The 57671-nt window shown below is 41.9% G+C and carries 49 protein-coding genes, 1 tRNA gene and 3 pseudogenes (1 of these 53 running past the window's edge); 17 read left to right on the top strand and 36 right to left on the bottom strand.

Annotated features, from left to right (window positions below):
* Positions 1–977, top strand: the 3' portion of a protein-coding gene (gene putP, locus FTU95_RS00260; RefSeq protein WP_180077147.1) for a sodium/proline symporter PutP. 514 nt of this gene lie to the left of the window's left edge; 977 of the gene's 1491 nt are visible here — the last part of the coding sequence; its start codon lies beyond the left edge, outside the window; its stop codon occupies positions 975–977.
* Between the two features lie 92 nt (positions 978–1069).
* On the opposite strand, the gene FTU95_RS00255 is transcribed toward putP, so the two are convergent.
* Positions 1070–1978 carry a polyprenyl synthetase family protein gene (locus FTU95_RS00255; RefSeq protein ID WP_005096193.1) on the bottom strand — a complete coding sequence of 303 codons (909 nt, stop codon included), beginning with the start codon at positions 1976–1978 and terminating at the stop codon, positions 1070–1072.
* A gap of 524 nt (positions 1979–2502) precedes the next feature.
* Positions 2503–3693 carry a 2-methylaconitate cis-trans isomerase PrpF gene (prpF, locus tag FTU95_RS00250; protein ID WP_180041179.1) on the bottom strand — a complete coding sequence of 397 codons (1191 nt, stop codon included), beginning with the start codon at positions 3691–3693 and terminating at the stop codon, positions 2503–2505.
* A 333-nt stretch (positions 3694–4026) separates the two neighbouring features.
* On the opposite strand from prpF, the gene FTU95_RS00245 reads away from it, so the two are divergent.
* Both FTU95_RS00245 and FTU95_RS00240 read left to right on the top strand, forming a co-directional pair.
* Positions 4027–5382 carry an amino acid permease gene (locus FTU95_RS00245; RefSeq protein WP_005172091.1) on the top strand — a complete coding sequence of 452 codons (1356 nt, stop codon included), beginning with the start codon at positions 4027–4029 and terminating at the stop codon, positions 5380–5382.
* A 92-nt stretch (positions 5383–5474) separates the two neighbouring features.
* Positions 5475–5550, top strand: a tRNA-Arg gene (locus FTU95_RS00240).
* A 66-nt stretch (positions 5551–5616) separates the two neighbouring features.
* Here the strand turns inward: FTU95_RS00240 and FTU95_RS00235 are convergent.
* On the bottom strand, positions 5617–6075 hold the full coding sequence (locus tag FTU95_RS00235) for a DUF2147 domain-containing protein (RefSeq protein WP_180077145.1): 459 nt from the start codon (positions 6073–6075) through the stop codon (positions 5617–5619).
* A gap of 781 nt (positions 6076–6856) precedes the next feature.
* Here FTU95_RS00235 and FTU95_RS00230 point away from each other — a divergent pair.
* Together FTU95_RS00230 and FTU95_RS00225 are read left to right on the top strand one after the other, a co-directional pair.
* Positions 6857–8122 (top strand): OmpP1/FadL family transporter, encoded by a 1266-nt coding sequence (locus tag FTU95_RS00230; protein WP_180077143.1) that lies wholly within the window; start codon positions 6857–6859, stop codon positions 8120–8122.
* A gap of 314 nt (positions 8123–8436) precedes the next feature.
* Entirely contained in the window at positions 8437–9606 is a 1170-nt protein-coding gene (locus FTU95_RS00225; protein ID WP_180077141.1) for an OmpP1/FadL family transporter, read from the top strand.
* A gap of 60 nt (positions 9607–9666) precedes the next feature.
* Here FTU95_RS00225 and thrH read toward each other — a convergent pair whose 3' ends face one another.
* Positions 9667–10284, bottom strand: a complete 618-nt coding sequence (gene thrH, locus FTU95_RS00220; RefSeq protein ID WP_180077139.1) for a bifunctional phosphoserine phosphatase/homoserine phosphotransferase ThrH — start codon at positions 10282–10284, stop codon at positions 9667–9669.
* Between the two features lie 204 nt (positions 10285–10488).
* On the opposite strand from thrH, the gene FTU95_RS00215 reads away from it, so the two are divergent.
* Both FTU95_RS00215 and FTU95_RS00210 read left to right on the top strand, forming a co-directional pair.
* Positions 10489–11223 carry a phosphoadenylyl-sulfate reductase gene (locus FTU95_RS00215; protein ID WP_004646224.1) on the top strand — a complete coding sequence of 245 codons (735 nt, stop codon included), beginning with the start codon at positions 10489–10491 and terminating at the stop codon, positions 11221–11223.
* Positions 11224–11688: 465 nt separating this feature from the next.
* Positions 11689–13071, top strand: a complete 1383-nt coding sequence (locus FTU95_RS00210; protein ID WP_180077137.1) for a wax ester/triacylglycerol synthase family O-acyltransferase — start codon at positions 11689–11691, stop codon at positions 13069–13071.
* 207 nt (positions 13072–13278) lie between these two features.
* Here the strand turns inward: FTU95_RS00210 and FTU95_RS00205 are convergent, their stop codons facing one another.
* The 6 genes from FTU95_RS00205 to FTU95_RS00180 all read right to left on the bottom strand — a co-directional run bounded on the left by FTU95_RS00205 (position 13279) and on the right by FTU95_RS00180 (position 18033).
* Positions 13279–13452, bottom strand: coding sequence for a PA1571 family protein (locus FTU95_RS00205; protein ID WP_005096185.1), 174 nt, complete (start codon positions 13450–13452; stop codon positions 13279–13281).
* A 132-nt stretch (positions 13453–13584) separates the two neighbouring features.
* The gene (gene rng / locus FTU95_RS00200) at positions 13585–15039 is read right to left on the bottom strand and encodes a ribonuclease G (protein ID WP_005096179.1); all 1455 of its coding nucleotides are present in this window, start codon (positions 15037–15039) and stop codon (positions 13585–13587) included.
* A 41-nt stretch (positions 15040–15080) separates the two neighbouring features.
* A complete protein-coding gene (locus FTU95_RS00195) occupies positions 15081–15647 on the bottom strand; it encodes a Maf-like protein (protein ID WP_005172102.1) in 567 nt (188 codons plus the stop codon).
* Positions 15635–16126: a rod shape-determining protein MreD gene (gene mreD / locus FTU95_RS00190; RefSeq protein ID WP_005096176.1), complete on the bottom strand. Its 492-nt coding sequence runs from the start codon at positions 16124–16126 to the stop codon at positions 15635–15637. The genes FTU95_RS00195 and mreD overlap by 13 nt, the downstream gene beginning before the upstream one ends.
* Positions 16113–16970: a rod shape-determining protein MreC gene (gene mreC / locus FTU95_RS00185; RefSeq protein WP_005096172.1), complete on the bottom strand. Its 858-nt coding sequence runs from the start codon at positions 16968–16970 to the stop codon at positions 16113–16115. The genes mreD and mreC overlap by 14 nt, the downstream gene beginning before the upstream one ends.
* A gap of 16 nt (positions 16971–16986) precedes the next feature.
* A complete protein-coding gene (locus FTU95_RS00180; RefSeq protein WP_004279360.1) occupies positions 16987–18033 on the bottom strand; it encodes a rod shape-determining protein in 1047 nt (348 codons plus the stop codon).
* 132 nt (positions 18034–18165) lie between these two features.
* Between FTU95_RS00180 and gatC the strand changes: the two genes are divergently transcribed.
* The 5 genes from gatC (at position 18166) to FTU95_RS00155 (ending at position 23430) form a co-directional block, all read left to right on the top strand.
* A complete protein-coding gene (gatC, locus tag FTU95_RS00175) occupies positions 18166–18480 on the top strand; it encodes an Asp-tRNA(Asn)/Glu-tRNA(Gln) amidotransferase subunit GatC (RefSeq protein ID WP_005096170.1) in 315 nt (104 codons plus the stop codon).
* A 52-nt stretch (positions 18481–18532) separates the two neighbouring features.
* On the top strand, positions 18533–20011 hold the full coding sequence (gatA, locus tag FTU95_RS00170) for an Asp-tRNA(Asn)/Glu-tRNA(Gln) amidotransferase subunit GatA (protein ID WP_180077135.1): 1479 nt from the start codon (positions 18533–18535) through the stop codon (positions 20009–20011).
* Complete coding sequence (gene gatB / locus FTU95_RS00165) at positions 20011–21492, top strand: Asp-tRNA(Asn)/Glu-tRNA(Gln) amidotransferase subunit GatB (RefSeq protein ID WP_180077133.1); 1482 nt, start codon at positions 20011–20013, stop codon at positions 21490–21492. Before gatA ends, gatB begins: the two co-directional genes overlap by 1 nt.
* A 63-nt stretch (positions 21493–21555) precedes the next feature.
* Positions 21556–22548 carry a hypothetical protein gene (locus FTU95_RS00160; protein ID WP_180077132.1) on the top strand — a complete coding sequence of 331 codons (993 nt, stop codon included), beginning with the start codon at positions 21556–21558 and terminating at the stop codon, positions 22546–22548.
* A gap of 276 nt (positions 22549–22824) precedes the next feature.
* Positions 22825–23430, top strand: a complete 606-nt coding sequence (locus FTU95_RS00155) for a hypothetical protein (RefSeq protein WP_180077130.1) — start codon at positions 22825–22827, stop codon at positions 23428–23430.
* Between the two features lie 207 nt (positions 23431–23637).
* On the opposite strand, the gene FTU95_RS00150 is transcribed toward FTU95_RS00155, so the two are convergent.
* The 4 genes from FTU95_RS00150 to FTU95_RS00135 all read right to left on the bottom strand — a co-directional run bounded on the left by FTU95_RS00150 (position 23638) and on the right by FTU95_RS00135 (position 28032).
* On the bottom strand, positions 23638–24126 hold the full coding sequence (locus tag FTU95_RS00150; RefSeq protein ID WP_005172120.1) for a hypothetical protein: 489 nt from the start codon (positions 24124–24126) through the stop codon (positions 23638–23640).
* Positions 24127–24589: 463 nt separating this feature from the next.
* Entirely contained in the window at positions 24590–25546 is a 957-nt protein-coding gene (locus tag FTU95_RS00145) for a hypothetical protein (protein WP_180077128.1), read from the bottom strand.
* Positions 25547–26228: 682 nt separating this feature from the next.
* Positions 26229–27422, bottom strand: a complete 1194-nt coding sequence (sbmA, locus tag FTU95_RS00140; protein ID WP_180077126.1) for a peptide antibiotic transporter SbmA — start codon at positions 27420–27422, stop codon at positions 26229–26231.
* 373 nt (positions 27423–27795) lie between these two features.
* Positions 27796–28032 carry a hypothetical protein gene (locus FTU95_RS00135; protein WP_171255728.1) on the bottom strand — a complete coding sequence of 79 codons (237 nt, stop codon included), beginning with the start codon at positions 28030–28032 and terminating at the stop codon, positions 27796–27798.
* Between the two features lie 1152 nt (positions 28033–29184).
* Here FTU95_RS00135 and otsB point away from each other — a divergent pair.
* Complete coding sequence (gene otsB, locus FTU95_RS00130) at positions 29185–30066, top strand: trehalose-phosphatase (protein WP_100357582.1); 882 nt, start codon at positions 29185–29187, stop codon at positions 30064–30066.
* Positions 30023–31456, top strand: coding sequence for a trehalose-6-phosphate synthase (locus FTU95_RS00125; RefSeq protein ID WP_005096146.1), 1434 nt, complete (start codon positions 30023–30025; stop codon positions 31454–31456). Before otsB ends, FTU95_RS00125 begins: the two co-directional genes overlap by 44 nt.
* A 26-nt stretch (positions 31457–31482) precedes the next feature.
* On the opposite strand, the gene FTU95_RS00120 is transcribed toward FTU95_RS00125, so the two are convergent.
* The 7 genes from FTU95_RS00120 to katE form a co-directional block, all read right to left on the bottom strand.
* A complete protein-coding gene (locus FTU95_RS00120) occupies positions 31483–32730 on the bottom strand; it encodes an MFS transporter (protein WP_100534449.1) in 1248 nt (415 codons plus the stop codon).
* Between the two features lie 205 nt (positions 32731–32935).
* Positions 32936–33649 (bottom strand): glycosyltransferase family 2 protein, encoded by a 714-nt coding sequence (locus tag FTU95_RS00115; protein ID WP_005172136.1) that lies wholly within the window; start codon positions 33647–33649, stop codon positions 32936–32938.
* Positions 33646–34260 carry a class I SAM-dependent methyltransferase gene (locus FTU95_RS00110; RefSeq protein ID WP_180077124.1) on the bottom strand — a complete coding sequence of 205 codons (615 nt, stop codon included), beginning with the start codon at positions 34258–34260 and terminating at the stop codon, positions 33646–33648. Before FTU95_RS00110 ends, FTU95_RS00115 begins: the two co-directional genes overlap by 4 nt.
* Positions 34250–35035, bottom strand: coding sequence for a PIG-L deacetylase family protein (locus FTU95_RS00105; protein WP_180077122.1), 786 nt, complete (start codon positions 35033–35035; stop codon positions 34250–34252). The genes FTU95_RS00110 and FTU95_RS00105 overlap by 11 nt, the downstream gene beginning before the upstream one ends.
* On the bottom strand, positions 35023–36006 hold the full coding sequence (locus tag FTU95_RS00100) for an acyl-CoA dehydrogenase (protein ID WP_180077120.1): 984 nt from the start codon (positions 36004–36006) through the stop codon (positions 35023–35025). The genes FTU95_RS00105 and FTU95_RS00100 overlap by 13 nt, the downstream gene beginning before the upstream one ends.
* Before the next feature lie 51 nt (positions 36007–36057).
* Positions 36058–36267: a hypothetical protein gene (locus FTU95_RS00095; RefSeq protein WP_005096139.1), complete on the bottom strand. Its 210-nt coding sequence runs from the start codon at positions 36265–36267 to the stop codon at positions 36058–36060.
* A gap of 59 nt (positions 36268–36326) precedes the next feature.
* On the bottom strand, positions 36327–38450 hold the full coding sequence (gene katE, locus FTU95_RS00090; protein ID WP_180077118.1) for a catalase HPII: 2124 nt from the start codon (positions 38448–38450) through the stop codon (positions 36327–36329).
* A 778-nt stretch (positions 38451–39228) separates the two neighbouring features.
* Between katE and FTU95_RS00085 the strand changes: the two genes are divergently transcribed.
* Positions 39229–39729: a Dps family protein gene (locus FTU95_RS00085; RefSeq protein WP_005096135.1), complete on the top strand. Its 501-nt coding sequence runs from the start codon at positions 39229–39231 to the stop codon at positions 39727–39729.
* Positions 39730–39903: 174 nt separating this feature from the next.
* Here FTU95_RS00085 and FTU95_RS00080 read toward each other — a convergent pair whose 3' ends face one another.
* The 7 genes from FTU95_RS00080 to FTU95_RS14940 form a co-directional block, all read right to left on the bottom strand.
* The gene (locus tag FTU95_RS00080) at positions 39904–40779 is read right to left on the bottom strand and encodes an MBL fold metallo-hydrolase (protein WP_159516390.1); all 876 of its coding nucleotides are present in this window, start codon (positions 40777–40779) and stop codon (positions 39904–39906) included.
* Complete coding sequence (locus FTU95_RS00075; protein WP_005096132.1) at positions 40776–41198, bottom strand: YeeE/YedE family protein; 423 nt, start codon at positions 41196–41198, stop codon at positions 40776–40778. Before FTU95_RS00075 ends, FTU95_RS00080 begins: the two co-directional genes overlap by 4 nt.
* A 1-nt stretch (position 41199) precedes the next feature.
* Entirely contained in the window at positions 41200–41616 is a 417-nt protein-coding gene (locus FTU95_RS00070) for a YeeE/YedE family protein (protein ID WP_100357595.1), read from the bottom strand.
* A 202-nt stretch (positions 41617–41818) separates the two neighbouring features.
* On the bottom strand, positions 41819–42541 hold the full coding sequence (locus FTU95_RS00065) for an ABC transporter ATP-binding protein (protein WP_159138448.1): 723 nt from the start codon (positions 42539–42541) through the stop codon (positions 41819–41821).
* Positions 42534–43757, bottom strand: a complete 1224-nt coding sequence (locus FTU95_RS00060; RefSeq protein WP_074383142.1) for an ABC transporter permease — start codon at positions 43755–43757, stop codon at positions 42534–42536. The genes FTU95_RS00065 and FTU95_RS00060 overlap by 8 nt, the downstream gene beginning before the upstream one ends.
* Complete coding sequence (locus FTU95_RS00055) at positions 43754–44977, bottom strand: efflux RND transporter periplasmic adaptor subunit (protein ID WP_180077116.1); 1224 nt, start codon at positions 44975–44977, stop codon at positions 43754–43756. Before FTU95_RS00055 ends, FTU95_RS00060 begins: the two co-directional genes overlap by 4 nt.
* A 300-nt stretch (positions 44978–45277) precedes the next feature.
* The gene (locus FTU95_RS14940) at positions 45278–45406 is read right to left on the bottom strand and encodes a hypothetical protein (RefSeq protein WP_005096127.1); all 129 of its coding nucleotides are present in this window, start codon (positions 45404–45406) and stop codon (positions 45278–45280) included.
* A gap of 27 nt (positions 45407–45433) precedes the next feature.
* On the opposite strand from FTU95_RS14940, the pseudogene FTU95_RS00050 reads away from it, so the two are divergent.
* A pseudogene (locus tag FTU95_RS00050) lies at positions 45434–45604 on the top strand (IS982 family transposase); the annotation flags it as partial.
* A 93-nt stretch (positions 45605–45697) separates the two neighbouring features.
* On the opposite strand, the gene FTU95_RS00045 reads toward FTU95_RS00050, so the two are convergent.
* The 8 genes and pseudogenes from FTU95_RS00045 to FTU95_RS00010 all read right to left on the bottom strand — a co-directional run.
* Positions 45698–46249, bottom strand: coding sequence for a DUF2799 domain-containing protein (locus FTU95_RS00045; protein WP_005096126.1), 552 nt, complete (start codon positions 46247–46249; stop codon positions 45698–45700).
* Between the two features lie 72 nt (positions 46250–46321).
* On the bottom strand, positions 46322–46984 hold the full coding sequence (locus tag FTU95_RS00040) for a hypothetical protein (RefSeq protein WP_005096125.1): 663 nt from the start codon (positions 46982–46984) through the stop codon (positions 46322–46324).
* Positions 46985–47012: 28 nt separating this feature from the next.
* Positions 47013–48425 carry a lipopolysaccharide assembly protein LapB gene (locus tag FTU95_RS00035; RefSeq protein ID WP_100534454.1) on the bottom strand — a complete coding sequence of 471 codons (1413 nt, stop codon included), beginning with the start codon at positions 48423–48425 and terminating at the stop codon, positions 47013–47015.
* A 79-nt stretch (positions 48426–48504) separates the two neighbouring features.
* Positions 48505–52227: a tubulin-like doman-containing protein gene (locus tag FTU95_RS00030; RefSeq protein ID WP_005096121.1), complete on the bottom strand. Its 3723-nt coding sequence runs from the start codon at positions 52225–52227 to the stop codon at positions 48505–48507.
* 52 nt (positions 52228–52279) lie between these two features.
* Complete coding sequence (locus tag FTU95_RS00025) at positions 52280–52690, bottom strand: hypothetical protein (protein ID WP_180077114.1); 411 nt, start codon at positions 52688–52690, stop codon at positions 52280–52282.
* Positions 52691–52722: 32 nt separating this feature from the next.
* Positions 52723–54186, bottom strand: coding sequence for a hypothetical protein (locus FTU95_RS00020; RefSeq protein ID WP_005096117.1), 1464 nt, complete (start codon positions 54184–54186; stop codon positions 52723–52725).
* Positions 54183–55634 carry a hypothetical protein gene (locus tag FTU95_RS00015; protein ID WP_228127733.1) on the bottom strand — a complete coding sequence of 484 codons (1452 nt, stop codon included), beginning with the start codon at positions 55632–55634 and terminating at the stop codon, positions 54183–54185. Before FTU95_RS00015 ends, FTU95_RS00020 begins: the two co-directional genes overlap by 4 nt.
* A gap of 621 nt (positions 55635–56255) precedes the next feature.
* Positions 56256–57224 (bottom strand): annotated as a pseudogene (locus tag FTU95_RS00010) (tyrosine-type recombinase/integrase); the annotation flags it as partial.
* Positions 57225–57285: 61 nt separating this feature from the next.
* Here FTU95_RS00010 and FTU95_RS00005 point away from each other — a divergent pair.
* A pseudogene (locus FTU95_RS00005) lies at positions 57286–57671 on the top strand (IS5 family transposase); the annotation flags it as partial.

Raw genomic sequence — 57671 nt, 5'->3', positions numbered from 1 at the left:
TCAGTTATGTATTTATTGGCGGTTTTCTGGCAGTCAGCTGGACCGATACCATTCAGGCCGGCCTGATGATCTTTGCGCTGTTGCTCACGCCAATTGTGACCCTATTGACCTTCTCTGATATGTCTCAGGTCACTCTGGCGCTTGAAACGGCACGTCCACAGGCCATGAATCTGGTCGGTGACTTAAGTACGGTGGCTATCCTGTCGCTACTGGCATGGGGCTTGGGTTATTTTGGTCAGCCACATATTCTGGTGCGCTTTATGGCGGCAGATTCAGTCAAGTCAATTCCAAATGCACGCCGTATTGGTATGACCTGGATGATCCTGTGCTTAGCTGGTGCCGTGGCTGCCGGTTTCTTTGGTATTGCTTATTTCCAGCAACATCCGGAACTGGCCAGTGTGGTGAATGCCAATCCTGAAACTGTATTTATGGAATTGACCAAAACTCTGTTCAACCCATGGATTGCCGGTATTGTCCTGGCTGCGATTTTGGCTGCGGTAATGAGTACTTTAAGCTGTCAGCTTCTGGTCTGCTCAAGTACGCTGACAGAGGATTTTTATAAATCCTTCCTGCGCAAAAATGCATCTCAAAAAGAACTGGTTTGGGTTGGCCGTTTTATGGTGCTGCTGATTGCCCTGCTGGCAATCTGGATGGCGGGTAATCCTGAATCGAAAGTGCTGGGTCTGGTCGCTTATGCCTGGGCCGGTTTTGGTGCTGCATTTGGCCCGCTGATCATTCTGTCCCTGTTCTGGAAACGCATGACTTTGAATGGTGCCTTGGCAGGTATGATTATGGGTGCAGTGATGGTGATTTTATGGAAAAACCTGTTCGCAGCAACAGGTGTCTATGAAATTATCCCGGGCTTTATCTGCTCATTCATTGCCATCATTGTAGTGAGCTTGATGGGTAAAGTACCTACGGCTGAAATTACCGATCGTTTTGAACAGGCTGAACGTCTGTATAACGAAACCAAATAAAATTAACGATCAAAAAAAGCGGACTTTAAAGTCCGCTTTTTTAATACCTGAACAATCACTCAAAATAAAAACAATGAACAGATTCAAGCATTTTAATTTTTACGCTGAAGTAAAAACTGGGTGATAGAGATCAGCTCTGCCGCCTGATCATCAAAATGAGCAAGTGCGGCTAAGGCCTGATCATGCAATTGCTGTGCATAGGCTTTGGCCTGTTCCAGCCCCATCAAGGCAGGATATGTCGATTTTTCTACCTGCTCATCCTTGCCAGCTGTTTTACCCAACACTTCGGTATCAGAAATAATATCCAGAATATCGTCCTGCACCTGGAAGGCCAGACCAATCGCCTGTCCAAACTCACGCAGCTTTGGAATCGCCAGATCTGTACCTTCAAAGATTGTGACCGCCGCCATCATGATCGCAGCACTCATCAAGGCACCGGTTTTATTACGATGAATGGTTTCTAATACGTCCTGATCAATTTTTTTGCCTTCGGACTGCAAATCCAACACCTGACCATTGACCATTTTCGAAGAGGCTGTGGCCAGAATCTGCATTTGTTTTAGCACAATCGAAGCATCTACCGCAGGACCTTGATCAAACAGACGACTGCCCAAAATTTCAAAGGCCATCGACTGTAGAATATCACCTGCCAAAAGCGCGGTATCTTCACCATAAGCCACATGGCAGGTCGGCTGACCACGGCGCAGCAAATCATTGTCCATACACGGCAGATCATCATGTGCCAGTGAATAACAATGGATAAATTCAATCGCAACCGCCGCACGGCGTACCGCCGCGGTATTCTGATTCGGTTTTAGTGCTGCTGTGGCATAGCATAATGCTGGACGAACACGCTTCCCTCCCAGCATCACGGCATGATGCACCGCCGACTTTAAAGGTTCAGGAATGGCAAAGGCATCTAGGGCTGTCAGTAAATCTTGTTGAATACGATGTTGTGCTTGAGTCAATGCATGGATTGATACGTCAGTAATAGATGACACATTTGCCTCGAATACATAGTCCGGAAGGATGAAAATAACAAGTTTGAGCCACTTGTCCTGATAAGCACTATTGTACCTACAATCGCCTTGAATTTTCAGCTTTATATGTGGATTGATTTAACGCAGCAATAGATATCAAAATATGTTCCTCCACTAAAAAACCACTGCCGCGACAGCGCTACTGTCCCAGAGTTGAAGTGCTTGGATTTATCAAGTGCCTGTGGCAGAGATGCCACACATTGCCCATCACCACAGGACGTCGTGTATGGGCAATAAGAGACTTTTGCCTACTTTGGGTCTTTCCAAAGTAGGATTTTACCTGCACAAATCCATTTAAATTTTTAAAGGAAAAATGAGACTAGACAATATCTACCTCTAAATATAAACAAGTTTAGATATTTAAACGTATTCTCTGATAGCTTTTATTACTTCCTACCATGCCAACGATAGCTGAGTCAAAATTTTGGCCAGTAATGGTCACAACAGTAATTTTCTCAGGCTAAATAATGGGTCGGCAAATCAAACTAGAGCAACACATCTTCAGGAACGCGTACCCAACCTTCCATCAATACACGTGCACTGCGACTCATGATGGCTTTTTTCACTTTCCACTCTCCATTTTCCTGACTTGCTTGTGCGCCTACTCTTAAAGTCCCCGAAGGATGGCCAAAACGCACGGCTTCACGCTCTACACCGCCTGCCACCCGATTCACCAGAGTCCCCGGAATGGCTGCCGCCGTACCAATTGCCACCGCAGCTGTGCCCATCATGGCATGATGCAGTTTCCCCATAGACAAGGCACGAACCAGAATATCGGCATCTGCTTCGGCAACCACCTTGCCACTTGATGAGGTATAAGTTTTGGATGGCGCTACAAAAGCGATTTTTGGGGTGTGCTGACGGTTAGCTGCTTCGCTAATGTCCTGAATCAATCCCATCTGCTTCGCAGCATAAGCACGAATGGTTTCAAACTTTGCCAGCGCTGCCGCATCATTATTCATATGATCCTGAAGCTCGGTGCCGTTATAACCCAAATCTCCCGCATTCAAAAACACGGTGGGAATGCCGGCATTAATCATGGTGACTTCAAAACTGCCAATATTGGGAACTTCCAGCGTATCGACCAGATTACCTGTCGGAAACATCGAACCGCCTTCGCCATCATCATCGGCAGGATCTAAAAACTCGATCTGTACTTCGGCTGCCGGAAAAGTCACACCATCCAGTTCAAAATCGCCCAACTCCTGAACTTGACCATTTCGCATTGGTACATGCGCAATAATGGTTTTTTGAATATTGGCCTGCCAGATGCGGACTGTACACAGCCCATTTTCCGGAATACGTGATCTATCAATCAGATCATTAGAAATGGCAAAAGCTCCCACTGCTGCGGTGAGATTACCGCAATTACCACTCCAGTCCACAAAAGGACGGTCAATTGCCACCTGACCAAATAAATAATCAACATCATGATCGGCCTGCTGGCTTTTTGACAGAATCACGGTCTTGCTGGTACTTGAACTGGCGCCGCCCATACCATCGATCTGTTTAGCATAAGGATCTGGGCTACCAATCACGCGCAGCAGAAGCTGATCACGAATCCGGCCGGCCTGTTGTGCTTCTGCGGGCAAATCATCCAGCTTAAAAAAAACGCCTTTACTGGTGCCTCCACGCATATAGGTTGCAGGAATCTTGATTTGGGCTGCAAAACTCATGAATTGTTTCATCCTTTGGCTTGTCTTTGTTTTGGTAAAAGTTATGGAATACTTATGAGAAGAGTATAATCGCTTTAAAGCCAAGGAAGTTCAGTGCTCCGACCTAAGTATAAAAAATCAGCATTCGTATCAGAGCAAAAAAACAGGAAACTCATCAGTTACAATGTCAATAAAATTAATATATTGATTCAGTTATCTTTTATTTAATTTATTTTTATAATTTTTTATTATAAATCTGATAATAATATTTCATTCAAAGTCTTGCACTAGGTTTCTGAACTTTGTTCCATTACAATCTTTATACTTATTTTTTCCATTGTCGGGCTGAACACTTTGAATAACGAGTCTTCACAACTTCAGCGTGGCTTAAAGAACCGTCATATTCAGTTGATCGCCATGGGCGGTGCAATTGGCACAGGCTTATTCTTAGGTTCCGCACAGGTGATCCAATCTGCGGGTCCTTCTATTATTTTGGGCTATGCCATTGGTGGCTTGATTGCATTTTTAATCATGCGTCAATTGGGTGAGATGATTGTTCATGAACCTGTCGCAGGTTCATTCAGCCATTTTGCTTATAAATACTGGGGCAAGTTCCCCGGTTTCCTTGCGGGCTGGAACTACTGGATTTTATATATCCTGGTGGCCATGACCGAACTTACTGCCGTTGCGAAATATATTAACTATTGGTGGCCTTTTATTCCAGCTTGGGCATCGGTACTGTTTTTCTTTATCGTGATTACCCTGGTCAACCTCGGCAATGTGAAATTCTACGGTGAATCAGAATTTTGGCTTTCAATCATTAAAGTGACTGCAGTTATCTCGATGATTGTCTTCGGTTTATATCTGATCTTGACTGCAGATGCTTCCTCGACTGCGTCTTTCAGTAATTTATGGACTGCAGGTGGTTTCTTCCCGAATGGCTTTGAAGGTCTGTTCTTCATGCTGGCCTTCCTGATGTTTGCCTTCGGTGGGATTGAACTGATCGGTATGGCAGCAGCAGAAGCTGAAAATCCAGAGAAGACAATTCCGAAAGCGATTAATCAGGTGGTGTTCCGTATCCTGATTTTCTATGTGGGTGCATTGACGATTTTGTTATCACTGGTGCCCTGGAATCAGCTTGAGCTTGGTGGTCTGGATAAAAGTCCATTTGTAATGATTTTCAGTCAACTGGGCATTGGCTGGGCAGCACACTTACTGAACTTTATTATTTTAACGGCTGCACTGTCTGTCTATAACAGCGGTATGTATGCCAATAGCCGTATGCTCTATGGTCTGGCTCAGCAAGGAAATGCACCTAAAGTCTTCATGCAAGTGAATAAACAAGGTACTCCGATTCCTGCGGTATTGTTTTCTGCCGCGCTGATTTTCGGTTGTGTATTACTTAACTACTTTGTTCCTGAAGATGCATTAAGCCACTTGATTTATATTGTGGTCGGTGCGTTAGTGTTGAACTGGGCGATGATTACGCTGACCCATCTCAAATTCATTCAGAGCATGAAGAAGCTCGGCCAAAAGACCTCATTCCCAGCACTATGGTCTCCAGCAGGCAATATTCTGGTCTTAGGTTTCATTATTACGATTCTCTACATCATGTGGACTCAGGGTTTTCAGGAATCTATTTTAATGATTCCGGTTTGGATTGTGGTCATGTTCGTTCTGTTTAAGTTGCTTAAGCCTAAAAATACTTAATCGGTTTATATAAGTATATATTCTTAAAAAGTTATTGCTGCGGCAATAACTTTTTTTTCAATTAAGTTTGCAGTACATTAATCCTTCTTTTTGCGCCCTTAGCTTAACTGGATAGAGCAGTTGCCTCCTAAGCGACCGACGTGGGTTCGAGTCCCGCAGGGCGCACCATCTTTTTAAACTTTCCCGTAACCTACTCTGGCAGTGGGCTATCTTTTAAATTACTCAATGAAATAACTAAAACTTCTTCCAGGTCATTGCACTGGTCGTATCTGAATCTTTAGCTTTGCCAAAAACCTTCATTTGATCTTTAGATTCATTCAATCGCGCTTCAATCACATAGCTACGACCATCTTGAATATTCAACCATTGCCCTTGATTAAATTGAGTATGATGAGAATCTGCCACCATTCCCTTGAGTACTTCCATACCAAAGATGGGTTGGTTCTTCAGCATACCGCGGCATTTTCCACAAACATCCGGATTCGCCACACCGGGAACTGGGCGATTTTTGGTAACCACCGCACTATATTGCTGTGTCTTAGAGTTCTTACGAATCACAATTTCAGAAATATAATAACCTGTACGATCATCAATGACTTTCCATGAGCCAATTAATGGATCAAATGGCATAGCAGCTACAGGAGTGACCAGTCCAAACAGTAATGTAATAGCACCCAAAAATTTAATATTCATAAGCAAGATATTTATAACTCAACAAAAAAACAGAGGCACATTCGTGCAAAATCGCGGCAGATTATAATTATTTTAGTTCACTAATCACAGTAATATTATAATTTTTAAGCACATACATCTTACTCAGCTTAAGTATTTTCTTAACTGATGAAATTTATTTTTATAAAGTTTTCTCTATCACCTTGAGCTCAATAACAGAAAAATAAACAAGGATCATGGCTACTCTAGCCACGATCAGAAGCAATAATAAAGATAGACGGATATTCGCAAGGAAAGATCAAATATCTCTTAGAGCGGAATAAATTGCGATTGGTAGTCAGAGCAAAACTAAGAGCCAATAAAAGAATTTTATGAAATAAGGTACAAAAGCCTAGGAGGTCTTCAGATAAAATTCCAATAGTTCCCCCTATAAGGCTTAGAGTAGAAATTTCATCTTGGACATAAAAAAGTGACTATGTGATGTATTTAACAAAATATTCAATGAATTATTAAAGATCTACATATTTTTTTCATTTTTCTCTTAAATAAATAAATTATTGATAATAAAAGTAAAATATATGATTAAGTATGCGTTTTTCATGATTAATTAGTATTTTTACTCTATTTAGCTGCTTTTTTATGCTTTATTTTTAGTCTAGAGCATTTACTCTTATTTTAATTGTGGTATTTTTGGCACATGGAGTAACAAATGATTACGGTTTATTAACCGTTATCTCCAAAAAATCAAATAAGTGCAAACAACAACGCTAGATATAAATTTGTACCTCAAGGAAAGACGTAAATGAAATTAAAAACATTAACTACTGCAATGATTCTCGCAACTGTACCAATGACGGGTGCATTTGCTGCTGCAATGGATCGTTCGGGACAATCTATCGCAGCGTTTTTACAACCGGGTAATTACTTTGAAGCAGGTATCTCTGTTTTAGATCCATCAGTTTCTGGTACAACGTCCAATTCACCATTATTAGGACCAGGTGCTAATCAAGCTACAGGTGATATGGCTAGTGACTACTACTTTCCATCCGCAGCATTAAAATTCCAAGTTACTGATAATTTTTCTTTTGGTCTTCTGTATGATCGCCCTTTTGGTGCTGAGGCAGAGTATTCAGCACCTAATGCTGGTCTCACAGCATTTTCTTATTTAGGTGAAGGTACTTCAGCAGAAGTTAAAACAGAGAACTTAACCTTCTTATTGGGTTTCCAACCAAATGAAAACTGGAATTTTTATGCTGGCCCAGTTTATCAAGAAGCTCAAGGTGAAGTACATTTAAGAGGAACAGCTTATAGTGCTTTAGGTGGTGTCCCCCTCGCCACGTTCCCAGGCATGGTTTATGATGCCAACATGAAAAAAGACTCTGAAATTGGTTGGATTGCAGGTTTAGCTTATCAAATTCCAGAAATTGCTCTTAAAGCATCTTTAACTTATCGTTCGGAAATTGAGCATCAATTAACTTCTACAGAAACTCTAGGTGGAAATCCAGTTGGTGCTGTAACAGGTATGTTAGGTGGCACCCCTACTACTGGTAAAACTGATGTAACTACTCCCCAGTCTGTTAACCTTGATCTTCAGTCAGGTATCATGGCTGATACAGTCGCATTCTTAAATGTCCGTTGGGTAGACTGGTCTGACTTTGCAATTCGTCCTCATGATTTTGGACAACTTCTTGATACCTTAGGAGCTTCTGGTATTCCTGGTACTTCTCCAGCTCTTATTGGTGGTAATTTAGTTGAATATAATGAAGAACAATGGTCAGCTACCGCAGGGGTAGGTCGTAAGTTTAACGATAAATGGGCAGGTAATGTTTCTGTAGGTTGGGACTCAGGTGCTGGTAATCCTGTAACTACACTTGGCCCAACAGAAGGTTACTGGAATGTAGGCCTTGGTTTACAATTTAGCCCAGCGCCTAACTACTTTATTGCTGGCGGTGTGAAGTACTTCTGGCTAGGTGATGCTCAAGCTTTAACAGTTGCTAATCCAAATGTAGGTAACTTTGAAGATAACCACGCTTTAGGTTATGGCTTAAAAATGGGTTACCGCTTCTAAGTTCTCCTAAAATAAAAAACCACTTCCGGGTGGTTTTTTTGTTTTTACTCTACTTTTATACAATCGTATATCAATCGCTTATTTTAGCATCGATTAAAATTAATAAAATTTTAGTTCTTTTACACTATTTTTAATTATTTAAAATTTATATTTTTCATGCACTTGAATTAATAAAATTAGTATAAAAACTCTAAGCAATCCTTTTGTTTAACCGCCTTAGTTCATTTCTTCAACAGAGTTGAGTATTTACTCTTTTTAAATTTATGTTACTTTTCCAGCACATTTTTGTTACAGATGGCATCAGGGAACGTACCATGAAGCTCAATAAAATTTATTCTGCTATTTTACTTAGCACTTTACCTCTTTCTGCAGTTCAAGCAGCTGGCTTAGACCGTTCTGGTCAATCTATTTCTGCTTTTTTACAGCCGGGTAACTATGCTGAAGCAGGTATTTCTGTTCTTGATCCAACTGTTAAAGGCTCTTCTACAGTAGCAGGTTTACAGGGCGAAAAAATCAGTGATATGGGGGAAGACTATTACTTTCCTTCCGCAGCAATCAAAGTTCAAGCAACTGATAAAATTTCACTTGGTTTGATTTACGATCAACCTTTTGGTGCTGATGCAAAATATTCTTCAATTGCCGGTTCATTTGGTAATGGAATAGAAGGCACTTCAGTTGAAGTAGATACTCATAATATAACCGCTTTAATTGGTTATCAACCTACAGAAAACTGGAATTTTTATGCTGGTCCAGTATGGCAAACTGTAGAAGCTGACATTAAGTTACGTGGTAATGCATATGGTGCACCCCCTTTAACTTTAAGTGGTTACAATATTAAGATCGAGCAGGAAGAAGCATATGGCTGGTTAGCAGGTTTTGCTTATCAGATTCCTGAAATTGCTTTAAAAGCCGCTGTAACTTATCGTTCTGAAATTGAACATAATGCAAAATCCAAAGAAAGCACTGAGCTTCCTGTTCCATCATTAAAAGCACTTACATCAAGTGTTAATGCAACGACACCTCAATCTGTTAATTTAGACTTCCAAACAGGCATTGCAAAAAATACTTTAGCATTTGCAAATATTCGTTGGGTGCATTGGGATCAATTTGCTGTTACACCATCTTTATTAGCAAATGCTTCAGGTTTACGTGGTAAAAAGCAGAATCTGATCGACTACTCTGATGACCAATGGTCTGCAACAGTAGGTTTAGGTCGTAAATTTACTAATAAATGGTCAGGTTCAGCTTCTGTAGGTTATGACTCAGGAGCCGGTAACCCTGTAACAACCCTAGGTCCAACTGAAGGCTACTGGAATGTAGGTTTAGGCGCGCAATATAGCCCTGCTGAAAACTATTTCATCCAGGCAGGTGTGAAATATTTTTGGCTAGGTGATGCAACTGCACAAACTGGTGGAAATCCAGTTGGAGAATTTGAAGACAATCATGCAATGGGTTATGGCATGAAGATCGGTTATCGCTTCTAATTAATTCATAGATTAAATAAAAAAGGCGCTTATAGCGCCTTTTTTATTTACTTTGATTCTTTAAGCTGGAATATCACGCACTGAAGCATTACGAATGGCTTCTTTTAACGCGTCATAACCATTAATTGGCGGGAATTGCGGGAATTCTGCAATGACATTCTCAGGTGCATCAAACAGGAAACCATGATCTGCTTCAGCCAGCATTGTCGTATCGTTATAAGAATCCCCTGCCGCAATCACACGGAAGTTCAAACCATGCAGTGCTTTAACAGCTTGACGTTTCTGATCTGGCTGACGAAGTTTATAAGCCGAGATCATACCTGCTTCATCTGTTTCCAGTTTATGACAGAAAATCGTCGGCCAATCCAGTTGCTTCATGAGTGGATGTGCAAATTCATAGAAAGTATCTGAAAGAATAATCAATTGAAAATGCGTACTCACCCATTTCACAAATTCTTTTGCTCCTGGGAAAGGCCCCATTTCTGCAATCACTTCCTGAATATCGTTCAAGCCCAAACCGTGCTGTTTTAAAATATTCAGACGTTGGGTCATCAGTACATCATAGTCAGGAATGTCACGAGTCGTCGCTTCAAGCTCTTTAATACCGGTTTTTTTGGCAAAGTTAATCCAGATTTCTGGAACCAACACGCCTTCTAAATCTAGACATACGACTTCCATGAACATTCCCTCTAAGTTGTATTGAAAAAATTTTGCACTATCATAGCTGAAGAAACAGATTTTGCACTGTACTTTTTTAAATCTATTTTTTTCATAAGTATTTATTTTTTAGTGATAAGTCAACTAAATCAATTCTATTAAAATAGATGTGAAATTAATTAATATAGGCTATGTCCTTTCCAAGCCTATATCGCCAGGACTCTCATGACCATCATTCCTACTATTGATCGTATTGATGCGCTTGCATCTGAATATGCTGATAAATCGCCCAATGAAATTTTGGCACTTGCACTGAGCCAGCAAGGTGAAATTGCGATTTCATTTTCTGGTGCTGAAGATGTTGTATTGATTGATATGGCGTCGCATCTCGGTAAACCGTTCCGGGTATTCAGTCTGGACACTGGCCGTCTACATGCAGAGACGTATCAGTTTATTGAACGGGTGCGTAAGCATTATAATATCGAGATTGAAATCTGCTTCCCCGAAACTGCAGACGTGCAAAATCTAGTGACGACAAAAGGTTTATTCAGTTTCTTTGAAGATGGCCATCAGGAATGTTGCGGTATACGCAAGGTTCAACCACTGCGTAAAAAACTGGCCACGCTGGATGGCTGGATTACCGGTCAGCGTAAAGACCAAAGCCCGGGTACCCGTAATGAAATTCCTGTGGTTCAGGCAGATCCAGGTTTTTCCGGTCCGGGTAAGCAGCTGATCAAATACAATCCTCTGGCCAACTGGTCCAGTGCAGATGTCTGGAGTTATATCCGCATGATGGAAGTGCCTTATAATGCGCTGCATGAAAAAGGTTTTGTTTCAATCGGCTGTGAACCCTGTACCCGCCCTGTCCTGCCGAATCAGCATGAACGTGAAGGCCGCTGGTGGTGGGAAGAAGCCACGCATAAAGAATGTGGTCTGCATGCTGGCAATCTAAAAAAATAAAGTTAAGTTTTATCGCTCCTATTGATTGAAAGACTATTTTTTTTAATAAAGATAGTCTTTTTTAATTGATAATTTTACATTTAGTGACAAGATAGAAATTACCTTTTATCGGGATAATATTATTTTAATTAAAGAATTGATAAAATTTTAGCTCATTGATTTATTTGCATAAAATGTGAAATGGAACACAATGCTATTCTTCTAATAACACATAATTATTAAGTTACACTCCACTTCGCCTAGTAAATACTATTTTTAGAAAACTATTTTAAAACTAAAATTTTCACATTTCATAAACTTAGGAAGACATTTTGTTCTTGTCAATAGCCACTTTTTCACAGTTGAGGCAAGATAAAGCAGTTCATTTATATGTTAAAAAAGATATACTTTAAAAACTAAAGTAATAATTCTAACAAGGCTTTTTAGTAAAAAAGCCATAGAGAATGCAGTGAGGCAATCCACGCTATGCGTCCATTACATCCAATTGATTTTATTTTCTTAACTTTAGAGAAACGGCAGCAGCCTATGCATGTAGGTGGGCTATTTTTATTCCAAATTCCCGAAAATGCACCAGCTTCCTTTATTCAGGATCTCGTCACGGATATTCAAAACTCCAAATCATCGCCGATTCCACCTTTTAATAATTATTTAAATGGCCTGTTTTGGGATGAAGACCAAGAATTTGATTTAGATCACCATTTTCGTCATATTGCCCTGCCGAAACCGGGCCGTATCCGTGAATTGCTCACTTATATTTCACAAGAACATAGTGCGCTGATTGATCGTGCCAAGCCTTTATGGACCTGTCATATTATTGAAGGGATTGAAGGTAATCGTTTTGCCATGTATTTCAAAATCCATCATGCGATGGTGGACGGAATCGCCGGCATGCGTCTGGTCGAAAAATCGCTGTCGCATGATCCGAATGCCAAAAGTATTGTGCCACCGTGGTGTGTTGAAGGGCCACGCGCCAAACGCCTTAAAGCACCTAAGGTCAATGCTTTTAAAAATGTCCTGCAAACCATTAAAGGCCAACTGGAATGCGCACCACGCGTCGCTTATGAGCTGTCTCAGACCGTCATGAAGGATATGGGGCGCAATCCGGATTATGTGTCCAGTTTTCAGGCACCAAGTTGTATTCTGAACCAACGTGTCAGTGCTTCGCGTCGTTTTGCGGCACAATCCTTTGAATTTTCACGTTTACGGCATATTTCTAAAGCCTTGGGCGTCACGATTAATGACATGGTACTGGCCATCTGTTCAGGTGCACTACGTGAATATTTACTATCACAACATGCTTTACCGAAAAAACCATTAATTGCCATGGTTCCGGCCTCGGTTCGAAGTGATGATTCGGATGTTTCCAATCGCATTACCATGATTCTGGCCAATCTGGGCACCCATAAAGAAGATCCTCTGGAACGTCTCAAAATTGTACGTGGTAGTGTACTGAGTGCCAAGGAACGTTTTAAACGCATGAATGCCAATCAGATTTTAAATTATAGTGCCTTTGTCTATGGTGCAGCCGGTCTGAACATTGCATCCGGTTTAATGCCAACGCGCCAGGCATTTAATGTGATTATTTCCAATGTGCCTGGGCCACAAGAATCATTGTATTGGAATGGTGCACGTCTTGAAGCACTTTATCCGGCTTCCATCGTATTGGATGGTCAGGCCTTGAATATCACCATGACCAGCTATCTAGACAAACTGGAAGTCGGCTTGACCGCATGTCGTAATGCCCTGCCGAAAATGCAGAACTTGCTGACGCATCTGGAAGAAGAAATTCAACGTTTTGAACTTATTGTAGATGGCGAACCTGTCCCAAAGTTACGGGCGGTAAGCTAGCCGCGGATGAATAAATAAGATAGATGGACTGCCAAAGATGCTGATCATTTTTGCCAGTCCTAGCGCACATAATTAAGGGGCTCATAGAGCCCCTTGGTTTTATTTTTTAACATCGTTTTAAATTTATTTTATATTTTTGGGATGATGCATCCATTTTTGATTGCCTAGAATTTATTTCAATCTGCACAAGATTCTGTATCGGTAGCATTAGCTTTTGATGGTACGACACTGTTGTAATAATTGATGGCAGGCATTACGAATCATGCTGGCGGTAATCTGGACTTCATTACCGCGCTCATCGACGATATATCCTGCATGTACAGTCTTTGGTTCTAATACGTGTTTTAGGCCTTTATTAATTACTGCTTTACTCATATTCATAACACACTCCTTTTGCTAAGCCTGAAACTGGGAGAAACGGCTTTGGCTAATTCATGCATCTAGTATTGTAAATAACAGCACCAATGTAAAATTTCAGATGTAACAAGTGTTTAACGATATTCTGTTACAATTTCAGCTGAGAATGATATCGTATTGCTCTTGCGTATACAGATTTTCTACTTGGAACTTAATCACGCGATTAATGAAATGCTCTAGATCAGCGACTGCTGGGGCCTCTACTGTTAGTAAACGATCAATTACAGCGGGATGCGCGACAACAGTAAAGCCACTCTGCGACTCATAAGCACGTGCATAACGCAGAATTTCTCTGAATATTTCGTAACATACTGACTCGGCTGTTTTGACATAACCACGTCCCTGACAAGTCGGACAGGATTCACAGAGTAAATGTTCCAGTGACTCACGGGTGCGTTTTCGGGTCATTTCCACCAGACCCAGTTCAGATACCTGAGTAATCTTGGTTTTAGCATGGTCACGTTCCAACATGCGCTCAAACTGTTTCATCACTTCTTCACGATGCTGCGCTTCCTGCATATCAATGAAATCAATGATGATAATTCCACCCAGATTACGCAGACGCAACTGACGTGCAATGACCTGAGTCGCTTCCATATTGGTTTTAAAAACAGTGTCTTCCAGTGAGCGACCACCCACATAAGAGCCGGTATTGACGTCAATGGTGGCCATCGCTTCGGTCTGATCAATCATCAGATAACCGCCCGACTTCAACGCAACACGAGTTTGCAGCGCCTTTTGCAGATCTTCTTCAACATTATATAAGTCAAAAATTGGACGCTCGCCCGGGTAGTGCAGTAAGCGGTCTCGCATATTCGGCACGAATTCTTCGACAAACTCTTGCAGCTTGGCATGAATTTCACGTGAATCGACGTAGATTTTTGCAGTTTCTTCATTGGCCAGATCACGAATGATCCGTTGTGGTAAAGGCAATTCTTCAAAGATCAGCGAGGGAACTGCAATAATCTTCTGCTTACGCTGGATATATTCCCAAAGCTTGGCCAGATAAGCCATATCTTGGGCAATGGCTGCTTCTTCAATACCTTCAGCAGCGGTACGTACAATCACTGAGCCTGGCAGCTTATGCTCGGCCTGAATCCGCTCAATAATCGAACGCAAACGATTGCGCTCTTCCTCAGATTCAATTCGCTGCGACACCCCAATATGATTGCCATAAGGCATCAGCACCAGATAACGCGAAGGAATAGACAAATCCGTGGAAAGACGGGCACCTTTGGTACCCAGCATATCTTTCATCACCTGAACCGTGAGGATTTGACCGGGCTGAAGCAGTTCAAAGACATTTGGGGTGGGCTGCTGGCGCGGCCAGACCATATCATTGATATGCAAAAATGCCGTTCTGGACAGACCAATATCCACAAACGCAGCCTGCATACCCGGCAAGACCCGTACCACTTTGCCTTTATAGACATTACCGACCAAGCCACGCTTGGCCGTACGCTCGACAAACAGTTCATTGACCGTGCCGTTTTCAATCAACGCGACCCGACATTCCATCGGCGTGACGTTAATCAATAACTCGTCAGACATAATTACACTCGAAACATTATAAAAATTCTTTTTATCAGCAGTTAATTTAGTGCCTTAACTGTCTGTAATAACTGTACGGTTTCATAGAGCGGCAAGCCGACCACATTGGAATAGCTGCCTTGTATTTTTGGAATATAACGTGCTGCAATTCCTTGAATCGCATAAGCCCCGGCTTTCCCCAGCGGCTCACCTGTGTCCCAGTAACTTTCCATGTCTGCGGCACTCAGGATTTGAAATTCGACCTGCGTACGTACCACTATACTGTATTTTTCATCTTTTGTACGAACACAGACACCGCTATAGACATCATGCCACCGACCGGAGATTTTTGTCCACATTTCAATGGCATGTTGCTTGGATTCTGGTTTACCCAAAATCTCACTATCGACCCCCAGACTGGTATCCGCAGCAATGATGATTGCATCTGGATAACGCTCGGCCACTGCATCAGCCTTGGCTCGTGCCAGACGTTCAACATAAGCCGCGACGGATTCACCTTCACGCACAGATTCATCGATATCCGGACTGTAGATATCAAAGCTCAGTCCGAGCTGCTGTAATAACTCACGACGCCGAGGTGAGCTGGAAGCGAGAATTATATGCGCCATTTTTTCAACATATAATAGAGGACAGGCCACACCAGAATACTGGTCAGCATTGGAATCCAGTGCCTGGCAAAAGAAAATTGCACGCCTGCCACAATCTGGGCAAAAAAGATCATCAGCAAATGTGCAACAATTGCCAGCCCCGTAATCACCCAGAGATTATTAAAGGTCAGGATACGGCGTTCACGAGTCAGGAATCGGGCTAAAAAGGCAATAATAATAAAGCTGAGGGCATTCAGACCTAAAGGTGCGTCCAGCAGCAAATCAATAAAAATACCGGTACCAAAGGCAAACCAGATCCCACACCAGGTCGGCTGACACAACACCCAGAATAGCATCACCATCAGCATGAACAGCGGACGCCAGCCCGAGAGGGTATAAGAAAGTGGATAGACCATCAAAATCGAAGCCACGATCACCGAAATGACGATGGCAAATAAGGGATCACGATGCTTTCTGGATTTCATCTTAGCGATTGACATGCGGTTGCTCCATCGCCAATGAATCGGAAAATAACACCACCACATGATGACCACCGGCCAGCTGCGCGGCTGGCGTTACATCAATCTGGGCAAATTCACCTGAATTATGTCGTTGTACTTTGGACACCTGCCCCACCAGATAACCTGCCGGAAAATGTTGGCCCAAGCCGGAACTATAGACTTTTTCCCCGACCTTGATATTGGCACTGGTCGGTACATATTCCATTTTCAAACGTCCCAGATCACCCGTCCCCGAGACAATGGCACGCATTCCGGTATGTTCCAGACGCACTGACAATGAATGTTCTTTATCAGACAACAGCATGACCCGGCTACTATGCGGATAGACATTAATAATCTGTCCCATAATCCCCTTGTCATCCAGTACCGTTTGCCCGACTTTCAGCTCGTTATTTGAACCCCGGTTGATCACAATGATATGTCTTAAAGGATCGGCATCGGTGCCAATCACTTCCGCAATTTCAATACGCCCGTCAATGATCAGTGGTGTATCGAGCAGACCGCGCAAACGGGTATTTTCAGCAGAAAGTTCAGAGATTTTTTGTAAGCGAACTTGCGCCTGCAACAACTCAGCCTGCATCGCGGTATTTTCCCGACGCAACTGAACTTCAGACTTGGTTTGTTGATTCAACCACTCTCGCGACAATACCGGATAACTGGCCACAGCATAAATAGGATTATAGGCCGCGTACAGGACATCCCTTGCAGGTTGTACAACATGTGGCATGCGCCAATCAAAGAAAAGCACCACCAAGCATGTTACCAATGCAATGATAAAAGAGCGAAAAGATGGCGGTTGTCGAGAAAACAGATGTGCTTGCACCCGCCGAATCCTTTTCTTAGCCTACGAATAACATGTCATGATTTGGATTGTCGAAAAATTCGAGTACCTTGCCACCACCACGGGTTACACATGAGAGTGGATCTTCTGCCACCACAACCGGCAGGCCGGTTTCTTTGGCCAGCAGCTTGTCTAGATTACGCAGCAATGCACCACCACCGGTTAACACGATACCGCGTTCAGCAATATCCGAAGAAAGCTCAGGAGGTGTGTGTTCTAGTGCTGATTTCACCGCAGACACAATGTTTTGCAAAGGATCTGAAATGGCTTGAGTCACTTCGTCTGAGTTAACCACAATCGCACGTGGTACACCTTCTGCAAGATTACGGCCACGAACTTCAATTTCAAGCGGTTTAGCACCTTCATCTGGCAAGGCCATGCCCACTTCTTTTTTGATCACTTCTGCCGTGGTTTCACCAATCACACAGCCATGCGCCTTACGCACATAGTTAATGATCTGCTCATCAAAGACATCACCGCCAATCCGTAAAGAATCTGCATAGACACAACCCTGCAGGGAAATGATCGCAATTTCAGTGGTACCACCACCGACATCGACCACCATTGAACCACAGGCCTGCTCAACTGGCATACCTGCACCAATGGCCGCTGCCATCGGTTCTTCGATTAAACGGACATCACGTGCACCAGCATTAAATACCGCTTCACGAATAGCACGACGTTCAACCAGCGTCGATTTACATGGTACGCACACCACCACACGCGGTGCCGGAGTAAACAGACGGTTTTCATGTACTTTGCGAATGAACTGATTCAGCATGGTTTCAGTGACTTCAAAATCCGCAATCACCCCATCTTTCATGGGGCGGATTGCTGAGATATTGGCTGGGGTACGACCTAGCATTTGTTTCGCTTCAAGACCTACAGCGGCAACAATTTTATGTGAACCACTATGACGGATGGCTACAACCGTGGGTTCATTTAATATAATGCCTCGTCCTGGCGCATAAATAAGTGTATTTGCAGTACCTAAATCAATGGCAAGATCTGGCGAAAACAAGCCTATTAGTCGTTTTAGAATCACGGGGACGTTCTCAATTAAACTTTATATGGACGCAAGGTGGCAACTTTAACTAAATGTGATGATTTGGACAAGTCAATCGCTTATCATAACGCATGATAATTTGAATTTTTTTAATACTGATTAGGTAATATTATGTCTACATCGGATGCACAGCATTCTGCAGATTTAAGTGCAGAAACAGTTTCAGCCATTGCCCACCTTGCAAGGTTATCTCTCAATGATACGCAATCTGCTGAATATGCTCAAAGTTTAAATAAGATTTTAGGCATGATGGACACATTGAAAGGCATCAATACCGACGGAATTGAACCGCTGAAGAGCCCTTTCGACCATCCTCAGCCACTACGTGAAGATGTGGTCTCAGAAAGCAATCATCGCGAGCAATACCAAGCAGTTGCACCTGCTGTTCAGGATGGTTTATACCTCGTACCGCGCGTGATTGAGTAATTACTACCCAGTTCATTCTTTTTATTAAATTAAACGTAAAGAATTATTTCTCATGACAGATTTACATCGCTTATCCATTCGTGAACTCAGTGAAGGTCTGGCAAATGCCCAGTTTTCATCTCGCGAATTGACTGAACATTACTTAAAGCGTATTGCAAAAATTGATGTTCAAGTAAAATCATATGTAACCGTTACGCCTGAATTGGCATTGGTAGAAGCTGATGCGGCTGACACACTGCGTAAGGCAGGTGGTGCAAATGTGTTAACAGGCGTACCAATCGCGCATAAAGACATTTTCTGTACTCAAGGCATCAAAACCACTGCCGGTTCTAAAATACTGGACAATTTTATCTCTCCTTACGACGCCACCGTTGTCGCGAAAGGCAAAGCTGCGGGCCTGGTGACTTTGGGTAAATTGAACATGGACGAATTCGCCATGGGTTCGACCTCTGAAAACTCATATTACGGCGCAACGACTAACCCTTGGAATTTAGACCATGTCCCTGGCGGTTCTTCAGGTGGTTCAGCAGCAGCTGTTGCAGCGGATCTGGCACCCTTCGCTACCGGTACTGACACCGGTGGCTCTATTCGTCAACCTGCGTCATTCTGTGGCCTGACTGGACTTAAACCGACCTATGGTCGTGTGTCGCGCTTCGGTATGATTGCCTATGCATCATCACTCGACCAAGGCGGCCCGATGGCACGCTCGGCGGAAGACTGTGCCTACCTGATGAACGTGATGGCCGGTCATGATGCCAAAGATTCAACATCAATGAATCAAACCGTAGATAACTATGTGGCGAACCTGAATGATACATCCGTCAAAGGTTTACGCATTGGTATTCCAAAACAGTACTTTAATGTTGCCGGCCTAGCTGAAGATGTTAAAGCACGTGTCGAAGAATCATTGAAAAAGTTAGAAGACATGGGCGCTACGCTAGTTGAGATCGACCTCAACATGACCGAAAGTTACGTTCCGACCTACTACCTGATCGCACCTGCTGAAGCATCTTCTAACTTACAACGCTTTGACGGTGTGCGTTATGGCTACCGCTGTGAAAATCCAGTGGACTTGATGGACTTGTACAAACGTTCACGTTCAGAAGGTTTTGGTGCGGAAGTGCAACGTCGTATCCTGATTGGCACATATGCGTTATCCGCGGGTTACTACGATGCATATTATGTGAAAGCACAAAAAGTACGCCGCCTGATCCAGCAAGATTTCCTTAAAGCCTTTGAATCTGTCGATGTGATTGCTGCACCATCTGCGCCAACCACAGCCTATAAAATTGGTGCGGATTTGACTCCGGTTGAAATGTACCTGGGCGATATTTATACGCTTGCGGTAAACCTGGCAGGTCTTCCTGCGATTAATGCGCCTGTTGGTTTTGACCAGAACAACTTGCCAGTTGGCTTACAGTTGATTGGGAATTACTGGTCAGAATCGCAATTGTTGTCTGTGGTGCATCAGTACCAGCAAGCAACCGATTGGCATACACAACGCGCGGCAATTGCTGAGGAGAATGCATAATGGCTCAAGCTCAAAAATCGGCTAAACCAAAATCTAACCTGATTGAGGGTTGGGAAGTCGTTATTGGTATCGAGATTCACACTCAGCTTGCCACCAATACCAAAATTTTCTCGGGTTCATCGACTGTATTCGGTAATGATCCAAACACCCAAGCCAGCCTTGTAGATTTGGCCATGCCGGGCGTATTGCCGGTATTAAACAAAGAAGTGGTTGATCTTGCGATTCGCTTTGGTTTGGGCATCGATGCTTACATCGATCAGGCTTCTGTATTTGCACGTAAAAACTATTTCTACCCGGATTCACCAAAAGGCTACCAGATTAGCCAGATGGACAATCCGATTGTGGGCTTGGGTCATATCGACATCCAGCTTGAAGATGGCACGGTTAAACGGATTGGCGTAACCCGTGCGCACCTTGAGGAAGATGCAGGTAAATCGATTCATGACCAGTTTGAAGGCATGTCCGGTATCGACTTGAACCGTGCCGGTACGCCACTGCTTGAAATTGTTTCTGAACCAGATATGCGTTCGGTTGAAGAAGCGGTTGCTTATATTAAAGCGATTCATACGCTGGTGCGCTGGTTAGGCATTTCTGACGGCAACATGGCAGAAGGTTCGTTCCGTTGTGACTGTAACGTGTCTTTACGTCGTCCGGGTCAACCCTTCGGTACGCGTTGCGAATTGAAAAACCTGAACTCATTCCGTTTTATTGAACAAGCGATCAATGTTGAAATTGAACGTCAAATGGAAATTCTGGAATGGGACGGCACCATTGATCAGGAAACGCGTTTATTCGATCCTGTGAAGATGGAAACGCGTTCAATGCGTTCAAAAGAAGAAGCCAACGATTACCGTTACTTCCCTGACCCTGACTTGTTGCCTGTGATGATTGCGGATGAACAAATCGAAGCAATCAAAGCCACCATGCCTGAGCTGCCTGCGGCACGTCGTGCGCGTTTTGTGGCGGACTTTGGCGTGACTGAGTACGATGCTCACGTTCTAACGCTTACTCGTGAAATGTCAGAGTTTTATGAAGAAGTCGTGAAAGCTGCTGGCGGCGCTGCACAAGGTAAGATTGCTGCAAACTGGGTGATGGGCGAATTCTCAGGGGCGCTCAACAAAGCAGGCCTAGATCTTCAAGATTCTCCTGTTTCTGCGGAAAAACTTGGCGGCATGATCGCACGTATTGTCGATAACACCATTAGCGGTAAGATCGCGAAACAAGTGTTCGGCTTTATGTGGAATGAAGGCAAAACTGCGGACGAAATTATTGCTGAGAAAGGCTTGAAACAGGAAACTGATACAGGCGCGATTGAAGCAATTATTAAGGAAGTGCTTGCCGCCAACGAGAAGATGGTTGAAGAGTACAAATCTGGTAAAGAAAAAGCTTTCAACGGTCTGGTTGGTCAAGTGATGAAAGCGTCTAAGGGTAAAGCCAACCCTGCGCAAGTGAATGAGTTGATGAAGAAGTTGATTGGTTAACACATAAATCTTCAATACAATTAAGGGGCTATCAAAGCCCCTTAATTTTTTGGAAAAATTACAATGTATAAATCTTTAAGATATATTTTTTGGTTTATCAGTATTTTTTTCTTCTCTTTTTTTATCTATCAACTTTCAAAGTATAATTTTGATCTGATTTATTTTTTTGAAAAAAAGTATCAATATATTGCCTATATATTTGGTGCAATTGGTGGTCTTTTTGCAATTGAAAACTTTCATAGAAAAGAAGGACTTTCAATATTAGGTAATCTATCTACAACTCATTTTTTTGGAAAACCTGAAGATAGTTTTGATACATCATTTATAGATTTAACTTTAATAAATCGAAAAGATAAGCCAATAATAATATTTGATGTATATGTAAAAATTGGATCAAACACCTATATTCATTTAAAGCAAGCAACCAAAGAAGACCCTATTATCATTAAGGGATATGAATACTATTACGAAGAATTTAACGAAGCTTATTTCTATTCATCAGGTATAAATGCTTACTCCTTACGCTCAAGTAAACTCACTAACAAATACCAAATACATTTGCACACCTCGGAAGGGATTTATAAAGTTAAAAAACTAAAACCGCACAATGAGTTTTATAGGTTTTATAGCCGTCTTTTAAAACCTGAAAGACTAGAATTTAATGAAACAACAGTCCCATTAAATACAGCCTATATTCTTAATTTTTATGATCTAAAAGACAAATTACATTCAATTTATATTAAGAAAGAATACACTTGGATTCAAATTGAAAACTTTAAAATAGAATCAGCAGAAAAATTAGATCGAGAAAAGTTAGAGCAAGAGTTAAATATCGGTATAGAATCCAGAGCATTAGCAATAAAAAGTTTTCAAATTATTGATTTTCAGGAAAAATTAAATCAAAAGAGAGAAAAATTTCTACATTTTAAAAATGATTATAATCCTTTAAATATTAATACTTCTTTTGATAAAGGGAGCAAAAAACACATGACTTATGTCTATTACAAAAATAAATTTCAAAAAATCATATCCTCATTTAAAAAGATCAAAAAATAAATTTTATAAAACACATGACTTATGTCTATTACAAAAATAAATTTCAAAAAATCATATCCTCATTTAAAAAGATCAAAAAATAAATTTTATGATGTATCAAATTTTACTAATCCTTCTCCTTGCGAAGCGTCGCTTCTTACCTTTAAAAAGGGAGACTTTGTCTCTTATTCAATTTAATACGCGTGGTTCCCTCTCCTTTTTAAAGGAGAGGGTTATTATTTAATTTTCAAAAGTTTAAGAATACAATCAATCCAAACTCTTCACACCCAAAACAACATGACCATCAAAAAAGTATCCTCTATCGCCAAACTCGAAGACTTAGGGCGCATCCAACTGTCAAAGTCCTTCTTTATGCGTGATTTCCTCTATAGCGAAATCGCCAATTGGTACGGTGTACCCAACTTCCCCGACCATCCTGACATTGCCATCCGTACAGGCACAGAACTCTGTCAACAACTGCTCGAACCACTGCAAGCAAAGTTCGAGCGTATCGCTATTCGTTCTGCATACCGCTCGCCAAGCGTGAATCAACTCGGCAACGAAAAGGGACATAACTGCGCAAGTAATGAGAAAAACTTCGCTAGCCATATCTGGGACTATCCCGATACAAAAGGCTATGGTGCAACGGCGTGTATTGTGATTCCCTCGTTTTTAGAACTGTATGAAAAAGACCAAGCCAATTGGCAACAGCTTGCTTATTGGATTCACAATAATCTCAACTACAGCCATTTACAATTTTTCCCAAAACTCTGCGCTTTTAACATTGGTTGGCATGAACAGCCAGCTCGGGAAATTTATAGCTATATACAGCCCAAAGGCTATTTGTTGCGTGGGGAAGCTGTGAATAAAGAGTTTGAGAGGTTTTATCCTGCTTTGTTGTAGTTTGCCCTCACCCCAGCCCTCTCCCATAGGGATAGGGAGCAATCATTACTGATCATATAACAGCAACAATTTAATATTGGAAGTTCCCTCTCCTGAAAGGAGAGGGCTAGGGAGAGGTAAAAATGGCTTTTAAAATGAAGTGCAAGTGATGAGCATCCTCAGAATATATTCTGAGTGCTCAAGGGAGAGGTGATTAAAAAAACCAATTTACAATCCCAACTTATTCAACAAATCCGGTGTCAAAAAAGTCTGTGCCACACGATTTAAATCGATATAACGCAACACACCTTTGAGCTGATTATTAATTTCAGGATTCTTTAAAATTTCCTCTCCTGTGGTTTTACCTAAAGCCTGAAAACTATCGCCAACAGCCTGCAAACCTTCAGCCTGAATCACGGCTTTGGTCTGTGCTGAACATTGCTCCACTAAAATGCGCTGCAACACCGTCGCCAGATTCTTGTCTAATGCTTCCTTTTGAGTCGCAGTCACATTACTAAAAGCCTTTAAATCGGGATGATTGCCCAATGCCACAAATGTCCATTGCAACACCGTAGTTTTATCAGTGGCTGTAGTGGACTTCATCAAACAGTCACTCAGCTGATCGACCGTTGGGCCCGCCATCGTAACCTGTGCTGCTCCCAACAATGCTGCACCTAGAAAAAATGAACGAATACGAGAAGAACTTTTTAAACCCATCACCACTTCCTTTTAATATGACATCAGCATTTTGGCGCTGAAAATAGCTTCTTTGTATCATGTAAAAAGGAAATATACTGATAGAACTCTGTAAAACATGAACTGGATTTAAAATTAATTCAGATGAAAAATTTCATCCCATCATGCTATTCATTAGATGGTGATATTGATCGAGTAAACTTAGCGTTATTATTCAAATTCAAACAAAAAAATAATCATGATGACTGCAAACACCTTCAACAGCATCCTTCCTTGGAGACTGGTTGTGTTCTTTAGCTTGACCGTATTGTTATTGATCCATCCTGTTTTTCGAAGATGGATGTTCGAATCGCGCGACTTGCCCAGCAAACGCAGTCGGATCTCATCCTCTATATCCGACCTGATTGAACTGATTTTTTATCCCATCTTCTGGTGAATCAAAATCATCATACGGATTCTGGATTAAATGCGTTTAATTCAGTGCTTATTTGATCTGTCTCAACATATTCTTCGCACCACTATGATTATAGTTGTTAGACAGATTCTGTAGCACACGCTTGGCCTGAGCTTTAGCATTCGGGAAACGGTTGGCATAGGCCGGAATCCCGTTCAAACAGCGAGCAACCAGCATACCAGATTCGGTATAAACCCGAGTTCCCTCAGTCCCCTGCAATTTGCCATAATTGTAGGCACGCTGCGCATTATTGCAGGCATTATTCAGGTTCTTGCCACTATTAATATCACGGCGTGCTGCCACATAGAGCTTCATCTGCTGCTGTTGGGGTGTTTCTACCACTGAAGCTCTCACGGGGACTACCGTCGTCGCGATCTGTTTTTTATCTAGCTCTTTTCTTTCTAATTCCTTTCTCTCTAATTCTTTCCTTTCCTGCTCTTTACGCGCTGATTCTTTAAGTTCATTCGTGCTCTTCGTTACAGGCGTTTTTATCGATGCAGCGGTCTTTTTCTGGGTAGCAACAGTGTTCTTATTTGCAGCAAGGTAAAAGTTTCTTGCCTCAGTCGCACCCATCAACTTGGTCAGCAATCGAACGCTACGGTTCTGGCTGGTTTTATCGACCTGTCGTTCAGAAACCGGCTCGATCGAGACGATCCAGCTTTCAGCCAGGCCATCCATACGACACTGATAGGCGCCGCTGCCCTGTATCACACCTCGGTTTGTACTCAGGCGTTTACGTTGGGCAGGATCTGCCACGGCATTAAAATTACTTCTATACAATAGGGAAAATTTACCGCCTTGTTCATGACAATATTGCGTCAGGATCGAACGCGGATACATGGCCTGAGTGCTGTTATTTTTCTGTGCTTGCCCCCAAAGATAAATATAATCTTTTGCACTGCCATCACGTTGATTCAAAGCCCGCTTGGCGATTAGCTCTTCCGGACTGGCAAAAGGATGTAAAACCCCTGATTTCAGCCGACTCACGCTATTACATCCCGCCAAGCCTATTGCCCCTATTATTAGAATTATTACGTTTAGCTTCACAGCAAATATCTCAACCCCAGATTCCCGTATAACATAGCCTAAATATCAGCAAACAACAAACACAAGATATTGATAAGTATCAAATTTAAAAGATAAAAAGGAGGCACATCATTCACAACCCTATACATTATGCCAAGCCTCAGCCTATAAAAATTGAGATAAGCATCCTTCTGGCGCGTAGTTAAAGGATAAATAACAGCGGGATTGAATCAGAAATAAATAGAACACCACATAAAAAGCCGAAGAAAGATAGCAATCTTTCTTCGGCAGCTTATTCAGGATAACGGTACAGATCTTTATTATCATGTGTAAAAAATTACTTTTTACCCTCTATAGCATTGTCTGAACAAGATCAGCATCAGAATAATTTCCTCAACGTACACTTCTTATTTTTATACGTTAAACCGCTGGAAATTAAACTCCATCTTCGCTGGTCATTAAGATTCTAATCAGGAAAACCAGACCTGAATACCCCTATATTGGGATATTTTGCTCCTATTTGATCTGATCTAACCAACGGTCAGATCAAGCTTTTCGATTAGATATTAACGTCGATTTAGATATAAAAAGCCAAAGATAAAATCATTTGGCTTTTACAATCTAATGGGTAACTTAGAAAAAATTAATCCAGATGGGATTCAAATGCTTTTAAACGTTTATAGATCGACATCAGCTCAATAATGGTCGGCCACGATAAAATCAGATATTGGAAGGACTCACGTACTTTTCCAAATACATTCAGGATTTGCATCATCAAACCCAGGGTGATCGTTCCTACTGCAATACTCGGAAACAGGATAAATAATCCATAGATATTGTCTAACTGTAAGTACCAGATCCGGACTAGGTTGAAATAGGCATAGTGAAAATACAGACGGAAATAATTCCAGCGTACCCGGCTAAACAGTTCTTGCAGTGTCAGCGGATGAGCCCGATCAGCATGATCCTCTCCGTACACCAGTTCTTTACGGTAAGCAGCCTCGACTTTCTGGTTATTAAACTCCAGTCCTGGCAGTTTCATCCCGACCACCATCAAAATGACGGTACCCAATACGGCCCATCCAATAGAAGCCCACATTAAAGCATGCGGTATTTCTCCCACAATTGGCAGAACCTTTACATGACTTGAAAGCTGGTACAGGATAGGCAGAAACGCCATCAATAACATCAATGCTTCAATCAGGGAAACACTCAGCTGTTCCGTGGTTTTGGCAAAGCGCATGGTATCTTCCTGAATACGCTGGGATGCGCCTTCAATATGACGCAATTGTTCCCAATGTGCCGTGTAATAGTTATTCATCGCGGTACGCCAGCGGAACACATAATGGCTGACGAAAAACATATTCAATACGGCCAAAGTGACGTAAATCATGGCGATATAAATAAAGGTTAAAGCTTCTTGATAGAGAAGTGAAACATCTCCGCCACCGCTGCCTAGCATTTTCTGGATCTGGTCATAAAATGGGCTATACCATTCATTTAAAACGACATTGACCTGTACCCCAAACCAGATATTAAACAGGATAAAAGCCGAGCCCCAGACTGACCAACGCTGCCATGGATGTTGTGCTTTCCACGTCCAGAATAGAGCAAATATGGCAGTGGCAAGAAAAAACCAAAGGTAGAACCAGAGAAACTTGGCTGACCAGAAACGACTGATACCGATAGCGAGACTTTCCTCAGAATAGCCTTCAGGGAAACCCAAATAGACTCCCCATCCTGATCCGCCAGTATGCCAAAGCACAAGATTAAGGATAAACCACAAAATCAGGCTGCTAAAAAACCAGACGGGTTGCGGGAAAAATGACTTGAACATGCTGACCTAGTTCTCCTTCTATCTCTTGGTCATCCAAATGACGCCTAGTTTATTCTTATTTTAGACTTTTACTGTTATAAAGCATTAATTTTCAATTTAGTTTAAAAATAACATAGCGATGCATAGTCCCTTATAAAATTTATTTTTATAGATTTTCAAAACGTATTTTTCTCTTAATGAGTCTTTTTATTCTTGATCAGCCTATCTAAAGCTCCAGAGGCAATCAGGCACATGAATCATCAAGTTTTTGCCTTATGTATTTTTAAATCCTGTACATCAGTACGGCCTATCTGTTTTATTACAAACGAATATAGCTTCTTAAGGTTCTATAAATAGAATAAAATCAAATACTCAATAATGGTTTTATAGATGTTTAGATAAAAGGTTTTGCTACTACTGAAGTGAACAAATCATTGACCCAGTTCTCATTTTTCGCAGAAATAGTTAAATTTTCAAAAATCATGCTATGATTTAACTCTCGAAAAGTAATCTTATTTTGGAATAAAACTATGGAAAGTTCGGTAATTGAATTACTTAAACCATTGACCTTAGAAAAGGAAAATTGCACCCCGATTATTTTTGAGGCAGGCACTGTTTTGAAAGTGGTCATGCAGACTCCCACCAGTCTTTTGGTCAGTAATGATGATGACTTTAACTTCACAATTCCTTTAAAAGATGAAAATGAGCTGTGGAGAGAGCTCTAAGCACTTTCTCCATTTTGAACAGACGGGTTGTATCTGTGCCAGCTGCTGAATTGATATGATACGGCCCTCAACTAAGCTTCCTTTTGAATGTAAGTTATCGTTATTTTATTCCCTTCTTAAAATTCATTTCTCTTCTTTTCTGAGAAGTCCTTAGCAGTCTAAGCGGGATATGATTCGTACAAAAAACAACTTTATAGTTGAAAATCCACCTATTTTTTGGCCTGGACTAAATAATTTTCACCCGTTTTTCCCTTTTTATGTAAGTTCCAGTACTTAAAGGATCTTCTTTCCTTACACACCTTTTCTTTAGCTTAACTTCATCTAAGCTCAACGTCTTGATTTTGAAACCTGAATATTCTAGCTATTTATGACCAGTAAATTAAAAAAACCTCAGTCTATATGAGTGACTTTTTATACCAAATGATAAAATTAAAAATCTAATAATGAGAAAAATTTAAATCTGTAAAACTAATTTAAAAAATCCTTAAACATCGTCAAATTTTTATATCCGATCTAAAGAAAATTATAGAGCAATAAGTTCTTATCCTGTAACACTCTAATAGCCCCCATATCTTCATGACCTTTTATATATTTAAAAAATAATAATTTTCAACAGCTTGTCTTCTATTTTTTCACTCCAAGAATAGGGTTAATTATTTTCATCCAAAAAATTCATTTTAAATAAAATCAACTTATATTATCTACATTTAAAATAAATCAAATTTTAAAAATAAAATACTAAATTATAGCGATTAAAATTTTAAACAACTCAAGCAATCACATTGAATATTATGGCTTAAATAAAAAATAATCCTAAATAAAAATAAATTAATAAAAAACAGTCAGAGCATTATCTTTAAAATTTATTAAGAATAATATCTTTTACATGAAAAATATTTCCAAATTTTACAAAGTAACTGTACTTGTTAAAAATGTTTCTTTTCTGCACTTAAATCCAGTCTGTTAAATGAAATATGCTATATATTTATTAGATTAAAAATTAATCAGGCAGTTTTAAACTTTAAATTAATTTTATTTCAAATACTTAGGTAGAGTTTATGTCCGCTCAACACTCTGGTCAAGATGCAGAAGATTCACTTATAGTGCCTTCTCCTCTATTAGCTCAAGTGATTTTAACTCAACTCAATCCAGTTATTTATTCTCATAAGCTTATTTTATTTCTTGATATTGATGGAACTATTTCCGAATTCCATCCTGATCCAACAAAAAATATAATTAAAGATGAAACCTTAAATACCTTGAAAGAGCTACAACAATATATTGAGTTGGTATTAATCACTGGTCGTTCTATTGCACAAGCTCAAAAACTTATTTATCCCTTTGACTGGAATATTGCCGGCTCACATGGTCTGGAATTAAACTATCAATCGCGTTTAAGTCATTTAATTGATTTAAATTCTGAGCAATTTGAATTATTAAAAAATTATATTACTGAACATAGCGCTCAGCTTGCTCAGATTCGAATAGAAAAGAAAGACTATTCGGTCGCACTGCATTTTCGTGAACATCCACATTTAGAAGATCTGGTGCATACATTTGCATTGGATTGTCTGACCCACTTTCAAGCATTTGAACTGAAGGCCGGGAAGTTTGTATTTGAGCTGGTACCCAAAGGTGCAAACAAAGGTTCAGCCATTCAACACATTCACCAGCAAGCTCATTTAAGTGATCATTACCCTATTTTTATCGGTGATGACCTGACCGATGAAGCTGGCTTTCAGGTGATTAATAGCTTAAAAGGCTGCTCCATTAAAGTCGGCACGGGCAACACCGTAGCACAACATCGGCTCGAAAACGTAACACAAGTACAAGCTTTTTTAACGGAGCTTTTAGCATTATTTAAAGCACAACAACAACAATTATTGGAGAAATCACATGTCAAAACTCATTGTGTTATCAAATCGTGTGAATCTACCTAACCCAGACAATACACAGGCAGGTGGATTAGCGGTGGCATTGCAGGATGCTTTGCAGGATATTGGCGGCATTTGGGTCGGCTGGAATGGTTCCAGAGTCGATCATGGCAAAGAGCAGAAGTTTCAAATCCTCAAACATCAGAATGTTGAATATCATACGAGTCCTTTGACTGAGCCCCAATATCAGGGGTTTTATTGTGGTTTTGCCAATAATGCCTTATGGCCGCTGATGCATGATCAGCATCAACTTGTGGATTATCAGCCACAGGATTTCAAAACCTATAAAGATGTCAATTTACGCTTTGCCAAGCATCTGAAACAGGTCGCCTCTCCCCATGACATCATCTGGATTCATGATTACCATTTTTTAAGTGTGGCGCATTACTGTCGGAAACTGGGTATGCGTAACCGTATTGGTTTCTTCCTGCATATTCCTTTTCCTGAACTGAAACTCTGGCAGACTTTACCAGCCTATCAGGATCTGGCGCATCATCTGGCTCATTTTGATGTACTCGGATTTCAAACCCCACGCGATCAGAAAAACTGTATCCAGTTTCTGGAACAGACCTTAAAAATCAAGCATCGTCATGATGAAATCCTGAATTATCAGTCAAGACGGATTTATGTGAAATGCTATCCAATTGGCGTGCATCCAGTTCAACTGCAAAATCAGGCGGCTGATAGCCAGCTTAGCAAATTGCCTTTTGATCTCGAGACAGTCCGTCCTTATAAACGTATTATTTCGGTCGACCGGATTGATTATAGTAAGGGTTTACTGGAGAAAATCGGATCCTTGCAAAGCTTGCTGGAAGATCAGCCCGAATTTAAACATCAGTTTCAGCAACTGCAAATTGCCTGCCCATGCCGACTGGATGTCAAAACCTATAAAAACCTGTATGAGCAATTCCAGTCTGCCGTGCAGGAACTCAATACCCAGCATGGTACAGCAGACTGGCAACCTTTCGATTGCAGTTATGAAACCTTAGGTCATGAAGCCTTAATGCAACTGTATCGTAAGGCAGATATTTGCTGGGTAAATTCGATCCGGGATGGTATGAATCTGGTGGCGAAAGAATATATTGCGGCGCAGAATCCACTCGATCCGGGTGTTTTGATTCTGTCTAAATATGCCGGTGCTGCTGAACAAATGAAAGAAGCCTTACTGGTCGATCCTTATGAGCATGACAGTATGTCCAAAGCCTTGAAAAAAGCGCTGCGCATGTCTAAATCGGAGCGTTTAGAACGTTATCGTTATTTAAGCCAAGGCTTGAAAAACTTCGATATTATTCGCTGGCGAGATCAGTTTATTACTGACTTAAAAAAATCACAGAGTGTACGAATCTATCGTCCAGTGGCTAGCGGAATTTCCACCCAGTTCAGTGTGCATGCTTAAATACACACCTGAAAAAAACACCAGCATTATGCTGGTGTTTCGTTTTGCAAAGGAGAAATAAGCTCTTCGGCTGCTTGTGCATCTTTTGGATCTGCAGTCAGATGATTCAAAATCACAATACTGAATAGACCTATCGCAATCACACTAAACACCAGACTCAAGCCAATAATTTCACTGCCGAAACCGACCAATGCCGGTCCGATCAGTGAACCTGTGTATGCAAATACCGATACATAGGATAATGCCACATGTGAAGCCAAGGTTTTTTGACGGCCTGCACGTGAAAACATTAACGGTACAATATTAGCACTGCCCAGACCGAGAATGGCATAGCCCAGCAACACTACTTGCCAGACTGGTGCAAAGACCACAGTCAATAAACCGGTTGCAGCCAAAATTGCACTCAGTAGAATGGTATTTTTTTCACCAAACTGTTGAATAATGAGATGTCCGCTGAAACGACCCAATACCATCAAGGCCGCAAAGAAGCTATAAGCCAAACCAGTTTGAGCCGCTGGCAAATTGAACTGGCTGGCAAGATAAATCCCGCTCCAGTCCATCGCTGCGCCTTCGGACAGGAACGCCACAAAACAGATCAAACCGATGCCTAGAATCGCCCAGGTGGGTGCTGCTTTTGTCGCTGACTGTTCTGATGAGGAGGTTTCCTCTAGCACTGTTTTTGGCTCAATCCCCAAGCTAAAAGGAATAGCCAATATTGCAATCAATAGCAAAATCGCACTGACAATAACTGCGCCAGTTAAAGGCGCTAGACCGAATCCCATTAACGTGGTCATTCCCAGCACACCGGCCAGACCACCGAGGCTACATACGCCATGGAAACCCGACATTAAACTTTTAGCAAGTTTTTTCTCAACCTGTGCGGCCTGAATATTGACTGTCACCCCCAAAGCACCAGCACTGGCCCCAAAGAAAAACAGGCTGATCGCCATCATCAAATGATTCGGGCTATACGCCAAAGCAGGCAAGATAAACAAAAATGCTGTTAACACCACAGCCAGAACAGCACGGCAACCTAATGTATTGGCGAGTCGGCCTGCCAGTGGCATCGCCAGCATGGATCCAATTCCGGCACAGAGTAATAACAGACCAAAGTCTGCATGATTGAGTAACAGGCGCTGCTGTGCATAGGGAATTAAAGGTGCCCAAGCTGCGGTACTAAAACCCAAGCTAAAGAAGCACAATGCAGTCGCTATTTTCTGCCATAGATGGGGTGATGGAGACTGAATTCGAGAAAGCAGAGTTTGATTAAACATTGTATTACCTAAAAAGAAGGCTCAGGCATCCATTACCGATCATCCATAGAAAAACCCCACTGACTTATAGCTGAAATGTATAAGTAGGTGGGGCTTAATTTGCGTGAATTATAAACAGAATAATTTTAAATGGAATAGCTTTTAGGCGCTAATTTCAAGATTTTTTACAAGTGGCTGATTGTATAAAATTTATAATTTTGTAATTTTATTTGCATAGGCTGATCGGTTTTTCAGCGGCTTGTTTAAGCTCCAGATTTTGCAGAAAATGTGCAAAACCGGCTGCAATTTTTGAGCTAAGCCGACTGCTGGTGGTCACTCTGAGCTGATTCGACCAGATAATCTTTGCCCCGACATGTTCTAGGCGATGGATGAAATCGACATCTTCATGACAGTCCAGTTGCTGAAAGCCGTTTACCTGTAGATAAGACGCGGCTTTAAAACATAGATTTGCCCCATGAATATGACGGTGATCCATCTTGTCCTGATAATGACTCAGATAAGTCTGACGGGCTAATGTGCTTAAATGCCCCCATTCATCCAGATCGACCACCCCACAAATCACATCCGCCGGTTGGTGCTGCAACATGACCTGAAACCAGTCACGCTGTACAAAAGAATCGGCATCGGTACAACAAATCCAGTCACAACCCTGCTCGATCATGTGCTGAACGCCCAAATGACGTGCCTTTCCTACATTTTTAAAATGACAACTGATCGTCTGAATTCCCGACTGCTGAACTTTGCTTGCAGTAGAATCGGTGCAACTGTCTAAAACCACCAGAATCTTGATCTCGGGCAGAACTGCTAATTTTCCCACATGCTGAAAGAAGTAAAGTCGTGCAGATTTTAATGCCTTCAGGCAACGTTCGATATAGGCTTCTTCATTACAGGCCGGAATCACCACCGCAATTTTCTTCATTTCAAGCCCTCCTGCTCAGCTACGGATTGCGCAGAATTCAGCCACAGATCGACCAGAAAGTCTGAATCCTGTACGCTGAGATTATGCTTATATTTTAACTGGGCTTTTAATTGTCGATGTACCTCTTCACCATTTAAGCTAAATCCTGCAATCGGCGCGCGCCAATGACAACTCAAGATACATCCACCCGGTTCCAGTGCAGTATGCAACCATGCCAGCACCTGTTGCAGTGCAATCGGGTTCAGATAATATAGAATCTCACTGATCACAATGAGCTGAAATTTCTGTTGCGGCAAGTGATCTGGCACAATCTGCTGTAGTACCTGTACATGCGGATAAGCATGTAAACGCTGCCGAGCCAATTGAATAGCAGTTTCGTTGGCATCCAGACACATTAAAGTTGCTGTTCGCTGCGCCAGTTCCTGACTGAAGATGCCATTACTACAACCAATTTCAATCGCGGAGTCAAACTGCAAATGCGGCAAGACCGCCAGACAAATCTGCCGTTTGCGCTGTTCATACCAGCGTTGTTCATAGTGCCAGGGATCTCCCTGATTCAGTGCATATAAGGCATCAAAATATTCCTGATCATAGGCTGCTTTACTGTTCATACAGATACACCTCCCAGGGTTGTAAAATACGCTGTAATGCCTGCTCTGGCAGAATGGGTGCCTGTTCTATGCTAGGGTCAAGCTCGATCTGACTCTTAAAACACCGCGCAGCTCGAGACTTATAGTGCAATTCTCGATCAGTCAATTTGAGTTGATGAGCGACGATCCAGGGAATTCTGGTATCTCCAGGTGTGGCCCAATGCCAGGCCCAAATCAGGACCTGAATACAGGATAAGTGCCGTTCGGTTGCCAGCTGTTGGGTGACCTGCCCTGTAATTTCATGATCTGGATGTCCATCATGCACAAAGGTGGTAATGAGCACATCATTGGGCTGCAAATAAGATTGCAAATGCTGTTTCAGCAGTTCTCGCTGTTCTGCGACCTGGCCATCCTGAATATCCAGCGCAATCCGCAGAATATTCTGCTTCAATGCTAACTCTTCCAAAGCTGCTCGCGTTTCAGCAGGACGAATCTGGTTCAACTCTTCCGGGTTATACAAAATCGAGTCTGGATGGCTGGCGGTACCATTGGTAACGGCAAAAAGTACAATCTGATATCCCAATGTGTCCAGACGCTGAATCAGACCACCACAACCCAAAATTTCATCATCCGGATGCGGGGCAATAATGCAGACTCGGGCATCTGATGGAATAATGCTGGGAATATCGAATTCCGGCATCTGTTGCAAAATCTGGCAAGAGCGCCATTCTTCAAGCCGTGTACCTTCGCCATGGATGACACGGTCTTCGACAATCTCGTGTCTTATAATGTCCATAACTCTTCCTCCTGCACACTCAATTCACCAATCCGTTCCAGATCAAAGGCGGCATGGCTCTGACGAATAAATACCGGCAGATCGGCTGCAAGTCGGGCAAAATGTGGCTGCTCACAATACGGCGCAGCACCAAGGGCCTTACCCACCTGAGTCAGCACGTTTAAAGCGGTTGCTTCAACCTGAGCACGCAAGGCCTGAATCTGTAATTGATGGGGAAATTTAGGCTGCTGATCAATTAAATCTGCGACTTGATAAAACAAAGCCTGTGTCGCTAAAAGCTCCCGACTGCTTTCACCAAGATACATGGCCTTATAGGCATGCGGTTTTAACAAGACAGCCTGTTTTAAATATTCAGCCAAACGCACGGTTGCACCATACCAGCATGCAGCCACGCCGGCGGCGCCATGCCAGAAGCCCGCCCGATCCAGATAGGCATTCGGCACTGCAACTTTTTTAGCATCGACCTGATTCAGTTCAAGCCGGGCAGTCAAGGTATGCTGCATGCCTACCGCCTGCCAAGTGTCCATATGATGCTGAATGCCTGCTTGTTGCAGATCAAGAATCAGCAACTGTGATCGTTGCTGCTCATCACGATAAGTCAGCAGACCATATTGCACCCAGACCGAGGCAGAACACCAAGGCTTTATTCCTGTAAGTTTTCCAGCGTCTAATATTAAAGGGCTTGGCCCGCCTTCTGCCGCCCAGACTGCCCATAGACCTTTTTGCTCTAGCGGAATATTCAGTTCATGCAAAATGGCCAAGGCATCTAGATGTGATTCAAACAGTTTGCCCAGACTCAGATTGCTTGCGGAAACCTGACTAAGCATCCGCCAGCGTTTTAAGGTGTTTCCAGAAGCGGGATAAGGAATCTGATCGGAAATCGATACCAGTTCCATTAGGGTCTTAGGAATTTTTTCTTCTAGCTCCAGCGGAGAATTTTCAAATCTTTGTAATATTGAACCGAGGCTCATGCAGGCTCTTCCTCATAAAGATACGGCACTGTTGTTATGTTCTAAAGTCAGTTAATGGGAAAGTTTTCGCATTTGTTTTAACCGTGTGGTCAGGCCTAATACCTTACGGCGTGCCATGATTTCTTCTTCATTGAAACAAAGTTGCTGCATCAGTTCAGCTAAAGGCAAATGGTTATGCTCAATGAGATAGATGTCCTGTTCTCGGTTCCATTTGGCTTGCTGTACCTGTGCCAATAACTTTTTGGCATCCGGTCTCACCATATTATTTATCCATTTTGAAACCAGAAGGATAGAAGCCAAGGCTCCTATCCTTTAGTGGTTTAGGCAGGAATGCTTTCTGCAACCAGTTCACGCGCCCAGACACGATGGTTCATGATCAAAGTCTTGAAGCTGTCTTGTACCGCGTCAAACTGTTCATGCGCCAAAGTCCCTTCATCCCTGATCAGGCGCAGATCTTCAATCAGCTTGGCTTTATCGCCCAGGAAGATAATCGGTTTCAGGTGCTTATACGCTTCCAGCAGATAATGAGTCGCCACACCATCTTTCATCACCACATCATAATTATCACCATCAGTAATCACCACGGCATCATAGGCAATCGATGGCTCGGCTTTTTGCATACCGTCAGAAGGAATTACCTCGCCTTGCTGACCCAGTACCGGACCCGGTTTCGGGGTCAGTACATCGACCACAGCACCCTCTGATTCTGCCCAGGCTTGAACGGCTTTGATACTGGCCTCATTGGCTTTATCATGTACCAGTAGCGCGATTTTCCGTGCCTGAATATCTTCGGGTTTAAAGGCCTCGAAAGATAAACGCGGTGAAACCTGTACCTCTGGCAATGTTGCCGCTTTTTTCTCTGCCGGAATTTCAATACCCAATTGATCCGCGACTTGTTGTGCCAAGTCCAAGTCGATGTTACACAGCACTTCCAGTACTTCACGCTCACGAATATATTTGCGTTCTACCTTGCTCAGTTCGAAGACATAGGCATCGACAATATGTTTTTGCTCATGGGGTGCCTGGCTGCGATAGAAAAGACGAGGCTGACTAAAATGATCACTAAAAGATTCACTGCGCTGACGGATCTTGTGACCATCAATACGTTCCTGATAGCTTTCAAAACCACCATCTTGTGCTGCTGGCGGAGCTTCAGCCGGCCAGTGATCATCAATCGAGTTTGGTTCATAACTGGCTTGACCGGTATGTACAATACGCTGATGTAACCCGTCACGCTGATTATTGTGGAACGGACAAACCGGCTTGTTGATCGGAATCTGGTGGAAATTTGGACCACCTAAACGGCTGAGCTGGGTATCGGTATAGGAGAACAGACGTGCTTGTAATAAGGGATCATTGGTAAAATCTAGTCCCGGCACAATATGTCCCGGACAGAATGCTACCTGCTCGGTTTCACCAAAGAAATAATCGACATTACGGTTCAGCACCATTCTGCCAATCGGCGTCACCGGCACAAGTTCTTCCGGAATAATTTTGGTTGGATCCAGCAAATCGAAATCATATTTCATTTCATCTTCTTCTGGAACGACCTGTACACCGAGCTCCCATTCTGGATAATTCCCGGATGCAATCGCTTCGTATAAGTCACGACGATGGAAATCCGGGTCTTTACCCGCCAGTTTTTGTGCTTCATCCCAGACCAGTTGGGCGAGACCCTGTTTTGGCGTCCAGTGAAATTTCACAAAAACCGCTTTATTTTCGGCATTGATCAACCGGAAGCTATGCACCCCAAAGCCTTGAATGGCTCTTAAATTACGCGGAATACCCCGATCTGACATGGCCCACATCACCGCATGCGCTGATTCAGGCACTAAAGAAACAAAATCCCAGAACGTATCATGTGCTGATGCACCGGTTGGAATTTCAGTTTGTGGCTCAGGCTTCACCGCATGTACAAAATCCGGGAACTTGATCCCGTCCTGAATAAAGAATACCGGCGCATCATTCGCCACCAGGTCAAAATTACCTTCTTCAGTATAGAATTTGGTCGCAAAACCACGAATATCGCGTACAGTATCTGCCGAACCACGCGGCCCCTGTACCGTAGAAAAACGTACAAATACCGGCGTTTGTACACTGGTATTGGTCAGAAAGCCTGCTTTGGTCAGTTTTTCATTGCCTGGATAAGCTTCAAAAAAACCATGTGCACCGACACCACGCGCATGCACAATACGCTCCGGAATACGTTCGTGGTCAAAATGGGTGATCTTTTCACGCAGAATAAAATCTTCCATTAAGGTCGCACCACGAACACCTGCTTTAAGACTGTTCTGGTTATCTGAGATTTTAACGCCCTGATTGGTGGTGAGCGTCTGCTCGGTTGCATCGCTACGATATACGTCAAGCTGCTCACTCTTTTTATTGGTATTTTGCTTATCTAAACCATTTTTGCCTGTGGCTGGACTATTCGCCTTAATTTTCATGATGTTTTCCTTGCTGAGATTGAGTTTAGTGCAGATATTTTTGTCTATCTCAAAGTCGCTTGAGCTTTATGTCTCGCATGGGTTGGCCAATAACATGATTCCCGCAAACCCAATTGCTACAGCCCATGCTGTCTCAAGTCAGCACTTCATCTCAGTGTTCTGTCTCGAAGGATTTTGCTTTCTGGGATATTGTTATTGACTGCGCCTGTGTCCTAACATAACTGCATTTAGGAAAGAGGTTTATTATTCTTTGTTGTGCCTTGTTTAATTAAGGCAGCGTTGTGTTATTTTTTTATAACCCCCTCTTTTTTATGATCTTTGCACACAGCCATCTCATTCATTTAAAAGAGATATAAAATTTTAGTCATGCTATGTTGCAATAAAAGTTCTTCAGGCAAGATGTGATAGTGCATACAAATCCGTCATCATGAATCAGTGCAATATTTCCATTCTGAAATAGCTAAGGCTTTTTTCAACGTTCTAAATCTGTTGGGATAATTATCGCTAGGTTGATAAAGAGAAATAAAGTTTATTAAATTGAAAAGTTACAATCCTCTCTTCAGGCTATACATAATGACTAAACTTCCTGCCTGTCTATTGATCTAATATCTATAACTTATAAACACTTAAATCTTTCAGCTTGTTCATATTGATAATGGAAATTAAGTTTCAATTCGGGAGTCATTATCAAGATCAAACCCTCGTTTGACTCAAACTTCGAATACATCTGACTTTATTTTAATACACAGCATGTTGTTAAATTTTAAGGAGTAAGAGCATGGCCTCTTCTAAAAAAGAATCTAAAGCAATGAAAATTGATATCGGAATTTCGCATGATGATCGTGCCAAGATTGTCGATGGTTTATCCCGACTATTGGCAGACAGCTATACCCTGTATTTGATGACCCATAATTTCCACTGGAATGTCACCGGTCCCCAGTTCAATAGCCTGCATAATATGTTTATGACCCAATACACCGAGCAGTGGAATGCGCTGGATGTGATTGCTGAACGTATCCGGGCCTTGGGTTTTGCAGCACCTGGCACCTATAAACAGTTTGTAAAACTGACCTCTATTAAAGAGGTTGAAGGGGTGCCAAAAGCTGAAGAAATGCTGCGCCTACTGGTCGATGCCCATGAGACCGTAGCACGTACCGCCAGAAGTATTTTTGCAGTGATTGAAGACGCCAATGATCAACCAACAGCGGATATTTTGACCCAGCGACTAGATGTACATGAAAAAACTGCCTGGATGCTCAGAAGTAGTCTGGATCAATAAAGCATGATTAATCGCATTTGAGAGCAAGCGGATGAGCGGGATGACACGAGTGTTGCTTAGCCGATTAGAACAATCCCAAAGATATGACCTTTAAAATGAAGCACTAAAAACTTGGAGGATGTATGCAGTCGTGTACATCCTCTTTTCATCACCAGGTTTTAAGAATTGAGGCATTCAGGCATGAAAATAATTCAGCGGCAGTTTTAAATAGGAAATACCATTGGCCTCTGTTTCAGGAAATTGACCGGCACGTATATTGATTTGAATCGCTGGTAAAATCAGTTTTGGCATACCTAATTGGGCATCGCGTTGCTGGCGCATTTCAATAAATTCAGCTTTGGCCATCCCCCTGTGAATATGGATATTATGCTGCTTCTGGGTCTGAATATCGGTTTCACAGACAAAGTGATCACGGCTTTCCGGTAAATAGTCATGGCACAGAAATACCCGGGTATCATCCGGCAATTGATACAGTTTTTGCACCGAATCGAATAGCGTTGCCGCACTGCCTTTGGGAAAATCACAACGTGCAGTGCCATAATCTGGCATAAACAAGGTATCACCGACAAAGACTGCATTCCCGACCACATAACTCAGACAGGCCGGTGTATGCCCCGGTGTCGGAATGTTATAGGCCTGTAGTGAACCAATATTGAATTTTTCATGATCCGCAAACAGATAGTCAAAAGGCTGAGCCAGATTGAACTGTTTCATATCCAGATGATAGATCGCGCCAAAGACTTCCTGCACAATAGAAATATGCTGGCTCATGGCAATCTTGCCGCCCAACTGTGAATGCAGATATTGCGCTGCGGTCAAATGATCTGCATGCACATGGGTTTCCAGAATCCACTCAACCTCAAAGTTCTGCTGTCGTATATAGGCAATAATTCGATCCGCATGTCTGGTCGATGTACTGGCAGAAGCGGCATCATAATCCAGCACGCTATCAATCACCGCACATTTTCCAGTGGCCGGATCACCCACCACATAGCTAAAAGTATGGCTATCTTCATGAAAAAAATCTTGAATTACGGCGCTATGACTCATGATGATGCTCCTGACCATTGACGATGTAGATAAACCCCTGCCAGCATGGCCATAATAAAATAAGTAGCCTGATAGTGGCCTAAACCAATGAGTGTCAGACTGGGTGCCGGACAGATACCGGCAATTCCCCAGCCGATACCAAATAAAAGACTGCCGCTCATCAGTTTAGAATCAATTTTCTGATTAGTCGGTAACTGGATCGGCTCATGAAATACAGTTTTAGCTACCGGATTTCGCGTGGCTTTCTGAAAAGGAATAAAGGCGACCATAATCGCGCCCAGCATCACAAAGGCCAGACTCGGATCCCAGTCGCCAAAAACATCCAGAAAATCCAGAACCTTTTCAGGATTGGCCATACCGGAAATCATCAAGCCAACTGAGAATAAACCACCCCATAAAAATGCCAGCAGATTTTTCATTTTAGCGCACTCCAATCAGGTGACGAATCACATAAACTGTCATAAATCCAGCCCACATAAATACGGCTGTAGCCAAGATTGAACGTCTAGATAAACGGCTGATGCCACAAATCCCATGGCCACTGGTACATCCCGAGCCTAAACGGGTGCCAAAACCGACCAGTAAACCTGCAATGATCATCATCCAGGGACTGGTATTCAGTTCGATTTCAGGTTGTATACATCGTCCATAAGCAAATGGAATGATGATGAGACCCAATAAAAACCACAGAGCTGGCGTCTTGAAAATGCTTTTAGGATTAAGTACCTGTCCAATCAGACCACTAATGCCCGCGATCCGGCCATGAATATACAGATAGCCGACCACTGAAACACCAAGAAGTAAACCACCGAGAAAAGCGCTCAGGAAGTCATGCATCATATTTCACTTTCATCACTATATATTTTGATATTATATTTAATTAAATATTATTCAAGTTCTAGTCTGTTTAACTTATTTGATGGAAGATGATTATAGGCTCAAATCCAATGCATGCTAAGCTCTCTGGTTTCAGCCCTAGTCAGCTGTGACTAATAAAGAAATAATCTGGATCGGATCAATCTAATATTTGAAATATTGTCTAAGTTTCAATTGGATGAACCGTATGGGAATCACTTTCAATCCGGCCATCGACCAGATTAATGGTTCGATCACAGGTGGCGGATAGGCGCGGGTCATGTGTCACCAGCAGAACGGCGCAGTCGCGTTCACGATGCACTTTACGAAACAGCTCAAACATGTCGGCGGCGGTCTGCGTATCCAGATTACCGGTAGGCTCATCGGCCAGAAGTAAGGCTGGCTCTGTAATCAAAGCCCGCGCAATCGCAATCCGCTGTTGCTGCCCACCGGAAAGCTCGTTCGGTTTACGATCAGCAAACTTTTCCAGCCCCACTGCAGCCAGCAAATCCCGTGCCCGTTGTAAGCCTTGCTGTCCGGGTTTGCCTCGCGTCATCATCAAGGGCATTAAAATATTATCCAGTGCAGTAAATGCCTGAATCAGGTGATGGAACTGAAATACAAATCCAATACTATTGCCACGTAACGCAGTCCGGCCACGATCATCCATGGCACTGGTCGGCTGTCCCAGCAAATACAGCTCGCCACTACTCGGCTGATCCAGCAATCCCAGAATATTCAATAGCGTACTTTTTCCGGAGCCAGAAGGCCCAATCAGAGCAGCAAAATCCTGGCGTTCAATACACAGATCAATACCATGCAAGACCTCAATTTCATTGGGCTGACCAATATTATAAGATTTGTGCAGCGCTTCTAAACGTAGGACTTCTTGAGATGGTTCAGACATGACGAATCGCCTCCACCGGATCGAGTGCCGCTGCCCGGCGTGATGGTACTGCAGCGGCCAATACCCCTGTTAATGTCGCCAACAATAAAGCCAGAAGTACCAGCTCGATCGAAATCGGGATATAAAATAATCCGGGGCCAAAATTATTAAATACCCAGACCAGACCATAACTGGCTGCACTGCCAACGACCGAACCCAGCAGACCAAATATGGCCCCCTGAAACAGGAAAATTCTTAAAATTTGTGACTGGGTGGCGCCTGTCGCACGCAAAATACCAATTTCCCGGGTGCGCTGTACCACGCTGACGGACATGACACTGGCAATGCCAAAAGCCACTGAAATGGCAACAAAAACAATAATCATATTGGTAGACAGGCTCTGTGCAGTAATCGCATTCATCAGCTGTGCATTGGTTGAAATCCAGCTTTCGGCCTTTAATGAGGTCAGGCGCCCCACTTGGGCCGCAATTTCATCAGCCTCAAAAATATCGTTAATGGTCAGATCAATGACAGTTACACCACCGGGCAGGCCGAGTAAAGACTGTGCCTGTTTCAAGTCCAGATAAACATAACGCGCATCCAGTTCACGCACGCCCAGTTCAAATATGCCGGCAATATTTACCAAGGCACTGTTTTGCTGACCGGTATCCAGTCGCAATTTGCTACCGACCTGAACCCCCAGATCTTTGGCCAACTGACTGCCGATCAGTACATCGTCTGCGCCAACACGTAACTGACCACTGGTTAAATATTCTTTCAATGGAATGATCTGCTGATAACGCTCCAGATCCATTCCGACCAAGGCCACGGATTCAATCGCATCACCGCGTTGTACAAAGGCCGGCCCGGAGACCACAGGCGACACAGCAGTTAATATCGGCAACTGATCCAGCGTTTCGGTAATCTGCTGCCAATTATTGATGGAACGCAGTCGTTGTGCGCGTTTATCTTCCTGTAACAATTGCACCGTCCCGGCAGGCGGCGGCACAATCCGGTTGACTTCATCGGGTGAGAGCAGACGGATATGTGCCTGTGTACCTAATGTACGTTCGACAATATTGGCCTGTAGCCCCTGAATCAGGGCCGTGATAAACACAATCACCGCCACACCAACGGCGACGCCCACCGTGATCATAATGGACTGCGCGCGACCTTCGCGCAAAAAACTGATCGCGATTTTCCATTCGATCCAAAGCCGCTCGAAAAAATTTTTCAATCGAATTTCACCGGTAATTCATTCTTGCTATCAGTCGCGTCAGTCGAGCTCATCAATGAGCTATCTTGTGGCTTGAGACGGACTCGCGCACCCTCTTCCAGTAACGATTCGGCATTGGCCAGCACCTGATCACCCTCACTCAAACCTGAAGTTACTTCTGACATGGCCAGACCCCGTAAACCTAAAGTCACCGGTTGGCGCTGGATTTTTCTATCACGTACCAACACGACCACTGCCTTATTGCCTTTAATATTGCTAAGCGCATCGTTCGGAATAGCCAGTGCCCGCTCCCGTTTATCTGTCTCGACATTGACCGATACGGTCATGTCCTGACGCAGAAAATCTGGCACCGGGTTGACGGTTAATCTGACCTCTACCGTGCCCCGCTGCGGATCAATACTCGGTGCAATAAAGTTAATGCGGGCCGGAAAAGACTGATCCGGATAAGCATCGCTAATCACGGTGGCATTTTGCCCTAAGGCCAGTTGCGGTAAATTCCGTTCATCGAGTGGCACCCGGATTTCTGTATTGCCCGTTAAGGCAATGGTAAATAAGGTTTGTCCTGGTTGAACCAGATCGCCTGGCTCGACATCCCGTGTCAGTACTGTACCTGCGACCGCAGCCCGAATTCTGGTTTTTGCCAGTTGCGCCTGCGCCACTGCCAGCTGTTCCCGAAGCGATGCTTCTTCAACTTGTCCCGTAGACAATGCCGCTGCTTTTAGACGAACGGTTTCATAATTGTTGCGGGCAACTCTTTCTGCCTCTAAGGCCTGTTCTATTTCTTCAGCCGACAGGATACCCGCTTCGGCATTACGTCTCCGTGCTGCTTCACGACTGGCCTGTTCCAGTTGTGCTTTGGCACTGGCCAGTTCTGCTATCGCCTGTGGTCGTCTGCTGGTGGCCAATTCAGTCAGTGCCAGTTCAGCCTGTCGTACTTGGGCCAGTAATTCATCCGATTTCAGCACCACCAAGAGATCACCAGGTTTCACCTGATCTCCTTCCGTGACCCGCCGCTCAAGTACTACGCCACTAATTTCACTGCCCACCTGAGCACGCGAGACTGTCGCCACGCGTCCGGTGGCCACTACATTTTGTATCAGCGGCATGGTGTTCAAGGTATAGCTTGGTAGAACCGGCCCCTGCCACCAGCGGAACAGAGCAAAACCGACTGCCAGTAACAATAAGATGATGAGCAAAATTTTATAGCGGGCAGCGCGCAACTGAGAATCTCCGGTTGATGCATCGAATATTGAATAAGAAAGATAACGCTTTATTTATTTTCTTCGAGTGTCTAATTTACAACAGGTTCCTGCATAGATTTATAGATATTTTGTTGAGTTTAAATGAAATGTTGGATTCCTGAGCATGTTTAGCCAGCACTTATCGATTTCAGCTAAAGTGATCTATGGCAGCTGCAACATTTGAATGAATGAGCTAAAAGTCCGCTGTATGAAGCGACCGCCATGTCAAAGATCTGGATAGCATCAAAAACAGGCTAAAACATCGTTGATTTAGCCTGTTTAATGAATGATTGATTTAATAATTTTACCCAATAACTGATCACGTTGCGACAGGCTTTCGCCCAAAGGCGCCAACCGGATTTCCTGATTAACTTTCTGCCAGTTTAAATCACGCGGATCTGCCTTCATGGTACCTAGGGATTTTACTTAAAAAAGCCCAGCAAAATAGAAACATTATTCAGCCTATTGAAAGGACACTATAATTTAGTGACGAGTAAAGCTCGGAGTATTTCAGGGTCTTTAACTGGCATCTATGCTTCGTTATGTGCATACCAATTAACCCATCGAAATAAGCCAACCATTCAAATTATAAAGTCATTGGCTTAAACAGGATGAGGGTTAAATTAATCTTTGAAATAAGCAAATACAGTTTCTAGCTATCTGAGAAACTATATTTTTCAATCTTATAACTAACTCTTATTATTCAAAACTTGCCGTTCGCTTGAATTGCAGAATTTCTCGTTCTGCCATATTATATTCACGCTGAACTTGCCCCAACTTATTGCTAGCTTCGTTATATTTTTCACGATAATACTTTCGTGATTCTTCCTTAAGATCAGAGTTATACATATTAGATTTTGCTGTCGCAATTGTATCTTCAATCGATTTTAAATTTTTATTCGCCACATAAAACTTATTCGCCACATTGTAATAAGGTCGTAAGTTATTTTGCATTTCCATTGGGCAACTCTGATATGTTCCTCTACCTTGTAATGCGTAATCAAAAATAGTTTGTGGATTGCAATAATTTTTTAGACCTTTTTTATAACCAGTGGTATAGGCTTCTGTGTCTAAAATAGCGTTGTGTTTCATACATGCTTGAGTACGCTTTTGCATGAATGAACCATTACCGTTATAACCATCATTCTGACCAATTAAACCCCAATTGGCAGATAAACACTCATTTTTAGACATAATTGCACAACCATTCAGCATAACAATACTGCCTAACAGCAACATTTTTAATTTCATGAAGTTCTCAAAATATTGGCTACAGTAAAAATCCCAATATGTATCAATACATATTGGGATTTCTAAGAGATTTTAGACTAATGTGATCGTACGAGTATTGTTTGCGACTTTTTTACCATTCACGAGTAATTCAGTATCAAGTAAGTATTGTCCTTTTGATACACTCGAAGGAAACTTCCAACTGAATGAATTTTCAAAATCGCCAGAACTATAGCCTTGGGCTGTTGAAACCTGAACATCTTTCACCAATTCACGTATCACTTTTCCATTTGCATCTTTTAGAACTAATTTTTCTTGGACACGCTGAAGAGGATCAGCAACACCTTCTACAACAGTCAAATCTGATTTTACTGTAATATTTTGGTTCGCTGCCACAGTTTGATTAGGTAAAATAACAGTAGAATACTGTTGAACCCTTGTTGTTTGAGGCAATTTCCCTTTATTGGCTTTCTTATATGCCGTTTCAACTTCAGCAGCTGATTTTTTCTGAATGGTGTGGGCATTAATCATTAAGCATCCTGCTGCAAAAACCGCACCGCCAATAGCAGCACCTGTTGCAGCATAACTACTATCACCCACAGATGCCCCAATTGCTGCACCAAGTAGTGCGCCTACTGCTGTAGACATTCCCGTATTACATCCCCCATTGGCTGACGTTGCCAATCCCCCTGTACTCGCACAACCTGAAATAACTAAAGCTGAGCTCAACATAGCAACAGATATTGTCTTTTTCATTAAATTTCCCTCTTAAAGTATAAAATGATTATTGAATTACCATATCGTCAAAGGCTGCTGATTCACCTGCTTCAGCCTGACGTAAAATACGTTTTGCTTGACCATTACTCGGAGAAGCAGACAATACTTCTCGAGCCAAAGATTTAGCCAAACCGTAGTTATTTGCATTTAATGCACGCTCTGCACGACTGAGCTGAGAATCAAAACGTGCTTCATTCTGACGACGTGCTGCTTCTGCTGCTAGTTTACGTGCAGCCTCTTCAGCTTTCTGACGTTCTATTTGAGCCTGTTCTGCCTGGCGTTGTGCATCTGCACGCTCACGCTCTGCTTGTGCTAAACGCTGTGCTTGCTCAACTTCTTGATGCATATTTTGCTGTGGAAAATTTTCAACTTCATTTTGTATAGTTTCACTTTCTATAGATGCTTCCAGCTCTTCTTCTTGTTGAAGATTAAATTCTTCAATCATCGATTCGATCTGTGGCAACAGCTCTAGGCCACCTACAAGTTCCGCATCAAGTTCTAATGCAGCAAGCAATGTCTGATGTGCTAACTCCAAGTTTCCAGCTTGCAAATACTCTTTTGCTAAAGTGAGTTTCTCTTTTGCAGAGGTGGCTTGCGCTTCTGCAGATACAACCAACTGCACAAAACTTGCATTAATTTTACATTCTGCCTGGTTGAGTTTGATGATACTCAATGCACGTGTCGGCATTTTTTCACTCAAAAAGCTACTAATTTCTGCATTTACATTTTCACAAGGATCAACCTGTGCCTCTTCGTCTATAGACACTTCTTCTTGTATATTTTCTTTACCACTAAACAAGAAAAAGATCACCATCAAAAGTACGATAAAGGCAATCGCAATATATTTAAAACTCGAGGTTTTTTGCTGTGGTGGATCTAACAGTGTAGGTTGACTGGTTGATGGTAGTTGTGGAGGGGTTACGATTGGAGCCGCAGGCTGTATCGGTTCAAGAGGCTCATCTGGTTCAGCATCTAAGACTGACAGATCACTTTGAAACTTGAGTTGATATTGTTCCAAACTTAAATATTCATTTGGAATATTTGCTAGATGCTTTAAACGTACAAAAATTCCTTCATTTTTTTTAAAGGCGTAACGATCATAAGTTCGCATGTTTTCAAGGGTCGAACCAACAATGATGACACCCACTAGCTCTTTATTGCCCTGCTTTGTGATGTGTTTAACTACAACCGATGAGTTTGATTTTTCTTCGATTTGAGCTTCATTTTGGCTTTGACTTCCAATTGAATCTTGATTTTCGCTCAATGACTCTCTTGGAATGATTGGTATTTCCTTTGACTCTACAGGCGGAGTTTGGAGTTGAACGTCATGCAAAGTACCACAAAAAGGACAATATTTTACCTTGAGCTGTAGCTTCTGCTGACATTCAATACAAACCATCTCTTCGTTCTGCTTAGCCATGTTATTTAACCTATTACTTCTTTTTTGTGTTGAGCGTTGGCAGTATTGCCCTTTTTCAAGGACAATACTGCATGAGCAATTATTGTAAAATTGGCGGGATACTAGGAATTGGTGGCGGCACAGGTATTGCAAGCTCAGGGCATTGGGCAATTGCGATCCAATTAGCTAAACCTTCACGCCATACCATCGTTGCAGAGTTAATCTGTTGCTGCTGCAACATTTCAACTACTTTTGAATGAGGGTATGGTCCAAAGTTTTGCCCATTGATCGCAATATGATATTGATACTGGGGTTGCTGCAAAATTGGGGGTGGCATTGCGCCTGGAGTAGGTGGAGGTGTCATACCAGGCATCGCAAATGTCGCTATTGGTACTACATCTGCCATGCTATTTTTCACAAGAAGTTGTTCATGTATTTGTAGGATACTTGGTGACATATTCATCACCCACTTCAGGCGTCGACCTTTATTTGGTTCGCGAATTTCATCCTGATATGCATCTTCATCTGAATCTTTGAGTACTTCAGCCCATTTTTCCATTTCTTCGCGATATTCAGTTAATTCATATGCACGCTCGATCAATTCTTGAGGAATTTCCTTACGCTCAGCTAATTCGATCAGCTCTTTCTTTAATTCTTTTGCAATAGCACATGCAAAACCGACATGTTCAACTTGCGCACCCGTTTCATTTTGAACAAGACGAGGGGTATAAATCTCTCGTTCATAATGATCAACTAATGCAATTAGCATTGTTAAATTTGCATCACTGAGTGATTTAAATTTCTGCTGCACTTGATCATAAATGTTATCACGGTAAGTCTGAGGTAAACCATTTAAACGGAAACCACGTTCATTGCCTAAGCGACGCACATCGCCACGTGCGACCGCAAATTCATACTGCCCACTTGGAATCAAGCCTGGAACGTCACAACGTTTTAAAACACCCAACATCACTGCTTTTAAGTAGCATTTAAAATCATCAGCCAAGCTGTTTAATTCATCAGGTGTTGGTGCATATGGATGCTTGAATCGTGTTGAGTCAATATGCGTATGTAGTGGTGTTCTTTCACTTTCTTTACGGTAACTAGTACGCCAAGTCTCAATACCCCGTAAAATCGTAAGAGGAATACCTGATAGCTCGACATAGCAGACTGCTCGACCAGGTTCTCCGGTTTCGACAATCGACAATGCTTGAGCATTTAAGCCTAAACCACTTGGAATACATCCCGTCAGTTCATGTTTGTACTTTTTGCTAAATTGATCTGCACCATTCACACCGATAAAACATTTGAAACGGTCTGGTGGTGGGGTGAAATCACCGCCCATTTTGGCATCAACCCAAGGCATGGCACGCTGTAACCACTCAGTAAATACATTCTGACGTTCAACTACACTCATATTTTCAAGTGCTTTATACAATGCATCTTCTTCTTGATCATTTTGTTCAAAAATAACTAGACGACGCTCTGCCATGCGAATAATTTTAAGCAATAATGGTGTTTGCTGATCCGGGTCAACAAGAATTTTAAATAGCTCTTTTGAACCACCAAAATCCTTAAATGCTTCAGCCGCCCATTCACACATTAAACGAGGATCTATTTCACGCTCTTTTACATCGTCAGTTTCAATAATTTGTAAAGTTGCATGCTTGGTACGAATTTGTTGATGAATCACTTCGCGATCGTGATCAAGACGTTTCATCATATCTATGACAGACTCTTGACCACTTTGCAGGTCACCCATCACACCATTCCAAATTGTTTTTCCACTTTCATCCACACCCAAACTGTTACCTAACCAGTTTGAAATATCTTGCATCAGTTCAATGGCTTCTAAAGCTGCTTTTGCACGCAGGTGGAAAGAAAGAATATTTGCGATATCTTTACGCAGGTTATCCAACACTGCACGAGCTTGCTCTTCTTTATTCCCACCACCAAATATAGCTAAAAGCCCTTTACCCTTTGTTTCTTCTAAATCTTTCAGTTGCTTTTCATATTCATAAGTCAATAAGGCATCTTTAATCGCAGTATAACGATTGGCTGAATTTTTGAGCTGTAATGTAATACCTGAGTTAGCATTTTCAATACGGTCTTTAATTTGTTCGACTAGCGAAATCACATATTCGAAACCACCTTGTTCGTGATTATCTAAATATAAATATAAACGGCTTTCAATATCTTTTTTGAGACTTTCAAATAATGCTTTTCGACGTCGCATGACACGGTCTTCAGCTGTATCTGCCATAGCATCTGTATTACGAATGACATCACGCATTAAGCTTTGCATTGTTTTGCGGACTTCATTTGCCCACTGTTCACGATCAATAATACTGATTTCACTAATACGCTGACTAACACGCTGACGTGTTTCTTCTGCGATATCTACTTCGACACCGTTCTGACCTGAGCGTAATAAAATATCTACAATTTCTAAATCCATAAATTCGGTATTTAACTCACGAATTTCTGGATTTTTTAATGTCGCAGCTGAAAACTCAGGAAGGTTATTAAATGGCACCAAATTGAGATTCATATTTTCGGCCATGAATGCATCACGCTTTTTTTCACTCGCCCGGTTAGCAGCAGGATTTGCGCTTGCTACACCAAAGAAGGCTTTAAGCATGTCCGCTGCCAAACTGTACGCATATTCATCATAGCGAGCACGACCAAGTGTGTCCAAAGTCGATTGACCAAATGCTGAATATGCACATGAATAATTCAATTTCATGTCACCAAAACGCCCTGTTGGTACAGGTGGTGCAAACATATGAATTTTATGTTGACGTTGATTTACTGCAACCGAACGTTTACGGTTGGCAAAGTCAGCAGAACGAAAATCCTCGAACAAAGTATCCGCAATCATTGAATACACGTCATTCATATTGTCCGTATGCTGGCGTGCGAGGTTACCGGAATCAATTAAATGAACTTCATCATACGGCTTCGATGCAAGCTGTGGACGATCATAATCATCCCATTTTTCAACATACTTTGAATGCCCAACCATTGCAGATTCAACTTCCATCAACGCTGCATAAGCATTGGCCTCAGTACGTGCTTTATTGGCACTTGAATAACCCGTCGGTAAGAACAACATCAACTCTACATCAGCAGCTTCAACTTCGTTGCTTGCTACCCATTTAGATAACCACCCCATATCCAAAAATGAACCTGATCCTGTACCACCCGCCACAGAACCCAAAACCACGATACGGAATTTACTTGTATCCAGCTGTAGATTTAATTTTCTCAGCATGTCATCGCGTGATAAACCTGCTTTTAATGTATTTAATTTTGAGCGAATTTTGTCACGTGTTTTTGGATATTTATCAAAGAAATATAAACGTGATACAGATCGAATCTGTCCCGCACCTTTTGCAGGATCAATGCCTAATTCACGAATTTTTCTCGGTGTTAACGGTAACCAATTTTGAATATGAGGATAACGACTCAGTGATGCATCATCACGGCTATATTTCTCAATATCAAAAGACTCTACAATTTTTTCATCATCCGTAAACTTGACTAAGTTATATTGCAAATCTTCAGTTTGTGCACGGCCACTATCAATAATTGCACCCTGATCTAAGTCAAAATGCATAAATTGTGCAATTGGAAACTGTGATAAGTTTTCTAAGCGAACATTATCACTGCCCCAACTTGCATTTAGAATACGACGACGTACACGCATCATCACTTCCATACCTGTACCACCGACACCAATATAAAGTGTTGGGCGGAGTTTTACGGTCTGCTCTGCTGCTTTGGCTGCAGTGCCTGTGTTGACATTTTGCGTGTCCGTCATTTTCTTCCCCTATTTTTGCTTATTTTTTAATTACTTAACTTATATTCAGTGCTTAAGCACGGCTTGATGTGAATGCCAGGACAGCACTTAGCAATGCAACAACACCTAATGGCCCCAAAATAAGCAGAGATAAGAATTTCACTGGATTGACTGCTGCCAAGACTGCACCAATGGCAACTGCAGCAAGGAAAATAAATAACCACCAACCTGCCATACTTGCTTTGCTCGGAGAAATACGTTTTTTTACCAAACTATTGCTGAAACCACGTTTTGCAAAAAAGAAAGCGATGAGAAGAACAACGATAATTCCTCCAGCAATCATGAGATCGCGAGAACCAGTTTCTTCTTGAACTGTTGGAATATTCACTGCTTGAACAGTTTGCGCTACTGTAGCTGTTTCAGTTTGAGCTTGTTCATCTGCTGTTGGTAAAACAAAACCGTTATTTGTATTTGACTCTGACATATATCCCCCTGGATGTTTATTAAACTTACTATTTAACGAAGTATTACACTAAATTTTTTATCTATAACTTGAACAGATGCGTCTGAAATACCACGTTTCACAATCGCAATTTCTTCCCCTGAATCACCATAAACACTCATCTTGGAAAATGGTTTTAATTGGATGGTTTGTTTTTTCAAGCCATTAACCCAAACATCGTATTTTTTACGTTTTGAACTCAATGCCAAAGCCAAAATGCCGAATACAAGTGCCAATAAAACCCCTGCAATCATGACTACAACTGGCCATAATGGATATTGCAAACGGAATTGCACAGGAATTGTGGCTGTGGAAGACTGAATACTTTGTGGTGCAACAAAGACATCCGATAAGGGGTCACCAGGAAATAAATTTTGCAAATTCTGTTTAAAATCTTCAGATAAGCTCAGCTTCTGCTCATACAGAGTCACGTCAATATTGGCAGGAATCGTAACTGCCTTACCCATTGCCTTAAACACTTCCCAAGACCATGGAGACACAATTAAATGCGAAGGAATTGGCACTTGAAATTCTAGCTTCGTGTTGTCTTTGGTCATCAAACGAATATCTGATTCAGAAATCTGAATCGGTGCTTGCATACCATTGGCCAATCTCAACTTTGCTTCAACGCGTGTTGCAGCAATGTTGTAAGGATAAAATTTGTTTTTTAGATCTGCTGTTAGCTTCAGTTCAGGAATAACATCTTTAGGTTCTAAATTAAAAACCAAGGTTTTTTGATCAGATGCTAAAGAAGCATGAATCGTAGACGAGTTTTTCACACCTGTTGGAATGAGTTGAACTGGTTCTTTGTCTAAAGGTTTTAACAATGCAGGTTGCTGGGTGAAAACCTTTTCCATTTGACCTGATTGAACCAAATGATTTAATTCAGTTTCAGCCTGATCACCATAAGCCAGGGCATAAACCATTAAGCCAGATGCATTAAAATGTTGTCCTTGCACAGGCATTTTTAATGGATATGCCATAACTTTGTTAATGGCAGGATCTAAATGTACCAGCTCATAGAATTCTTTATTGCGCTCAGCCGTAGCCGCATCATTATTTGGACTATTTTTATTGTTAGTAAAAATCCAAATAATGCCTGACTTTTTCGCAAATGGACCTGTAATCGTGGCAACGACAGCTTCTTTAAAATCGGTATCTGCATAGGCTTTATCAGATTTTTTCGCGATGCTCTGTTGGCTTAATTGCTGACTAATATTTTGTTTACCGGCGCCTTGATAAATCACCGTAGGTGATTTAGACACAGCATTGCTTTGGTTAAACATTGCTACCGCAATAGTGTCACTCGGTTGCGTGACGGTTTGAACCACAGCATTTACAAGTGGTTTTAATTGCGAGTTTTGATCTTGGTAAAAGGGTTCCATCCAACCAGAGTTTTGGACTAAAAATGCATGTTGTCCTGCACAAGTCAAAGATGATATAAGGCTAACTAAAGCCATTAATCCTATTTTCTTCATGCAGCAAGCTCCCAGCCTAAGATTTCAGTTAAGCTAGGGTTATAAAAATACAAAATGTTTTGATGAATAAAGAATCTTGACTGCAACGGCTTTTCAACTTGAACACGATGAAAATCTATGAGCCCATCATGCGTATCTATAAATAGCATAATATCCTGTTTAGACTCATCTGCAAGTTTCTGCTCAATACCTATATTTGTATCTGTATCAAAACTAAAACCTAAAATTAGTTGGTGCTTTTCATCCTCAATAAGTGGAACCGTAAAACGATGTGTTGGTTCAACACCAACTTTTTCTTTCCAAATATCTTTTACGTCAAGTTTGTCACCCAGGTAGAATTTTGAAAAGCCAGTGGTAAAACGAAATAAAGAAGGTTGTACATGTGGTTTTTCTGCATCGAGCTCGATATAACACCAAGGTCCTTTCTCAGCATTCTGACTTGTACAGAATTGGTAGAAATTACCTTTTCTATCATCATAAGGTGCGCCAAAACGAAAATCAGGCTTATATCCTGGTATCCACATCTCGTAAACGACCCTTAGCTCTTGATTATCAAGCCCCTCAAATTTTAAAATCAACTGGCCTGATTTACCAATCCAAATAATACGTCTATTGTCATACACTACTTTTTCAAAATAAATTTCTGATGCTGGATTATTTACTACTACTGATGTCTGCCGAGTAAGTACATCAACAACCTGCAGCTGATTATTGATCAACATTGGTTGTAATATTTTTTTATTCCAATATACAGGCATACCCAAACATGGATTATGTTCAGTCACATACTGCGTCTGATATCTCAACGATAACCCATCAATAATAACTCGTGCCAAACCAGCTTTAGTCGGAATATATAAATGAGGTGTTCCATCTGCACTCATAACACCTAAAAGGTGTAAATATTCTTCTATTGGTTCTGGGCAGCGCTCTAAACGCGGACCTTGATTACTTAAATCTAGCCATTCATTATTATATTGGCTCCAAATTGATAGACTTCCATTTACTTTATTCAATGCTATTAGCTGAGGAATATCTGTACCTGTTTTAATAGACACAAATTCAAAAATTCCTCTTGGCGGCATTTTAATTTTCAGTAGCGCATCATTACTGACATCAGGTTTACGTTCTAATTCTTTGAGTTGGCTACTCAATTGCAAGCCGTGATTATCCACATATTGACGACCATCATCATAATGTAAACTTTGCCCATAAGGTGCAAGCCAATATGAATCTGAATTGATTTTTGCTTTTTCTAGACGCTTACCCGTTTCAGGATCATACAAAAATTCAGAAGGATACATTTTCGCACCCAAACTTGGCAAATTAAGTAATTGCTTAACAAAGTGAGGATTCACATGATCTGCAATTCTTAAATTCGGCGTATTTTTTAAGGTATAACCGACTTTGTCATCTTGAACCCAAGTTCCGGATGCTAAATTCCACACTACTTTATCCTGATTATGAATCAAGACACACCCCATATTTTGAGTTTCTTTTGCAACATTCTAGACAGTTTTTTTTACTTTCAAACTATTTATTTGATTTTTTTTTAATAAAATTAGATAGTTAATATAACCTTAACAATGGACAAATATTATTTAACAAAAACTAACAAATTGTTTCATGTTTTATTTGAATTTTCCCATATAACGATTTAGTCAAAATAATCATCATTACATGAATCATGTTTAAGCCAATGACTCCATAATCTGAATTGCTGAATGATTTCGGTGGCTCAATTTATATGCACATAGTGAGATATAGATCTCACATAAAAAACCATTAATATTAGGTAATGCTGATCAGTTAAGGAGTTTAGAAATAGACTCTTTAATTTTTTAGTCATTCAAGGCGGAATATTAATGTTATAAATCAAATTCTTGTAAATTATTTGTTACTTTGGTTTCGCCCAAAGTAACCAAAGGCATTTGTCATCCGTAAAACTCGTCAGCCACCATCGACTAGTAAATTTGTCGCAGAAACAATCATTTTTAAATCTAGTCCTGCCTCAAACAGTTGCGGATGACTTTTCTATCTATCAGATATAATTATGAATTTGAAAAAGAAAATCCGTGTGGTGTCTGCCTGCCTTCATATCCCATACGGCGCAAAGCCATAATAAAAACGGTGTCTGATTTAGGCTTATTCTTATCCGATCTGCTCGGAAATAAATAATCTGAATTGGTTTGGTAGGTCTGCAATTCTTTTAATATCGTCACTGCTTGAGTAGATAAAGGCACAACATGCTCACGCCGTTTCTTCATACGGTGCTCTGGGATATTCCATAGCCCTTGTTCAAGGTCGAACTCCTCCCATTTAGCTCCCCTTAACTCAGTAGGTCGGCAAAATAACATTGCTAAAAGCTGCAATCCCATCCGAACATCTATAGTTGGATAATTATTGATTGCTCTTAGTAGTGCTGGTAACTCCTGCTCAGTCACATGAGCCATATTTTCTTTTTTGCCTTGTTGTAGGTATTTTCGGATGCCTTCCACCAGGTTGTAATCCATTCTCCCAGTTACTTTGGCAAAATCGTATATATCACGACACATAGCACGAACTCGGTTCACCTGTTCATATATATCCTGCTTCTGCTGAATACCTTTTAAATGATTCATCCATTCAATCGGTTTTATGCTGGTGTACAAGCGTTTGCCAAAAACAGAAAATACATGTTTTTCCAATGCACTTTTATTTCTGGTCATCGTGTCCTGCACCCAAGTATTCGCTTTGGTGTCTAACCATTCACGGGCCAGAACTTCAAAGGTGGCATTGTGCTGTTCTAGTTCTTGCCGTTTACGTTCTTGCTTGGTGATGATTGGATTATCGCCGTGTGAAATATCCTTAATGATTTCTCTGGCCTTTTTACGTGCGCCAGCTCCCGACAATTCAGGATACGTACCGATGCCAAGCCGCGACCATTTGCCATTTGCCTTCTTGTATCTGAATAACCACGCTTTTTTACTATCAGGCTTTACACGGGAATATAAGCCTTCGCCGTCCAGCTCCCGATACTCTTTTGATTCAGGTTCCAGATTAGTTAGGGCGTGTCATCAATTAGCTTGAGGAAAACCGCCTTGTCCCCATTATACTTTTATGACTAAACGCTATGCATTAAAAGATGAGCAGTGGGAACAGATTAAAGATCTGTTACCTGGACGAATGGGTACTGTTGGAGTAACGGCCAAAGATAACCGACTATTTGTTGAAGCGGTATTGTATCGGTATCGTTCAGGTATCCCGTGGCGAGACTTACCCCAACGCTTTGGTGATTTTAGAGTCGTGCATACTCGTTTTAGTCGTTGGGCTAAAACAGGTGTGTGGCAGAGAGTCTTTGAAGTACTGTCACATGACAGTGATAATGAATATGCCATGTTAGACTCCACCATTGTACGTGCTCATCAACACAGCGCTGGGGGGAAAAAATCAGGCGATTGGACGCAGTAAAGGGGGCTTAAGCACCAAAATTCATGCCCGTACTG

This window comes from Acinetobacter sp. YH12208 (assembly GCF_013418055.1).
In the GTDB taxonomy this organism is placed as follows: Bacteria; Pseudomonadota; Gammaproteobacteria; order Pseudomonadales; family Moraxellaceae; genus Acinetobacter; species Acinetobacter pseudolwoffii.
The sequence above is the reverse complement of the archived record's forward strand: the minus strand, read 5'-3'. Positions and strand labels throughout refer to the sequence as shown.

Excerpts from the sequence above, each read along its gene's own strand:
- FTU95_RS00095 (WP_005096139.1), bottom strand. The coding sequence starts at position 36,267 with ATGGTGAGACCGGATGCCAAAAAGTTATTGGCACAGGTACAGCAAGCC.
- FTU95_RS00155 (WP_180077130.1), top strand. The coding sequence starts at position 22,825 with ATGACCATCAAAAAAGTATCCTCTATCGCCAAACTCGAAGACTTAGGG.
- FTU95_RS00105 (WP_180077122.1), bottom strand. The coding sequence starts at position 35,035 with ATGGACATTATAAGACACGAGATTGTCGAAGACCGTGTCATCCATGGC.
- gatB (WP_180077133.1), top strand. The coding sequence starts at position 20,011 with ATGGCTCAAGCTCAAAAATCGGCTAAACCAAAATCTAACCTGATTGAG.
- katE (WP_180077118.1), bottom strand. The coding sequence starts at position 38,450 with ATGAAAATTAAGGCGAATAGTCCAGCCACAGGCAAAAATGGTTTAGAT.
- FTU95_RS00215 (WP_004646224.1), top strand. The coding sequence starts at position 10,489 with ATGACCATCATTCCTACTATTGATCGTATTGATGCGCTTGCATCTGAA.
- gatA (WP_180077135.1), top strand. The coding sequence starts at position 18,533 with ATGACAGATTTACATCGCTTATCCATTCGTGAACTCAGTGAAGGTCTG.
- FTU95_RS00025 (WP_180077114.1), bottom strand. The coding sequence starts at position 52,690 with ATGTCAGAGTCAAATACAAATAACGGTTTTGTTTTACCAACAGCAGAT.
- FTU95_RS00020 (WP_005096117.1), bottom strand. The coding sequence starts at position 54,186 with ATGAAGAAAATAGGATTAATGGCTTTAGTTAGCCTTATATCATCTTTG.
- FTU95_RS00210 (WP_180077137.1), top strand. The coding sequence starts at position 11,689 with ATGCGTCCATTACATCCAATTGATTTTATTTTCTTAACTTTAGAGAAA.
- FTU95_RS00070 (WP_100357595.1), bottom strand. The coding sequence starts at position 41,616 with ATGCATGACTTCCTGAGCGCTTTTCTCGGTGGTTTACTTCTTGGTGTT.
- FTU95_RS00085 (WP_005096135.1), top strand. The coding sequence starts at position 39,229 with ATGGCCTCTTCTAAAAAAGAATCTAAAGCAATGAAAATTGATATCGGA.
- thrH (WP_180077139.1), bottom strand. The coding sequence starts at position 10,284 with ATGGAAGTCGTATGTCTAGATTTAGAAGGCGTGTTGGTTCCAGAAATC.
- rng (WP_005096179.1), bottom strand. The coding sequence starts at position 15,039 with ATGTCTGACGAGTTATTGATTAACGTCACGCCGATGGAATGTCGGGTC.
- FTU95_RS00030 (WP_005096121.1), bottom strand. The coding sequence starts at position 52,227 with ATGACGGACACGCAAAATGTCAACACAGGCACTGCAGCCAAAGCAGCA.
- FTU95_RS00120 (WP_100534449.1), bottom strand. The coding sequence starts at position 32,730 with ATGTTTAATCAAACTCTGCTTTCTCGAATTCAGTCTCCATCACCCCAT.
- FTU95_RS00045 (WP_005096126.1), bottom strand. The coding sequence starts at position 46,249 with ATGAAATTAAAAATGTTGCTGTTAGGCAGTATTGTTATGCTGAATGGT.
- FTU95_RS00035 (WP_100534454.1), bottom strand. The coding sequence starts at position 48,425 with ATGGCTAAGCAGAACGAAGAGATGGTTTGTATTGAATGTCAGCAGAAG.
- FTU95_RS00110 (WP_180077124.1), bottom strand. The coding sequence starts at position 34,260 with ATGAACAGTAAAGCAGCCTATGATCAGGAATATTTTGATGCCTTATAT.
- FTU95_RS00230 (WP_180077143.1), top strand. The coding sequence starts at position 6,857 with ATGAAATTAAAAACATTAACTACTGCAATGATTCTCGCAACTGTACCA.
- mreD (WP_005096176.1), bottom strand. The coding sequence starts at position 16,126 with ATGTCAATCGCTAAGATGAAATCCAGAAAGCATCGTGATCCCTTATTT.
- FTU95_RS00135 (WP_171255728.1), bottom strand. The coding sequence starts at position 28,032 with ATGACCACTTTCAAAACAGTGCCTGCCTCAAAAATAATCGGGGTGCAA.
- FTU95_RS00160 (WP_180077132.1), top strand. The coding sequence starts at position 21,556 with ATGTATAAATCTTTAAGATATATTTTTTGGTTTATCAGTATTTTTTTC.
- FTU95_RS00080 (WP_159516390.1), bottom strand. The coding sequence starts at position 40,779 with ATGAGTCATAGCGCCGTAATTCAAGATTTTTTTCATGAAGATAGCCAT.
- FTU95_RS00065 (WP_159138448.1), bottom strand. The coding sequence starts at position 42,541 with ATGTCTGAACCATCTCAAGAAGTCCTACGTTTAGAAGCGCTGCACAAA.
- FTU95_RS14940 (WP_005096127.1), bottom strand. The coding sequence starts at position 45,406 with ATGAAGGCAGATCCGCGTGATTTAAACTGGCAGAAAGTTAATCAGGAA.
- FTU95_RS00235 (WP_180077145.1), bottom strand. The coding sequence starts at position 6,075 with ATGAATATTAAATTTTTGGGTGCTATTACATTACTGTTTGGACTGGTC.
- FTU95_RS00100 (WP_180077120.1), bottom strand. The coding sequence starts at position 36,006 with ATGAGCCTCGGTTCAATATTACAAAGATTTGAAAATTCTCCGCTGGAG.
- sbmA (WP_180077126.1), bottom strand. The coding sequence starts at position 27,422 with ATGTTCAAGTCATTTTTCCCGCAACCCGTCTGGTTTTTTAGCAGCCTG.
- gatC (WP_005096170.1), top strand. The coding sequence starts at position 18,166 with ATGTCTACATCGGATGCACAGCATTCTGCAGATTTAAGTGCAGAAACA.
- otsB (WP_100357582.1), top strand. The coding sequence starts at position 29,185 with ATGTCCGCTCAACACTCTGGTCAAGATGCAGAAGATTCACTTATAGTG.
- FTU95_RS00205 (WP_005096185.1), bottom strand. The coding sequence starts at position 13,452 with ATGAATATGAGTAAAGCAGTAATTAATAAAGGCCTAAAACACGTATTA.
- FTU95_RS00115 (WP_005172136.1), bottom strand. The coding sequence starts at position 33,649 with ATGAAGAAAATTGCGGTGGTGATTCCGGCCTGTAATGAAGAAGCCTAT.
- FTU95_RS00150 (WP_005172120.1), bottom strand. The coding sequence starts at position 24,126 with ATGGGTTTAAAAAGTTCTTCTCGTATTCGTTCATTTTTTCTAGGTGCA.
- prpF (WP_180041179.1), bottom strand. The coding sequence starts at position 3,693 with ATGAGTTTTGCAGCCCAAATCAAGATTCCTGCAACCTATATGCGTGGA.
- FTU95_RS00225 (WP_180077141.1), top strand. The coding sequence starts at position 8,437 with ATGAAGCTCAATAAAATTTATTCTGCTATTTTACTTAGCACTTTACCT.
- FTU95_RS00040 (WP_005096125.1), bottom strand. The coding sequence starts at position 46,984 with ATGAAAAAGACAATATCTGTTGCTATGTTGAGCTCAGCTTTAGTTATT.
- FTU95_RS00125 (WP_005096146.1), top strand. The coding sequence starts at position 30,023 with ATGTCAAAACTCATTGTGTTATCAAATCGTGTGAATCTACCTAACCCA.
- FTU95_RS00195 (WP_005172102.1), bottom strand. The coding sequence starts at position 15,647 with ATGGCGCATATAATTCTCGCTTCCAGCTCACCTCGGCGTCGTGAGTTA.
- FTU95_RS00075 (WP_005096132.1), bottom strand. The coding sequence starts at position 41,198 with ATGAAAAATCTGCTGGCATTTTTATGGGGTGGTTTATTCTCAGTTGGC.